Source organism: Mucilaginibacter pocheonensis (genome assembly GCF_031456535.1).
Classification (GTDB): Bacteria; Bacteroidota; Bacteroidia; order Sphingobacteriales; family Sphingobacteriaceae; genus Mucilaginibacter; species Mucilaginibacter pocheonensis.
On sequence record NZ_JAVDUU010000001.1, the window covers coordinates 1,556,295 to 1,613,965 of the forward strand.

Annotated in this window: 51 protein-coding genes (2 of these 51 cut by a window edge); 35 read left to right on the plus strand and 16 right to left on the minus strand. The window is 40.6% G+C overall.

Annotated features, from left to right (window positions below):
* The 6 genes from J2W55_RS06520 to J2W55_RS06545 all read left to right on the plus strand — a co-directional run.
* A protein-coding gene (locus J2W55_RS06520) for a sodium/sugar symporter (RefSeq protein ID WP_374726361.1) crosses the window boundary here: on the plus strand, positions 1-677 show its 3' portion. Its footprint begins 1,024 nt before the window's first position; 677 of the gene's 1,701 nt are visible here — the last part of the coding sequence; its start codon lies off the left edge, out of view; the stop codon is at positions 675-677.
* 248 nt (positions 678-925) lie between these two features.
* On the plus strand, positions 926-2,125 hold the full coding sequence (uxuA, locus tag J2W55_RS06525; protein WP_310093297.1) for a mannonate dehydratase: 1,200 nt from the start codon (positions 926-928) through the stop codon (positions 2,123-2,125).
* A gap of 37 nt (positions 2,126-2,162) precedes the next feature.
* Positions 2,163-3,572 (plus strand): glucuronate isomerase, encoded by a 1,410-nt coding sequence (gene uxaC / locus J2W55_RS06530; protein ID WP_310093299.1) that lies wholly within the window; start codon positions 2,163-2,165, stop codon positions 3,570-3,572.
* On the plus strand, positions 3,572-4,612 hold the full coding sequence (locus J2W55_RS06535; RefSeq protein ID WP_310093301.1) for a PfkB family carbohydrate kinase: 1,041 nt from the start codon (positions 3,572-3,574) through the stop codon (positions 4,610-4,612). The genes uxaC and J2W55_RS06535 overlap by 1 nt, the downstream gene beginning before the upstream one ends.
* Positions 4,609-5,268 carry a beta/alpha barrel domain-containing protein gene (locus J2W55_RS06540; protein WP_310093303.1) on the plus strand — a complete coding sequence of 220 codons (660 nt, stop codon included), beginning with the start codon at positions 4,609-4,611 and terminating at the stop codon, positions 5,266-5,268. The genes J2W55_RS06535 and J2W55_RS06540 overlap by 4 nt, the downstream gene beginning before the upstream one ends.
* A 19-nt stretch (positions 5,269-5,287) precedes the next feature.
* Positions 5,288-6,577 (plus strand): MFS transporter, encoded by a 1,290-nt coding sequence (locus tag J2W55_RS06545; protein WP_310093305.1) that lies wholly within the window; start codon positions 5,288-5,290, stop codon positions 6,575-6,577.
* A gap of 99 nt (positions 6,578-6,676) precedes the next feature.
* Here J2W55_RS06545 and J2W55_RS06550 read toward each other — a convergent pair whose 3' ends face one another.
* Positions 6,677-6,910 carry a hypothetical protein gene (locus J2W55_RS06550; protein ID WP_310093307.1) on the minus strand — a complete coding sequence of 78 codons (234 nt, stop codon included), beginning with the start codon at positions 6,908-6,910 and terminating at the stop codon, positions 6,677-6,679.
* A 144-nt stretch (positions 6,911-7,054) separates the two neighbouring features.
* On the opposite strand from J2W55_RS06550, the gene J2W55_RS06555 reads away from it, so the two are divergent.
* Together J2W55_RS06555 and msrA are read left to right on the plus strand one after the other, a co-directional pair.
* Positions 7,055-7,288: a DUF3820 family protein gene (locus J2W55_RS06555; RefSeq protein WP_310093309.1), complete on the plus strand. Its 234-nt coding sequence runs from the start codon at positions 7,055-7,057 to the stop codon at positions 7,286-7,288.
* Between the two features lie 91 nt (positions 7,289-7,379).
* The gene (gene msrA / locus J2W55_RS06560; RefSeq protein WP_310093311.1) at positions 7,380-8,027 is read left to right on the plus strand and encodes a peptide-methionine (S)-S-oxide reductase MsrA; all 648 of its coding nucleotides are present in this window, start codon (positions 7,380-7,382) and stop codon (positions 8,025-8,027) included.
* Positions 8,028-8,055: 28 nt separating this feature from the next.
* Here the strand turns inward: msrA and corA are convergent, their stop codons facing one another.
* Together corA and J2W55_RS06570 are read right to left on the minus strand one after the other, a co-directional pair.
* On the minus strand, positions 8,056-9,180 hold the full coding sequence (gene corA / locus J2W55_RS06565) for a magnesium/cobalt transporter CorA (protein WP_310093312.1): 1,125 nt from the start codon (positions 9,178-9,180) through the stop codon (positions 8,056-8,058).
* Positions 9,181-9,819 (minus strand): WbqC family protein, encoded by a 639-nt coding sequence (locus J2W55_RS06570; protein WP_310093315.1) that lies wholly within the window; start codon positions 9,817-9,819, stop codon positions 9,181-9,183.
* Between the two features lie 14 nt (positions 9,820-9,833).
* Between J2W55_RS06570 and J2W55_RS06575 the strand changes: the two genes are divergently transcribed.
* Entirely contained in the window at positions 9,834-10,718 is an 885-nt protein-coding gene (locus J2W55_RS06575; RefSeq protein ID WP_310093320.1) for a lysophospholipid acyltransferase family protein, read from the plus strand.
* The gene (locus tag J2W55_RS06580; RefSeq protein WP_310093322.1) at positions 10,715-11,758 is read left to right on the plus strand and encodes a glycosyltransferase family 2 protein; all 1,044 of its coding nucleotides are present in this window, start codon (positions 10,715-10,717) and stop codon (positions 11,756-11,758) included. Before J2W55_RS06575 ends, J2W55_RS06580 begins: the two co-directional genes overlap by 4 nt.
* On the opposite strand, the gene J2W55_RS06585 is transcribed toward J2W55_RS06580, so the two are convergent.
* Together J2W55_RS06585 and aroQ are read right to left on the minus strand one after the other, a co-directional pair.
* Entirely contained in the window at positions 11,727-14,276 is a 2,550-nt protein-coding gene (locus J2W55_RS06585; RefSeq protein ID WP_310093325.1) for a mechanosensitive ion channel family protein, read from the minus strand. The two genes, J2W55_RS06580 and J2W55_RS06585, sit on opposite strands and share 32 nt — an antisense overlap.
* Positions 14,277-14,357: 81 nt before the next feature.
* The gene (gene aroQ / locus J2W55_RS06590; protein ID WP_310093327.1) at positions 14,358-14,777 is read right to left on the minus strand and encodes a type II 3-dehydroquinate dehydratase; all 420 of its coding nucleotides are present in this window, start codon (positions 14,775-14,777) and stop codon (positions 14,358-14,360) included.
* A 40-nt stretch (positions 14,778-14,817) separates the two neighbouring features.
* Here aroQ and xerD point away from each other — a divergent pair, with 40 nt between their 5' ends.
* Positions 14,818-15,717 (plus strand): site-specific tyrosine recombinase XerD, encoded by a 900-nt coding sequence (gene xerD, locus J2W55_RS06595; protein WP_310093329.1) that lies wholly within the window; start codon positions 14,818-14,820, stop codon positions 15,715-15,717.
* Positions 15,718-15,969: 252 nt separating this feature from the next.
* The gene (locus J2W55_RS06600) at positions 15,970-16,308 is read left to right on the plus strand and encodes a hypothetical protein (RefSeq protein ID WP_310093331.1); all 339 of its coding nucleotides are present in this window, start codon (positions 15,970-15,972) and stop codon (positions 16,306-16,308) included.
* A gap of 44 nt (positions 16,309-16,352) precedes the next feature.
* Here J2W55_RS06600 and prmC read toward each other — a convergent pair whose 3' ends face one another.
* The gene (gene prmC / locus J2W55_RS06605) at positions 16,353-17,210 is read right to left on the minus strand and encodes a peptide chain release factor N(5)-glutamine methyltransferase (protein ID WP_310093333.1); all 858 of its coding nucleotides are present in this window, start codon (positions 17,208-17,210) and stop codon (positions 16,353-16,355) included.
* 33 nt (positions 17,211-17,243) lie between these two features.
* On the opposite strand from prmC, the gene ribD reads away from it, so the two are divergent.
* The 5 genes from ribD (at position 17,244) to bioB (ending at position 22,264) form a co-directional block, all read left to right on the plus strand.
* Positions 17,244-18,299: a bifunctional diaminohydroxyphosphoribosylaminopyrimidine deaminase/5-amino-6-(5-phosphoribosylamino)uracil reductase RibD gene (ribD, locus tag J2W55_RS06610; protein ID WP_310093336.1), complete on the plus strand. Its 1,056-nt coding sequence runs from the start codon at positions 17,244-17,246 to the stop codon at positions 18,297-18,299.
* A 4-nt stretch (positions 18,300-18,303) separates the two neighbouring features.
* Positions 18,304-19,182 (plus strand): DMT family transporter, encoded by an 879-nt coding sequence (locus J2W55_RS06615; RefSeq protein WP_310093337.1) that lies wholly within the window; start codon positions 18,304-18,306, stop codon positions 19,180-19,182.
* A gap of 9 nt (positions 19,183-19,191) precedes the next feature.
* Positions 19,192-19,806 carry an IMPACT family protein gene (locus tag J2W55_RS06620; protein WP_310093339.1) on the plus strand — a complete coding sequence of 205 codons (615 nt, stop codon included), beginning with the start codon at positions 19,192-19,194 and terminating at the stop codon, positions 19,804-19,806.
* A gap of 80 nt (positions 19,807-19,886) precedes the next feature.
* Positions 19,887-21,236: a magnesium transporter gene (gene mgtE, locus J2W55_RS06625; protein ID WP_310093340.1), complete on the plus strand. Its 1,350-nt coding sequence runs from the start codon at positions 19,887-19,889 to the stop codon at positions 21,234-21,236.
* A gap of 26 nt (positions 21,237-21,262) precedes the next feature.
* Positions 21,263-22,264, plus strand: a complete 1,002-nt coding sequence (gene bioB, locus J2W55_RS06630) for a biotin synthase BioB (protein ID WP_310093342.1) — start codon at positions 21,263-21,265, stop codon at positions 22,262-22,264.
* 118 nt (positions 22,265-22,382) lie between these two features.
* Here the strand turns inward: bioB and J2W55_RS06635 are convergent, their stop codons facing one another.
* On the minus strand, positions 22,383-22,874 hold the full coding sequence (locus J2W55_RS06635) for a YajQ family cyclic di-GMP-binding protein (RefSeq protein ID WP_310093344.1): 492 nt from the start codon (positions 22,872-22,874) through the stop codon (positions 22,383-22,385).
* Positions 22,875-23,063: 189 nt separating this feature from the next.
* Between J2W55_RS06635 and ppk1 the strand changes: the two genes are divergently transcribed.
* The 7 genes from ppk1 to J2W55_RS06670 all read left to right on the plus strand — a co-directional run bounded on the left by ppk1 (position 23,064) and on the right by J2W55_RS06670 (position 30,780).
* Positions 23,064-25,115 carry a polyphosphate kinase 1 gene (ppk1, locus tag J2W55_RS06640; protein WP_310093346.1) on the plus strand — a complete coding sequence of 684 codons (2,052 nt, stop codon included), beginning with the start codon at positions 23,064-23,066 and terminating at the stop codon, positions 25,113-25,115.
* Positions 25,112-25,987 carry a Ppx/GppA phosphatase family protein gene (locus J2W55_RS06645; RefSeq protein ID WP_310093348.1) on the plus strand — a complete coding sequence of 292 codons (876 nt, stop codon included), beginning with the start codon at positions 25,112-25,114 and terminating at the stop codon, positions 25,985-25,987. Before ppk1 ends, J2W55_RS06645 begins: the two co-directional genes overlap by 4 nt.
* Before the next feature lie 176 nt (positions 25,988-26,163).
* The gene (locus J2W55_RS06650) at positions 26,164-26,727 is read left to right on the plus strand and encodes a UbiX family flavin prenyltransferase (protein ID WP_310093349.1); all 564 of its coding nucleotides are present in this window, start codon (positions 26,164-26,166) and stop codon (positions 26,725-26,727) included.
* 302 nt (positions 26,728-27,029) lie between these two features.
* The gene (mtaB, locus tag J2W55_RS06655) at positions 27,030-28,349 is read left to right on the plus strand and encodes a tRNA (N(6)-L-threonylcarbamoyladenosine(37)-C(2))-methylthiotransferase MtaB (protein ID WP_310093350.1); all 1,320 of its coding nucleotides are present in this window, start codon (positions 27,030-27,032) and stop codon (positions 28,347-28,349) included.
* A gap of 29 nt (positions 28,350-28,378) precedes the next feature.
* Positions 28,379-29,545 (plus strand): prolipoprotein diacylglyceryl transferase, encoded by a 1,167-nt coding sequence (locus J2W55_RS06660; protein ID WP_310093351.1) that lies wholly within the window; start codon positions 28,379-28,381, stop codon positions 29,543-29,545.
* Positions 29,538-30,023 (plus strand): GtrA family protein, encoded by a 486-nt coding sequence (locus tag J2W55_RS06665; RefSeq protein ID WP_310093354.1) that lies wholly within the window; start codon positions 29,538-29,540, stop codon positions 30,021-30,023. Before J2W55_RS06660 ends, J2W55_RS06665 begins: the two co-directional genes overlap by 8 nt.
* The gene (locus tag J2W55_RS06670; RefSeq protein ID WP_310093357.1) at positions 29,989-30,780 is read left to right on the plus strand and encodes an inositol monophosphatase family protein; all 792 of its coding nucleotides are present in this window, start codon (positions 29,989-29,991) and stop codon (positions 30,778-30,780) included. The genes J2W55_RS06665 and J2W55_RS06670 overlap by 35 nt, the downstream gene beginning before the upstream one ends.
* A gap of 119 nt (positions 30,781-30,899) precedes the next feature.
* On the opposite strand, the gene J2W55_RS06675 is transcribed toward J2W55_RS06670, so the two are convergent.
* Together J2W55_RS06675 and purB are read right to left on the minus strand one after the other, a co-directional pair.
* Entirely contained in the window at positions 30,900-31,451 is a 552-nt protein-coding gene (locus J2W55_RS06675; RefSeq protein WP_310093359.1) for a NifU family protein, read from the minus strand.
* A gap of 118 nt (positions 31,452-31,569) precedes the next feature.
* Complete coding sequence (gene purB / locus J2W55_RS06680) at positions 31,570-32,913, minus strand: adenylosuccinate lyase (RefSeq protein ID WP_310093361.1); 1,344 nt, start codon at positions 32,911-32,913, stop codon at positions 31,570-31,572.
* Between the two features lie 233 nt (positions 32,914-33,146).
* Between purB and J2W55_RS06685 the strand changes: the two genes are divergently transcribed.
* The 4 genes from J2W55_RS06685 (at position 33,147) to J2W55_RS06700 (ending at position 39,786) form a co-directional block, all read left to right on the plus strand.
* Complete coding sequence (locus tag J2W55_RS06685; RefSeq protein ID WP_310093362.1) at positions 33,147-33,758, plus strand: TetR/AcrR family transcriptional regulator; 612 nt, start codon at positions 33,147-33,149, stop codon at positions 33,756-33,758.
* A gap of 94 nt (positions 33,759-33,852) precedes the next feature.
* Positions 33,853-35,205, plus strand: a complete 1,353-nt coding sequence (locus tag J2W55_RS06690; RefSeq protein ID WP_310093364.1) for a TolC family protein — start codon at positions 33,853-33,855, stop codon at positions 35,203-35,205.
* A 33-nt stretch (positions 35,206-35,238) separates the two neighbouring features.
* Complete coding sequence (locus J2W55_RS06695) at positions 35,239-36,345, plus strand: efflux RND transporter periplasmic adaptor subunit (RefSeq protein ID WP_310093366.1); 1,107 nt, start codon at positions 35,239-35,241, stop codon at positions 36,343-36,345.
* Between the two features lie 24 nt (positions 36,346-36,369).
* Complete coding sequence (locus J2W55_RS06700; protein WP_310093368.1) at positions 36,370-39,786, plus strand: efflux RND transporter permease subunit; 3,417 nt, start codon at positions 36,370-36,372, stop codon at positions 39,784-39,786.
* Between the two features lie 70 nt (positions 39,787-39,856).
* Here J2W55_RS06700 and J2W55_RS06705 read toward each other — a convergent pair whose 3' ends face one another.
* Positions 39,857-40,402, minus strand: coding sequence for a hypothetical protein (locus J2W55_RS06705; RefSeq protein ID WP_310093370.1), 546 nt, complete (start codon positions 40,400-40,402; stop codon positions 39,857-39,859).
* A 122-nt stretch (positions 40,403-40,524) separates the two neighbouring features.
* Here J2W55_RS06705 and J2W55_RS06710 point away from each other — a divergent pair, with 122 nt between their 5' ends.
* The gene (locus tag J2W55_RS06710; protein ID WP_310093371.1) at positions 40,525-41,010 is read left to right on the plus strand and encodes a DUF4126 family protein; all 486 of its coding nucleotides are present in this window, start codon (positions 40,525-40,527) and stop codon (positions 41,008-41,010) included.
* Here J2W55_RS06710 and J2W55_RS06715 read toward each other — a convergent pair.
* On the minus strand, positions 41,007-42,122 hold the full coding sequence (locus J2W55_RS06715; protein ID WP_310093373.1) for a mechanosensitive ion channel family protein: 1,116 nt from the start codon (positions 42,120-42,122) through the stop codon (positions 41,007-41,009). The two genes, J2W55_RS06710 and J2W55_RS06715, sit on opposite strands and share 4 nt — an antisense overlap.
* A 170-nt stretch (positions 42,123-42,292) precedes the next feature.
* Between J2W55_RS06715 and J2W55_RS06720 the strand changes: the two genes are divergently transcribed.
* Both J2W55_RS06720 and J2W55_RS06725 read left to right on the plus strand, forming a co-directional pair.
* The gene (locus tag J2W55_RS06720) at positions 42,293-42,910 is read left to right on the plus strand and encodes a TetR/AcrR family transcriptional regulator (protein WP_310093374.1); all 618 of its coding nucleotides are present in this window, start codon (positions 42,293-42,295) and stop codon (positions 42,908-42,910) included.
* 322 nt (positions 42,911-43,232) lie between these two features.
* Positions 43,233-44,270, plus strand: coding sequence for an L-dopachrome tautomerase-related protein (locus J2W55_RS06725; RefSeq protein ID WP_310093377.1), 1,038 nt, complete (start codon positions 43,233-43,235; stop codon positions 44,268-44,270).
* Between the two features lie 9 nt (positions 44,271-44,279).
* On the opposite strand, the gene glgX is transcribed toward J2W55_RS06725, so the two are convergent.
* The 4 genes from glgX to J2W55_RS06745 all read right to left on the minus strand — a co-directional run bounded on the left by glgX (position 44,280) and on the right by J2W55_RS06745 (position 49,220).
* Positions 44,280-46,427, minus strand: coding sequence for a glycogen debranching protein GlgX (glgX, locus tag J2W55_RS06730; RefSeq protein ID WP_310093379.1), 2,148 nt, complete (start codon positions 46,425-46,427; stop codon positions 44,280-44,282).
* Positions 46,428-46,583: 156 nt separating this feature from the next.
* A complete protein-coding gene (locus J2W55_RS06735; RefSeq protein WP_310093381.1) occupies positions 46,584-46,955 on the minus strand; it encodes a DMT family protein in 372 nt (123 codons plus the stop codon).
* A 189-nt stretch (positions 46,956-47,144) separates the two neighbouring features.
* Positions 47,145-48,443 carry an NAD(P)/FAD-dependent oxidoreductase gene (locus J2W55_RS06740; protein ID WP_310093383.1) on the minus strand — a complete coding sequence of 433 codons (1,299 nt, stop codon included), beginning with the start codon at positions 48,441-48,443 and terminating at the stop codon, positions 47,145-47,147.
* A gap of 252 nt (positions 48,444-48,695) precedes the next feature.
* Positions 48,696-49,220 (minus strand): hypothetical protein, encoded by a 525-nt coding sequence (locus J2W55_RS06745; protein WP_310093386.1) that lies wholly within the window; start codon positions 49,218-49,220, stop codon positions 48,696-48,698.
* Positions 49,221-49,444: 224 nt separating this feature from the next.
* Between J2W55_RS06745 and J2W55_RS06750 the strand changes: the two genes are divergently transcribed.
* The 3 genes from J2W55_RS06750 (at position 49,445) to J2W55_RS06760 (ending at position 54,818) form a co-directional block, all read left to right on the plus strand.
* Positions 49,445-51,286 carry an alkaline phosphatase gene (locus J2W55_RS06750; RefSeq protein ID WP_310093388.1) on the plus strand — a complete coding sequence of 614 codons (1,842 nt, stop codon included), beginning with the start codon at positions 49,445-49,447 and terminating at the stop codon, positions 51,284-51,286.
* A gap of 76 nt (positions 51,287-51,362) precedes the next feature.
* A complete protein-coding gene (locus J2W55_RS06755) occupies positions 51,363-53,927 on the plus strand; it encodes a bifunctional glycoside hydrolase family 9 protein/polysaccharide deacetylase (protein WP_310093390.1) in 2,565 nt (854 codons plus the stop codon).
* Between the two features lie 120 nt (positions 53,928-54,047).
* The gene (locus tag J2W55_RS06760; protein ID WP_310093393.1) at positions 54,048-54,818 is read left to right on the plus strand and encodes an alpha/beta hydrolase; all 771 of its coding nucleotides are present in this window, start codon (positions 54,048-54,050) and stop codon (positions 54,816-54,818) included.
* 78 nt (positions 54,819-54,896) lie between these two features.
* Here the strand turns inward: J2W55_RS06760 and J2W55_RS06765 are convergent, their stop codons facing one another.
* Complete coding sequence (locus J2W55_RS06765) at positions 54,897-56,279, minus strand: right-handed parallel beta-helix repeat-containing protein (RefSeq protein WP_310093395.1); 1,383 nt, start codon at positions 56,277-56,279, stop codon at positions 54,897-54,899.
* Positions 56,280-56,659: 380 nt separating this feature from the next.
* Between J2W55_RS06765 and J2W55_RS06770 the strand changes: the two genes are divergently transcribed.
* Positions 56,660-57,671, plus strand: the 5' portion of a protein-coding gene (locus J2W55_RS06770) for an acyltransferase family protein (protein ID WP_310093397.1). Its footprint extends 137 nt past the window's final position; only the first 1,012 of its 1,149 coding nucleotides appear in the window; it begins with the start codon at positions 56,660-56,662; its stop codon lies beyond the right edge, outside the window.

A 57,671-nucleotide genomic window follows, 5' to 3' on the forward strand; every position in this document is an offset into this window, starting at 1 on the left:
TAAAAGGGTTGTCGTTTGCAGCGCTTACCGCGGCTATTGTTGCTTCTTTGGCGGGTAAGGCAAATAGTATTGCTACCATATTTACCTTAGATATTTACAAAAAGGCAATTAATCCTGGCGCTACCGATAAAAAACTGGTGAGCCTGGGTAAATGGAGTGTTGTAGTAGCTATGGTTTTAGGTATCCTGTTATCTGAGTTAATAGGCAATGCTTTAATGGGCGAAGGTAAACAGGGTTTCCAATACATTCAGGAATATACCGGCTTTGTTTCTCCTGGTATTTTTGCCATGTTTATTTTGGGCTTCTTCTGGAAAAAAGCCACTTCAAATGCGGCCTTGTTTGCTACAATTGGTGGTTTCATTATGTCGTGCTTCTTTAAATTGTTACCGCGCTTTGCTGATCTGAGCTTCCTGTCGCCTTATGGTTTTTCAAAACTTGCGCTACAGGACGATAAAGTTACTAAGTTATACGAAATACCATTCCTTGACCGTATGGGCTTTGTATTTGTAATTTGCGTTGTTGGTATGTATATCATTTCAAAGATCGATGAAGCAAGGGGTGTTACAACCAATGGTTTGGAGATAGATGCATCAATGTTTAAAACGTCGCGTGCTTTTACTGCCGGGGCGCTTATTGTAACAGGTATAGTAGTTGCGCTTTATTCAATTTTCTGGTAGCAGCTAATTACAACCGGATATAAGCAAGAGCGACAAGTCACATGATCTGTCGCTCTTGTTGTTTATATAGATGAGTCATTTGCTAAAACGCTTTATACTTACATATACATCAAATTGTAACTTGCATTTATTTAGCTGATATCCGCAAACGTTTGCGTTGATTGTTTTTTAATATCACTTTCAACTTGCCAGAATGATGTGTAATTTGCCGCTCACAACACACCTTTTATATACGATACCATTTATCCATGGTTAATAATTTAGAACAAACATTTCGCTGGTTTGGGCCTACCGATCCGGTTACACTTACGGCTATAAGACAAACAGGAGCCACAGGCATAGTTACATCACTTTACCACATCCCAAGCGGGGAAGTGTGGAGTTTGGATGAAATCAACGAACGGAAAAAAATGATTGAAGCTGCCGGGCTTACATGGTCGGTTGTGGAGAGTGTTAACATTCACGAAAGCATAAAAACAGCGTCGGCCGACCGGGATAAATACATTGAAAATTATGTAAGTACGCTGAAAAATCTATCGGCTGCCGGCATATACACCGTATGCTATAATTTTATGCCCGTGCTTGACTGGACGCGTACCGATCTGGATTTCCCGCTGCCTAATAAAGGAACTGCATTAAGGTATGACGCCAATGCCCTTGCTGCTTTTGATCTTTTTATACTTGAACGGGAGGGCGCTGCCAATGATTTTACTCCTGAACAGCAGGAGGCAGCTAAAAATTATCTCAACAATATAAGCCCTGACGAAAAGGGGCAGCTTATTAATAACCTGATGGCCGGCCTGCCTGGTACAAATAAAGTGCTAACTATCCCTGAGTTTAAAGAGCACTTGAAACAATATGCTGATACGGATGCCGCGGCGTTAAAAAATAACCTTGGATATTTTCTGAAAGGCATTATCCCTGGTGCAGAAGCCGCTGGAATAAAAATGTGCATACACCCTGATGATCCGCCATTTCCTATATTAGGATTACCCAGGGTAGTATCAACAGAGCAGGACCTTGCCGATGTGGTTAACTTTAGCCCTTCTCCAAGCAATGGCTTAACTTTTTGCACCGGTTCATTAGGAGCAAGGGCAGATAACGACCTGCCCGGAATAGTGGAGCGATTAGGCCAACACATTCATTTTTTGCATTTACGTAATGTACAGCGCGAAGATGACGGAAGCTTTTATGAAGCAGAACACTTAAACGGCAGTACAGACATGTACGCTGTAATGAAAAATATCATCCTTGAACAACAAAAACGCCAGCAAAGCGGTCGCCAGGATGTTGCGATACCCATGCGCCCCGATCATGGGCATAAATTGCTGGATGATTTTAATTATAAAACCTATCATGGATATTCGGCAATTGGAAGGTTAAAAGGCCTTGCCGAATTAAGAGGGTTGGAGTTGGGCGTTAAACGCTCCTTATATGATAAAGTATAAATTTTAATTTAAAGGCAGTTTATCTGCTTAACTACTAATGAAGAGTTTTTTAGATCAGGATTTTTTACTCGTTAACAAAACGGCCCAGCGCCTGTATCATGAGTATGCCAGCGAGCTACCTATAATTGATTACCATTGTCATTTGCCGCCCGACCAGATAGCCGCCGATATTAATTTTAGAAACCTTACCCATGTATGGTTATATGGCGATCATTATAAATGGCGTGCCATGCGTGCCAATGGGGTTAATGAGGAGTATATAACCGGTAATAAAACAGATGAGGAAAAGTTTGCAAAATGGGCCGAAACGGTACCCTATACTTTGCGTAACCCCTTATATCACTGGACACATCTGGAGTTGCAGCGTTATTTTGGCATTCACGAAATACTTTCGCCGGCCACAGCGCAAAAAATATATGCCGATTGTAACGCCAAATTGCAAACCCCGGAATTTAGTGTACGCAATATTTTAAAAAGTAAGCGGGTAGAAGTGGTTTGTACTACTGACGATCCGCTTGATAACCTGGCTTATCATCAGCAAATAAAACAGGATGGCTATAGTGTAAAAGTATTACCAACTTTCAGACCAGACAAGGCTATGAACGCTGATGACCTGGCCGCGCTGAATGCTTATATTGATCAAACAGAGGTTGTTGCTGATACTGCCATTTCAAATCTTGACGATTATTTGAAAGCATTAAAAAAACGTCATGACTATTTCGCGGATAATGGATGCCAGTTATCAGATCATGGCCTTGAGCAAATTTATGCTGAAGATTATACCGACAGCGAAATTGCCACTATATTTTTAAAGATAAGAAGCAAGAAAGCTTTGTTGCCGTTGGAAATATCAAAGTTCAAATCGGCCATGTTATTTCACTTTGCCTTGTGGGATCATGAAAAAGGTTGGGTGCAGCAATACCACCTTGGGGCATTGCGCAACAATAATACCCGCGGGCTTACACAATCCGGACCTGACACCGGCTGGGATTCAATTGGCGATTTTACCCAGGGCGTAGCTTTATCCCGTTTCTTAAACAAGTTGGATTTGAATAACCAACTGGCAAAAACCATACTGTATAATTTAAATCCGGCAGATAATGAACTGATGGCTTCCATGACCGGTAATTTTAACGACGGTTCCGTAGCAGGTAAAGTCCAGTTTGGTTCGGCCTGGTGGTTTTTGGATCAAAAGGACGGTATGACCAAACAGTTAAATGCGCTGTCGAACATAGGTTTGTTGAGCCGCTTAGTAGGTATGCTAACAGATTCACGCAGCTTTTTATCATTTCCAAGGCATGAATATTTCCGCAGGTTGGTTTGTAACTTGTTTGCAGAGGACATAGAGAACGGAGAACTTCCAAACGATATCGAATGGACCGGCAAAATAGTACAGGATATATGTTACTACAACGCTAAGAACTACTTTAATTTTGATAAGCAGTAATGAGTAACCTTTTTGAAAACGGAGCATCGAAAGGCACTATACTTTCATTTGGCGAGTTGCTGCTCAGGATCTGCCCTGATGCAAACGGACAGTGGCTGTCTGATAATCAGTTGCCTTTTTTTGTAGGCGGGGCCGAATTGAATGTGGCTACAGCTTTGGCCTTATGGGAATTACCATCTGCTTATTTTACTGCCCTGCCTGATAATGAGATGTCGGCACAAATACTGGGATATCTTCAGAACAAAAAAATTGATACTACACCTGTTTTTATACGCGGTGACCGCATTGGTTTATATTATTTAACACGTGGGAAAGACATCAAGAACAACGCGTTGATATATGACCGGGCTAATTCGGCATTTGCGGCTTTAAAACCCGGGCAGGTTGACTGGGATAAAGTACTTGATGGTGTTAGCTGGTTTCATTTTAGCGCGATATGCCCGGCTATCAGTCAAAACGTTGCTGATGTTTGTGCCGAAGTACTGGAAGCCGCAACTGCCAGAAATATCACCATTTCGGTTGACCTGAACTACCGGTCAAGGCTTTGGCAATATGGTAAACAGCCCATTGATATAATGCCGCAACTGGTAAAATATGCCAATTTGATAATGGGCAATATTTGGGCTGCCGAACGGATGCTGGGTATTGCCGTAGAACCGGATGTTACAGAATCAGGCCAAAAAAGCATTTACCTTAAAGAGGCACTTAATTCATCAAAAAGCATAATTAGCCAGTACCCTAAATGCAAGGCAGTGGCCAATACCTTCCGCTTTGACGCAGGTGAGGGTATTGATTATTACACCGCATTATATAATGGCGATCATCTGTATAGTTCAAAGCAATATGATACAGATAAAGTGGTAGATAAGGTAGGCAGCGGCGACTGTTTTATGGCAGGACTGATCTATGGTTTTTACAACAACTTGGATCCGCTGGAAACGCTTGAATTTGCAACTTCGGCAGCTTACCAGAAACTATTTATAGAAGGCGACGCCACGACTAAAACGGTTAATGAAATTACAAAAGCAATAAAACAATGAGCAAGAAAGATATAGTACTTGACGCCATATTAACCCAGGGATCATTACCGCTTTTTTTTTATGAAGATTCGCAGGTAAGTTTGGAGATAGTACGCACCCTTTACAAAGCTGGTATAAGGGTATTTGAATACACCAACCGCGGCGCGGCAGCGCTGGCCAACTTTACAGTTTTAAAAAAGGCCCAGCAGGAAGAAATGCCCGATTTGCAGTTAGGCATTGGCACCATTAAAACAGCCGCGGAAGCAACCGTTTTTATTACTGCAGGTGCCGATTTTATTGTTGCACCTGTTATAAATCCCGAAGTAGGGGCCATAGCCAGGCAATATGATCTGTTGTGGATACCCGGATGCATGACCCCTACAGAAATTCATACTGCACAGCAGCATGAGGCTGCACTAATAAAATTATTCCCTGCCAATATTTTAGGGCCGGAATTTATGGCATCCATAAAAGAGCTATTTGCAGGTCAGTTGTTTATACCAACCGGTGGGGTAGATCTTAATATCGACAGCATTAGTACGTGGTTCAAAGCGGGTGTTTGCGCAGTAGGTATGGGAAGTAAACTCATCAGCAAAAACGTGCTGGAAAACCGCTTATATGAGCAGTTGTATGCCGATGCCATTAAATTAACGGAGATGGTTCAAGCCAGTAAATAACCAATTAAAACTAATTATAATGAAAGAAACCAAAGTTGGGAACTACAGATGGGTAGTAGTTACACTTCTATTTTTTGCCACTACCATAAACTATCTTGACAGGCAGGTTATTGGTTTATTAAAACCTGTGTTGGAAGTCCAGTTTAAATGGACGGAAACTGACTACGGTTATATTGTAATGGCATTTGCTACGGCTTATGCGTTAGGACTATTAGCCTTTGGTAGTTTTATTGATAAAATAGGTACCAAATTAGGTTATACCATATCATTAATTGTATGGAGCGTAGCTGCTATGCTTCACGCTATTGTTAAAAGTACCTTGGGTTTTGGAATAGTTAGGGCTGCTTTGGGCTTAGGCGAATCAGGTAATTTTCCGGCGGCTATAAAGGTAGTGGCCGAATGGTTCCCTAAAAAGGAGCGGGCGCTGGCTACCGGAATATTTAACTCCGGAGCTAATATTGGAGCAGTAGTTGCGCCTGTAATGGTGCCTTGGATATTAGGTATTTATGGATGGGAGATGGCCTTTTTAATTACCGGGGCCATCGGTTTTATATGGCTTATATTTTGGTGGATATTTTATGAGATACCCGCAAAACACAAAAAAATCACCCCCGAGGAATTTGCATTTATTCATAGCGACGCGGAGCTTTCGGCTATAAAAGAAGATGAAAACAAAATAAAATGGGTACAGTTATTTGGTATCAGGCAAACCTGGACGTTTGTTATTGGTAAATTTTTAACTGATCCAATATGGTGGTTTTTCCTGTTCTGGTTACCTTCTTATTTTTCAAGTACATTTCATCTTGATCTTACCAAACCAAGTTTGCCCTTGATCATAGTTTATACGGCCACATCAATTGGGAGTATCGGCGGTGGATATTTATCATCGTACTTCATTAAAAAGGGATGGCCGGTGTTTAAAGCCCGTAAAACTGCCATGTTTATATTTGCTTTATGCGTAATACCTATAGTAACAGCAAAGTATGCAACTAATATTTGGCAGGCAGTAGGTTTGATCAGTTTAGCGGCAGCGGCCCACCAGGCCTGGAGTGCCAATATTTTTACTACCGCGTCAGATGTATTCCCTAAAAGGGCGCTTAGCTCGGTTGTAGGTATAGGTGGTATGGCCGGTTCGGTAGGTGGTATATTATTCCCATTTTTAGTGGGACATATATTGGAATTTTATAAAGAAAGCGGGAACCTGATAACAGGATATAATATTATTTTCCTGATATGTGGTTGTGCTTATTTGCTGGCATGGTTTATCATGCACCTGCTTTCGCCTAAAATGAAACCTGTTAAATTATAATTAGGTTATTAGCTTATTAAACAAAGCGACCAGTTGTTCAATATGCTGGTCGCTTTGCTTTGTGCATTTTTATTAGGTAATTTAACCTGATCAACTTTTTTATTTAGCAGTAACCTGTTCTGCCAGTTCATCTACCCAGCCTGATAAATAAGGCTCTGTACCTGTTAATCTAATCCATTGCCCATCTGCATCTTTAGCGATGATCAGGTGCAGCGTACCGTCGGTCGACTTAAATTCATAGGCATTGGCAAAATTAGGGTATGTTATTGCCTGCACAATGCCGTCAATTGCACTGTCGGTACCGGTAAGCTTCGCTTCAAATTGTTGTTCCATAATAAATCATTTAGTAATAATTAACACATTTTTGACCATTTGTGTTTGTAAACTTATTGTTCATGACACCTGCACTTGATAATAGCATTAAACTAATTGATGATAAAGAAGCTTACCTAATTGGTTATGTTTTAACTTTACACTGTGGAAAATATACAGCCTGACCCTAAAATATTAATTGATATTGTACAAACCAGAATGCCGTATGGTAAATATAAAGGTACCCTAATAGCCGATTTGCCTGTGTATTACCTGGAATGGATGGCCGGGAAAGGCTTTACCAAAGACAAAATGGGGATGCTGTTATCAACTGCGTTTGAAATAAAAACAAATGGACTGGGCGAGATATTGGCCATGGTAAAAAGATCCGTCAGATAACGCCGGGACTGCTTTAACATTACCTTATTATGACCATCCACCTGAAAGGTTTGGTGCGTATATACGACTAAAAAGTAAAATCATTATAATTATGAAAAAGTTGATCTTATATATCGCAGGTGTTTTTTTATTTGTTGGCTGTGCCAACGGGCAATCATCAGGTAAATTTGCCTCGCTACCAAAGGCCAAAACCGGAGAGGCTGTAGCCACTTTTGGCGGCGGCTGTTTCTGGAGCATGAGTGAGGCCATGTCTGAGCTAAAAGGTGTTAACAAGGTTGTTTCGGGTTATGCCGGTGGTAACACCAAGAACCCCACATACCAGGAGGTTAGTTCACAAAATACAAATCATGCCGAAACAGTGCAGATTTACTATGACCCTACGGTTATCAGTTATGATAAGCTGGCCGAAGCCTTTTTCTTTGCCCATGATCCTACTACTTTAAACCGCCAGGGGCCTGATGAGGGTACTGATTATCGTTCTATTGCCTTTTACCGCACACCCGAAGAAAAAAATACTTTATTGGCCACCATTAAAAAGGTGAACGAATCAAAACATTATATTAACCCGATAGTGACCCAGGTAGTGCCGTTTGCTGCTTTTTACCCGGCCGAAACCTATCATCAGGGTTATTACAGAACACATAGCGATAACCCTTATATTGAGCAGGTGTCAGTACCAAAGGTGATGAAATTCAGAAAAGCCATGGCTGCCGACTTAAGGCCGGAGTTTAAGAAATAACCTGATACAGTATGCTGTTGTAGTACGTTTACAGTTTGTTAAACCAGCCCTTTTTCCAGAATACAAATACCTGGATTATTGCAATTAAAAACATCAGGACAATTGCATAAATGTAACCGTGATGCCAGTATAGCTCGGGCATGTTATCTGGAATAACATGCCCTTTGTCGTCCTGCCGGGCAAAATTCATCCCGTAAATACCGGCAATAAAGGTTAAGGGAATAAATATTACCGAAATAATGGTGAGCACCTTCATGATCTCGTTCATACGGTTGCTCACCATTGACAGGTACAGGTCAATGATGCTTGAGGTTACCTCCTTGTAATTCTCTATAAGGTCCATAGCCTGTATGCAATGGTCATAGGCATCGCGCAAAAATATTTTAACTTCAGCTGTTATCAGCGGGCTTTCAGAACGGATCATATCGTTGATCTTATCACGTTCGGGCCAGCTTGCCCTGCGTATAATGATCAGTGTACGCTTTATTTGCTGGGAATTAAACATGATACTTTTATCAGCGTCAGTATATACCTTGTCTTCAATAAGATCAAGTTTATCGCCTATCTGGGCCAGCAGCATAAAGTAGGTATCAATAATAGTATCAGTAAGGGCGTAACACATATAACCCGGCCCGGCAGTGCGTATAGCGCCCTTGCCAGCCTTAAGCCGCAGTTTAACCGCCTCAAAGTACTCTTCATGATCCTCTTCAAAGCTAATGATCAGGTTATCCTTAATTATAGCCGAAAACTGATTGTTTATTAATTCATCCTCCTTATTGAAGTGAACTATACGGCTGGTGACAAAAGCATAATCATTGTACTCGTCAAATTTGGGGCGCTGATGGGTGTTGGCTATATCTTCCAGCACCAGGGGGTTTATATTTAAATGGATGCCAATTTGCTCAATCAGTTCGGCATCGCCCAGGCCGTTAACTTTTATCCAATGGGTGTGGTTGTCGCATTTTTTAAACTGGTCCAGTATCACCTTAATGCTCTTGCCTTCTGATGTTACCAGTTCATCTTTGTTGTAAGAAAACATAGCAACGTGCGGTTTTAGCGCATCGTCAGGTATAACTATTAATCCCGGCTGGTCTCCAACATTCCCCTGACGCCTCCGTACCTTATACTTTACACGTTTAATCCTGCTGTCCATCTATAAATAATTAATACTTTGCGGGCCCTGGTTAAATAACAGATCAACAATACTCAAATTTTTAAGGAAACCGTTACGCTCCTCAAAAACCTGAAAATACGGTTTTTGTTCGGGCGCTGTTTCTTTTTTTGGATGAATGGACATTCTGAGGTCCGGGATGGATGTATATTCAGGATGATACTCCTCCGTATATTTTATTTCGATTTTAATTTTGATGAGTTTGAGCAGCAATTGTAAAAGCTGTTCGTTATAATCAAAAAGGTAGGTAACCTGCTTTTCCTTTTGATAAAACGGAACAAAATCATCCTCGTAATACTCAAAATAAGCCGACCGCCGGTAACAGGCGCTCAGGCTTTGCCAGTGAAGGCGCTGCCAGTTAAAATCGTAACTTATTTTAACATCTTTAATTTTTGTGTGATTTTTTGAACCTTTTATTACAGGCACCACCAGGGCCAATGCGCCATCAGGCGAATAGATGTTGGCCCGGTTACGGTAGGTTTGTTTAGGGAAATGTTCTTCTCTTTCTATCAGGATATCAGGTTTATAAGTGTTTAGCTTTATAAAATATTCAACCGGCGGAAGATAAAACATAGGGAATACAGCACCTTTTTCAATCATATATTTTATGTTTGTGTTCAAAATTGGTTAAAATAATGATAAAAAAGGGGTTTTTAAGGTTAGGTATATTTTTTTTATATCTTACATCGTTACTTCCCTTTTGGTTTTTGTACCTGATATCTGATGTTTTGTTCGTTGTTGTATACCATCTGGCACGCTATCGCCGGGATGTGGTACAGCAAAATCTTGCCAATGCCTTCCCCGAAAAAACTGCCGGCGAGCGCCATGATATTGAATATAAATATTACCGTTACCTTGCCGATCTGGTGGTTGAAACTGTGAAAATGATCACCGTATCTGAAAAACAAATTCAAAAGCGTGTAACAGCTACCAACGCTCATCTTGTACATGAATATTTTGCCAAGGGTAAAAGTATTATTGCCGTAGCCGGACATTATTGCAACTGGGAAATGGCTGCCCTGAACTTTAATTTTGTTACCGATAAAAGGTTTATGATAGTGTACAAGCCGCTAACCAATACTATCTTTAATGATTTTTTCATTAAAGTACGCTCGCGTTTTGGCGGACAACCGGTTGCCATGAGGCAAACCATGCGGAAAATGGTTGAATATAAAAACGAGTTGACCGTAAGCGTACTGGTTGGCGACCAAACCCCGGTAATGCACGAAGTAAATTACTTTACCAATTTTTTAAATCAACCAACTGCCGTATTTTTGGGCATCGAAAAAATATCAAAGGCTATTGATGCCGCGGTGGTATTTTACGATATGAAACGCGTAAAAAGAGGTTATTATACTTATACTTTGGTTCCTTTAACTGAAAATGCAAAACAAACTGCTGAGCACGAAATAACAGATGCACATGTGCGGTATCTGGAGGGGATGATCAGGAGGGAACCGCAATATTGGCTATGGTCTCACCGGAGATGGAAGTTTAAGCCGGAGGACAAACATAAATGATCAGAACACCTAAAGTTGCCGTAGTTATATTAAACTGGAACGGCGTTAAATATCTTAAACAATTCCTTCCGTATGTTTTAGCCTCAACCTGGCCGGGGCTTGATATTGTGGTGGGCGACAATGCCTCAACCGATGATTCTGTGCCTTTTATAAAAGAAAACTATCCCAACGTTAGGCTTATACAAAATGATGAAAACTATGGCTTTACAGGTGGATATAATCGTGTATTGCGCCAGGTAGATGCCGATTATTATATTCTGCTTAATTCAGATGTTGAAGTAATGCCCGGCTGGATAGAGCCTGTGATCAGTTTAATGGAAAGCGATCCGCTGGTTGCTGCCGCCGCACCAAAAATATTATCGTTTGCCCAAAAAGACCAGTTTGAACACGCCGGTGCTGCGGGCGGGTTTATTGATAGTTTTGGTTATCCATTTTGCCGTGGCCGTATGTTTTATGAAGTTGAATATGACCTTGGGCAGTATGAACAATCTGGCGAGGTGTTTTGGGCGTCAGGGGCTTCCTTATTTATCAAAAAGAAATACTGGGATGAAGCAGGTGGTTTTGACGAATCCTTTTTTGCCCACATGGAAGAAATTGACCTTTGCTGGCGTTTAAAAAATATGGGCTACAAGGTAATGTATTGCGCGCAATCGGCCATATATCACGTTGGTGGCGGCACGCTCAATGCCGAAAACCCCTTTAAAACCTACTTAAATTTCAGGAACAACCTGCTGTTGTTAAAAAAGAACCTGCCGTTTTGGAGGGCTTTATTTGTAATAAGCTTACGTTTTTGGATGGACCTGCTGGCTATAGGCCGCTTTTTGGCCGAAGGCAAGCGTAAAGATGCTTGGGCTGTAAGCCGGGCCCACCAGAACTTTTTGCGGGGTTTGTTTAAATCAAAGGACAAATCTAAAAAAACGCAAGGGCAAACACGTCATATCCCTAACCTTAAAGGCATGTACAAAGGCAGCATAGTATGGGATTTTTTTGTTAAAAAGCAAACCAGGTTTACTGATCTTGATCAGACTGATCTGCTTTAGTATCGTTTGCGTTTGTGCCTTTTATATTTTTTGCCGGCTTAACTTTTTCATTTGTTGAGTTAACGGTAACACCGTCTGGTGGTAATAAAACGTGTACATCCTGCTGGGGGAAAGGTATTTCTATGCCTTCTTTATTAAATGTATCGTAAATATCGGTTAGCACACTGCTTTTAAGCCCTAACCAGGTATTGATGTCTGCGGCCCAAAAAAGCACCCTGAAATCAACAGAGCTTTCACTCAGGTTATGTAATAATACCGACGGCTCAGGAGTTGTCATAATATCAGTATGGCTTTTTAATACATCATTCAATAGGCCTTTTACCTTTTCAATACTGGTTCCGTAGGCCACACCTATTATGAGTTCAACACGGCGGTTATTATTGCTTAATGTCCAGTTAATAACGTGATGCGATATCAGGTCGCCGTTGGGTATAATTACTTCGGCGCCATCGCTGGTAGCAATTTTACTTGCCCGTATACCAATATCCAGGATTGTGCCCGAGCGGCTATCAACCTCAATAATATCGCCTACCTGTATCGGCTTTTCAAAGGCCAGTATCAGCCCCGAAACTAAATTGTTTACAATATTCTGCAAACCAAAGCCAATACCTATACCAAATGCACTTATGATGATCGTGATCTTGTCAATAGGTACACCTGATGCGGCCACGGCCAGGAAAAACCCTATCGCTATAACCCCAATACGTATCAGCAGGGTGGAGGTGCGGTTTTTCTTTTTAAGCATATCCATATCATGTTTATGCTTTGCAGATACATCATACAGGTAACTGATAACCTTTGATAAAATAGATGACAGCCATATCACCGCAATAAATATGATCACACTTTGAAAAGTGAATTGCGTATTGGTACCCCCAATGCTCCTGTTGGTTGTTAAAAAGGTTTCGATGTGGGTAAATACAACATCCTCAATACTTAGGTTCTGGGTAAGCATAACCAGCCACAACAAACTGGTTAATATTACAAGTACGCTTCTGAATTTATTTTTAAGTAATTGAAAATCAATGTATGAAGTTAGGTTGTTGCTGTTTTTGCTGGCTTCCAGCTGTAAAAACAAGGCTTCCATGACCATTTGTACTATATAATACATGGCCATAGCCAGCCACAGATTATGTACAGCTGTTACACCAATTATTTTGGCCAGGCTAAACCGCCCGAATACATTGCATATAAATGATACGGTTTGAAGAAGAATGAAAAATTTAAGTACAACACCTGTGTAGGGCAAAAAGTCATCCGGCGCTTTACGAACTGAGGGTAAAAATCTTAAGCTGATAAAAATTGACGCAAGCCCAAGTAATAGCACCGCCACCCTGTCGGCATTGGTTACCTGAATAAACAGGTTGCTCAAGCAATAAATATTAGTTATGATAAATAACAGCAAAAGGTAATTAAACAGTGGTTTTGGACAAGTTTTCCTGGTCAGGTAAAGTAACGCTGTTATTAAAATAACAAAAAAGGTTTCGAGCACCACTACAGGCGGGTGATCGTAAAAATTGGGTATTAACGTAAAAGCAATAATGACAGCAGAAACGAACGGATAACGTATCACATAATTTGCCTGGCTAAATACCATATCAAAGGCCTCATTCGTTTTGCGTATTTTTTTTCGGCTGGCATATACCCAGGCCACAAACCCCAATAAAATTAATAACCCCGAAAGATGTATCAATATATCACGCCCGATGAAAAAGTTAAAAAGCTTTGAGTTCATGGTAGCGGTTTTTGAAAGCGCTTCGGTAAAGTCAGTTCCCTCGTCGGCTTTCATATTCCATATATTGCTATACTCGGCCGATAAGGCCCTGATACTGAAGTTGCGTATTTTAAGATCTATCTGGTCTTTAAGGTCAAGTATGGATATATATACTGATGATGTGCGGTTTTGCAGCAGGCCAATCTTTACCATCAGTTTTTTATTAACGGTATCCAGTCTGTGGTATTTGCTGTCTATAGCTATCTTCTGGATCAGAAAGGTTGTAGCCAGGGAGCTGTCGGCCGGCAGGATCTTTAAAACACTGTCTTGTGATATAGCGTTTAGATCAGTTTGATTTTGAACTAATTTTGAGTTTATATCGGCCAGTTGCTCCTGCCAAAGGTCTAACTGGTCATCACTTCGGGTTAAAATGTCGCGTATAGCGTATAAATAACGGAGCGTGCTCGATTTATCATTATCTATCAATGATTTGATGAGGCTTATGCGTTTTTCATACCTCGGCAATTGCTCGCTTATGTCAACAGTATCAATTTGCTTGGATAAGTTGGTTTTGATCTGGTTAAAGGCCGAAGTATAATATTCAACCTTTTGAAGCAGGTTATTGGTAGATGTATCCGATCTTTTTAATGATCGCATCATCGAGTCGCGCGAGAGGATGGAGGCGCGGAGCGAATCCCTTACAGAGCGGGCCTTTTTCTTTTTGGTTTGCGCCAATACATCAGCACACGAAAAAAATGTAATAAGCAGAAAGCTAAACGCGGCAACCTTAACTATTTTATACATAGGGATAAATACGCTAAACGCACGGGGTAAACACTTTATTTTAGAAAGCGTTTTGCCTGTATTATAATAAATATACGCAAATTACCCGTTTAGCAGGTTTTCAACAGCCAAACGGTACGAGTCCATCCCAAAGCCTGCTATTACACCTTTACAACTTGCGGCCAGCATTGATGAGTGCCTGAACTCCTCGCGTTTATAAACGTTTGAAATGTGCACTTCAATAACAGGGGTATTAATAGCGGCAATAGCATCGGCAATGGCAATAGAGGTGTGCGTATACGCACCGGCATTCATCACAATTCCATCAAAGCTAAAACCAATTTCATGCAGTTTGTTTATAATTTCACCTTCAACATTACTTTGGTAATAATTAATAGTGATGTTTGCATAATGCTTGCGCAGTTCATCCAGGTAAGTATCAAAGTTGGTATTACCGTAAATTGATTTTTCGCGTATGCCAAGCAGGTTTAAATTAGGGCCGTTAATAATTTGTATATTCATTAGTTCAAACTTAACTATAAATCATTAAAACTAAAATCAATTGGAGTGGAGTTCGGCAATAAAAGGTTTTCAGGCCTATTTAAAATTAGAAAAATCGCTGGCTGACAACTCGGTCGAATCATATACCCGGGATATAGAAAAGCTTAGTCAGTTTTCTGATATTCAAGCTGAAAAGTTAAAACCGGAAAGTATTACATTGAACAATCTTCGCCAATTTATTGCCTGGATAAATGAATTAGGCATGATCCCCTCAACCCAGGCCCGGATACTCTCTGGCATTAAGGCCTTTTATAAATACCTGTTGATGGAAGACGTTATTAAAAATGATCCATCCGAACTGTTGGAGTCGCCCCGGATACAGCGAAAACTGCCCGATACACTAAGCTACGGAGATATTAATAAGCTGATTGCCGCTATTGACGTGTCAAAACCCGAGGGCGCGCGCAATAAAGCCATTCTGGAAACCCTTTATGGCTGTGGTTTAAGGGTATCTGAATTAACGGAGTTAAAGTTGTCAAACTTATACCTTGATATTGAATTTATAAAGGTAACCGGCAAGGGCAATAAAGAACGACTGGTACCTATTGGAACCGCGGCAATAAAAGCCCTTAAAGTGTGGATAGAAAATGTGCGTGTGCATATAGCTGTAAAAAGGGGCGAAGAAGACATCGTTTTCTTAAACCGCCGGGGAGCAAGGCTAAGCCGGGTTTATATATTTTTAATGATAAAAGACCTGGTTAAACTTACGGGTTTAAAAATAAAGGTAAGCCCACATACGTTCAGGCACTCATTTGCAACACATTTGGTTGAGGGCGGAGCGGATCTGCGCGCTGTACAGGAAATGCTGGGTCATGAAAGTATTACCACTACCGAAATATATACCCATCTGGACAGGGAGTATCTGAAAAGCACCATCAGCCAATTTCATCCACGCAGTTAACTTAGTTTATTTTAAATATCACCGGGTTTTTAACTATATCATTATGTGAAACCATCCAAAGTGAAATTATTTTTCTAAATATGTGGAGTATATGGTATATGTTTGTAACTTATGCGTTACAAAGTGATGTGAAATTCCCCTGATTGGGGCGAAATTTACTCAGGTTTGTAGAAAAGCAATTAAGCGTTGTTTGTTCTGAGTATGGAAAATTTCGGCATCAGGCTTGCTGATATTAATTAAAGATTAATAATTATGTTAGATTATTTAGCAGAGTTAAATGAGTTAAAGGATTTGTTCAATGATTTAGGCAACTATTCAAAGACAAACGCTTTCATGCTTCAAATACTTTTTGAGCGTTATGATGGCGTTATTGGACAATTGTATAACATCAATAACAAAATGTTTAAATCGTCGGTAGATATTATTACGGAAATAGAAAATGACTTAAATATTTTGGGAGGTACTGAAATACCATCATTCAAAAAGAAAATGCTTTTTGAAAAAAATAAGTTTAAGTTAAAAATTGCCGTTTATAAAGACATTGGTAAGTACGGCCATTGTAAAATGATAGAGCAAATTATTTATAACTAAGCAAACAAGCTTTTTCAGCTCATCGGTATTGTAACGTCGATAAATTACTTCAATGCAGCCATTATCATCCTGTCCCTGCCGCTCATATCTTGACGCAGCTCTATACTTTTAAATCCTTTATTACTTAACAGCTCTACGGTTTCATTACCATAGTTTTCATTGATCTCAAAAAACAGCAGCCCGTTTGGTTTCAGACTTGTTTGTGCAAAATCGGCTATGGCCCTGTAAAAAACAAGCGGGTCATGCTCCGGAACAAACAACGCGGTATGCGGCTCAAAATCAGTCACATTACTGTGCATTTGCTTTTTATCGGTTAAAGTAACGTACGGCGGGTTGCTAACTATTAAGGAGTAACCGGTTTGTAAACCATCAGTCAATTGGGGGCTTAATATATCGGCATGAATAAAGTTTATGTCAACGTCATTTAACCCCGCATTTTCTTTAGCGGTTTGTAAAGCTGGTTCTGATATATCAATGGCCGATACCTGTGCATTGACCAGGTTTTTTTTTAAGCTTATGGCAATACAACCACTCCCGGTGCCAATATCAAGAATTTGGCCTGCGAACTGCCCTCGGCAAACGCTAATGATCCACTGAACCAGCTCCTCAGTTTCAGGACGGGGTATCAGTACCGCAGGGTTTACTTTAAATGGCAACCCGTAAAACTCTGTAGTACCTAAAATATATTGTACTGGTTCCCCGGTTTTTAATTGTGCAAGGATGTTTTTTAGTTTGCCGATCTGTTGGGCGCTCAGTTTCCTGTCGGGAAAAGCTTTTATAGACGCTTTTGATAGTTGGGTTACCTCGCTGATTACCAGTAAAGTAATGGCTTCTGTTTCATTGGTGTCATAGATCTTGCTCAGCTGTTTGTAATCTTCAAAAACATCCTTAATGGTAATCATGCAACAAAGTAACATAAAAGCTACTTTTGCAGCATGGTTAAACATGAAAAATATATGCAGCGCTGTATAGAGCTTGCCGGGTTGGGTGCCGGATGGGTAAGTCCGAACCCTATGGTAGGCGCGGTTGTAGTTCATGAGGGCAAAATAATAGGCGAGGGCTATCACCAAAAATATGGCGAAGCCCATGCTGAGGTAAATGCTATTGCACAGGTAACCGCCAATTTTGATAATGCAGCCGAATTGTTAAAACAATCTGTGATATACGTTTCTTTAGAGCCATGCGCCCATTACGGCAAAACACCTCCCTGCGCCGATCTTATTATAAAGCACCAGATACCTTTAGTTGTTGTAGGTTGCCGCGATCCGTTTGAGCAGGTTGATGGCAAGGGGATTGAAAAGTTAAAGGCCGCCGGCATTGAGGTAATTACGGGTGTGCTTGAAAAGGAATGTCAATGGCTTAATCGCCGTTTTTTTACCCGTGTGCAAAAACACAGGCCGTATATCATATTGAAATGGGCGCAAACCGATGACGGTTTCTTCGCGCCTGATGATGGCAGCCAGTTATGGATCACGGGCGCGGCATCGCGCAAGTTGGTACATAAATGGCGCAGCGAAGAAGACGCTATACTGGTAGGTAAAAATACCGCCAATATTGATAACCCTCAGTTAAATGTACGTTACTGGGAAGGCAAATCGCCCAAACGTGTGGTAATTGACCGGCGGCTTGAATTGAATAAAAACTTGAATGTATTTGATCAATCTGTTGAAACACTGATATTTAATGAGGTTAAATTTGATGCCGAAGGTAAAAATAAATACATCGCCCTGGAAGATTTTGAGCGCTATGTACCACAGTATATTTTATATCAGTTATACCTGCAGGATATACAATCTGTAATTATTGAGGGGGGCGCCCGCACGTTACAGTCATTCATTGAAGCCGGCTTATGGGATGAGGCCCGTGTTTTTACCGGCAAAACTGTTTTGAAAAAGGGTATAAAAGCACCACAAATAACAGGTATTATTGCAGAGGAAATACCATCGGGCGATGATCGCCTGCAAATAGTATATAACAAGCCAATTATATAATTACATGATATACGTTTTTTTAAGCATTTGCTGCAGTGTTGTAGTTTCTGTTTTGTTAAAGCTTGCCAAACGTTATCAAATTGATGTTTATCAGGCCATAACCTGGAACTACTCCATGGCTATATTGCTTACCTGGATATTTTTCAGGCCGAAGCTTAGCGGCCTGCTGGCCGGGCCTGTTTATAATTACCTTGCCCTCGGCGTATTATTTCCATTACTGTTTGTTATTATGGCTTCTTCGGTAAGGCTGGCCGGTATAGTTCGTACTGACATTGCACAGCGCCTGTCGTTGTTCATTCCCATATTCGCCGCGTTTTTTTTATTTGGCGAGACCCGCGACCCTGTTAAAATAATAGGCATAGTGCTCGCCTTTATTGCCATCATATTTTCAATTCCCTGGCAAAAAGCAGTTTACAACAGGGTAAACAAGGTTTCCTGGGTTTATTTGCTGTGTGTTTTTTTAGGCTTTGGATGTATTGATATTTTGTTGAAACAGATATCAAAAGCTAATGGCTTACCATTTACTTCCGCTATTTTTGTAATTTTTATACTGGCGTTTGCGCTGTCCATGATCGGGTTGATATACAAGGTGGCCACAAAAGAAACAAAATTTTCCTGGCCGCATATCCTGATAGGGTGGATACTTGGAGTGGCAAATTTTGGCAATATATTGTTTTATTTAAAAGCCCACCAGGCATTGGCCAACAGTCCGTCTGTGGTGTTCTCGGCCATGAACATCGGTGTAATAGTAGTAGGGGCCTTCATAGGGATGGTTATATTTAAAGAAAAGCTTAGCATGTTAAACAAAGCGGGTATTGCCGTGGCAATATTAGCCATAGTTATCATCTACTTTCCGCAAACGCTTGGCTTTCTTCATCTTTAATTTGTTTTAATGCTTTTTGACGATACCTACAAAACCATTGAAAAGCCTGTCGAAAGTATATTTCGCGACCGCGGCAGTAAGTTCCTGGGTTACGCTTATCCTATAAATTCCGAAAATGATATTAAAGCTATTGTTGCTCAACTAAAAGCAGAACACCCAAAAGCAAACCACCATTGCTGGGCCATGCGTTTGAGTGTAGACAGGTCGGTATTCAGGGTAAATGATGATGGCGAGCCATCAGGTACAGCGGGCAGGCCTATTCTTAACACATTACTGTCGCATGATCTTACCAATATTGTAGTAGTTGTGGTGCGGTACTTTGGGGGTACACTGTTAGGTGTGCCAGGTTTAATCAATGCTTATAAAACAACCGCCGAAGAAGCCGTCGGCCAGGCGGTCATCATCCATAAAACGGTAAACGACGTTTATACCATTGCATTTGATTACCTGCAAATGAATGATGTAATGCGCATCATTAAAGATGATAACCTTACCATTCTTAACCAGCAGTTTGATAACGACTGCAGTATACAGGTATCTATACGTAAAACCCAGGTAGAGCAAACTTTAACAAAATTGGGTAAGATAAACGGTGTGGCCGTTAAATACAACCATAGTTTATAGCTGCCGGTTGTTAGTTTCCATCGCTAATTTAATGCCTTTTTATTCCTTGTTTGCTGTATAAATACTTAATTTAGTCGGGTATGCAATCTTTTGAAATTGATAAAACCGATCTGCTCCGCATAAAAAACGCTCTGGAAAGCGATGATGCTGAGTTAGAGAAAGTTCTGCAGGGGTATCATGCCTCTGAGATTGCCATACTATTTGAAAAGCTTCCGCAGGAAGCTAAAGAACGGATCATCAACGTACTCCCGTCTGACGTAGCATCAGAGGTGATCTCTGAAATGGATGAAGAACACCATCCGGAAGAGCTGCTGGTAAACCTGCACCCTGAAAAAAGATCGGAAATAGTTGGGGAGCTTGACTATGACGATGCCACCGATATTATCTCACAACTGGATGCCGAACAGCAGCATGAGATATTAAAAGATATTGACCAGGAGGATGCCAGCAGTATACGCGCTTTATTAAGTTATAACAAGGATACCGCGGGTGGTTTAATGAACTCCGAAATTATTAAGGTAAACATAAACCTTAATAAAAAAGACGCCCTTGATGAGATCATTCATCAATCCGAAGAGATGGAGGAATTATATACCATTTATGTGGTTGATGACCTTGATATACTGAAAGGGATACTATCCATAAAAACGGTTATTAAAGCGAGGGCCGATGCAAAGGTGAGCGACCTCGTGCAAACCAATTATGTATACGTGAAGGCCGATGTTGACCAGGAAGAAGTTGCCCGTTTAATATCACAATATAACCTCACCAGTATCCCGGTTGTTAATGAGGACATGAAACTGCTGGGTCGTGTTACCGTTGATGACATCATTGACGTAATGGAGGAAGAGAACACCGAGGATATTTTGAAAATATCGGGTGTATCTGAGGATGAGGAATTGAGCGGTAACTGGCGGGATGCGGTAAAAAGCCGCTTGCCATGGCTGGTGATTAATTTGGGTACCGCCTTTTTAGCGGCGGCGGTTATCAGGCATTTTAGCAGCATTGCCGAGAAATTGCCAATTATTGTGGCCTATATGACCATTATTGGCGGCATGGGCGGTAACGCGGCCACCCAGGCGCTCGCGGTTACGGTACGGCGTATCTCATTAAGCGACCTTACCGATCATCAGGCATATACTACCGTATTAAAAGAGTTTTTGGTAGGTATGATCAATGGCGCTGCTAACGGACTTATCGTTTTGTTATTTGCTTTATTTTATGACGCCAACCCTATGCTGGGCCTGGTTTTATTTTTGGCGATGACGGGTAATTTAATTGTAGCCGGATTAACAGGCGCCGGTATTCCGCTGATATTGAAAAGGGTAGGGATAGACCCTGCTGTGGCATCGTCCATAATCATCACTACATTTACTGATTGTATAGGGTTTTTGCTGCCGCTTTGGCTTGCATCTAAACTTTTATTATAAATTTGAACCATCAAAATCTGAACAGAATGACCGAGGTAAGATACAACTGGACGAAAGAGGAAATAGCTGAAATATACCATACCCCTTTGCTTGACCTTGTTTACAAGGCAGCAACTATTCACCGTGAAAATAAAGATTATGCCGAAGTGCAGATCAGCTCGCTGATCTCCATAAAAACAGGTGGGTGCTCCGAAGATTGTGCCTATTGTCCGCAGGCAGCACGTTATAATACTGGCGTTAATGTACATGCCATAATGCCTAAAGACGAAGTTATCGCTGCAGCTGAAAAGGCAAAAGCAGGGGGCGCCTCCAGGTTATGTATGGGCGCGGCATGGCGCGAGGTACGGGATAACCGGGACTTTGATAAGGTGATTGACATGGTGAAAGCCGTTAACAGCCTGGACATGGAGGTTTGCTGCACTCTGGGTATGCTAACCGAAAGCCAGGCGCAACGATTGGCCGACGCGGGCCTTTATGCCTACAATCATAATCTGGATACTTCAGAAGAAGATTATAAACGTATTATAACAACCCGCACCTATGATGAGCGACTGCAAACATTAGAACATGTGCGTAAAGCCAAAATTACCGTATGCAGCGGCGGCATCATTGGTTTAGGCGAAACTGTGGAAGACCGTATATCGATGCTCAAGACGCTTTCAAATCTGCCTAAGCATCCCGAATCGGTACCTATCAATGCGTTGGTGCCTGTGCAGGGTACGCCTTTGGCCGACCAGCCCCGCGTATCCGTTTGGGATATGGTGCGCATGATAGCAACCACGCGTATTATTATGCCTAAAACTGTTGTGCGTTTATCCGCGGGGCGTACCGAAATGAGCGTAGTAGAACAAGCGTTTTGTTTTATGGCAGGTGCCAACTCTATTTTTGCCGGCGAAAAGCTTTTAACCACACCAAATCCATCATTTGATACCGATATGGCCATGTTTGAACTGCTGGGTCTTTCGCCGCGCAAGGCTTTTAAAAACGGCCGACCAAATGAAGTTAAAGAAGCAGAAGTTGCGGGTTAATTGATATCAAAAGGGATCTGAATTGTAAGAGCCCGTTTAATTATCAGGCGTTATTGCAGGGTATGAAGCAATCTCTATACTATACAGAGAGAGATTGCTTCGTTCCTCGCAATTCACCTTAATCCCGCATATTTATGTATTGCAGCGGCTGTCCAAAATCTCCGGCGCGGCATAAGCTTATTACAGCCTGCAGGTCATCTATCTTTTTACCCTGCACGCGCACCTGGTCGTCCATAATAGAAGCCTGCACTTTAAGCCCGCTGTCTTTTATCTGTTTTACTATTTTTTTAGCGGCTTCTTTATCAATACCTTCCCTAACTTTTATCTCCTTGCGTATCATATTCCCCGAAGCATACTGTTCCTTGCCAAAATCCAAAGCTTTTGGGTCAAGGTGCTGCTTCACCATGCGGCTGATGATAGAATCCTGTATGGCTTTTAAGCGCATATCGTTTTCAGTAACAATCGTGATCTCGTTTGTTTTTTTATCCAGGTCAATGGTGCTTTTTGAATCGTTAAAGTCATAACGGTTCAATATCTCTTTTTTAGCAGTATTTATGGCATTATCAAGGGTTTGCCCGTCAATCTTGCTTACTATATCAAATGTTGGCATAAGTAATGTAGTTTATAAATGTTTACAAAACTAAGGTATTGTAAACATTTATACAGCCTGTTAAATTAATTTGTTTACACAGCCAATAAAATAATAATGAATAAAATCCCTATTAATACCAATGAGTTAATATTAACTTAACAAATAAATAAGCAGTTTTGTAAAAGTGGGCCCGCACGGGCAATTTATATGGATAAACAGGTTCCCTTAATAAACAGAGAAATAAGTTGGTTATATTTTAACGACCGGGTTTTGCAGGAGGCTGCCGACCCTACTGTCCCGCTAATTGAACGGATAAAGTTCTTAGCTATATTTTCATCCAATCTTGATGAATTTTACCGGGTAAGGGTGGCCACTTTAAGTCGTTTGGCCAACCTGAACGAAAAATCAAAGGAGATACTGGGATATAACCCCAAAAAAATCCTGAACCAGATAAAAAACGTTGTTGTAAAGCAGGAACGTAAGTTTAACAACCTGTATGAGAACATCATTGTTAAAGAACTTGCCGAAGAGAAAATATTTTTGCTGAATGACAAGCAGCTTAACGTAACGCGCGGCGCATTTGTTAAAAGCTATTTCAGGGAAAAATTGCTGGCTACCCTGGTTCCAATCATGCTTGACGATACGCTGCCTTTGCCCGAGCTGCGCGATCGTGCTATTTACTTTTTTGTAAAGCTTACCAAGAATAAAAAGTCAAGGTTTGCGCTTATTGAGTTTCCGGATAACCTGTCGAGATTTGTTGTACTGCCTGAAACCAATAAACTGAAATTTATTATCCTGCTTGATGATATCATCAGATATAGCCTGGAGGATATATTTTTCATTTTTAACTATGATAGCATTGAGGCCTACTCCTTACAGTTAACGCGCGACGCCGAGCTTGACCTGGATAAAGAGGTAAGCGATAAATTTATTGATTCCCTGTCCAAAAGCCTGCAGAAGCGTAAAAAGGGTAAACCTATGCGTTTACTGTACGATACCGATATGCCTATGGACATGTTGAAATATTTGGTAAATAAAATGGGCCTGCATGGCGAAAGCCTTATTCCGGGTAACAGATATCACAATTTCAAAAATTTTATTTCGTTCCCCAATGTTGGCCGCCCGGAGTTGGAATACAATAAATATCCTCCTTTACCTGTTGAGGATCTGTCGTTTGGCAAAAGTTTGATCGGGTTGATCGCCAAGCGCGACTATATGGTGAGCACCCCATACCAGTCATTTGATTATATCATACATTTTTTACGTGAAGCCGCCATTGATCCAAAAGTTAAGGAGATCAGTATTGCTGTTTACCGGCTTGCCGAAAACTCAATGGTGATACATGCGCTTATCAACGCGGCAAAAAATGGCAAAAGGGTAAACTGTTTGGTTGAGCTTAGGGCACGTTTTGACGAACAGAACAATATTTACTGGAGCAACAGACTGGAAGAAGAAGGCGTAAATGTGCTTTATGGTGTTGCAGGGTATAAAGTGCACTCTAAAATATGCCTGGTTACCCGCCTTGAAAAACGAAAACTGGTTCATTACGCCTGTTTATCAACCGGTAATTTCAACGAAAAAACAGCCAAAATATATGCCGACCATACCTTGTTTACTGCCAATGAAAAAATAACCGGCGACCTGGTGGTGGTTTTTAAGGCCCTGTATAAAAATACTTTGCCCAAAGGGCTTAAAAACCTGATCGTATCGCCTATTGATTCAAGACCAGCTATTTACAAGCTTATTGATACCGAAATAAAAAACGCGAAAGCGGGTAAAACGGCTTATATGATATTAAAGATGAACAGCCTTGCCGATGAAAGCCTGATCACTAAATTATATCAGGCGAGCAATGCCGGCGTAAAAATAAAAATGATCATTCGTGGCATGTGCTGCCTTATTCCCGGTGTAAAAGGATATAGCGAGAATATTGAAGTTATAAGTATAGTTGATAAATACCTGGAACATGCCCGGGTGCATATTTATTGCAATGGCGACAATGAACTGTTGTACCTTACATCGGCCGATTTTATGACCCGTAATATTGATAACCGTATTGAGGTTGGTTTCCCTGTATATGACGAGCAGTTGCGCAAAGAAATTAAAGATATAATTAACATTCAGTTACAGGACAATACCAAGGCCCGTGAAATAAACGGTTTTAATAACAATAAATATCATAAAACCCACGCTGCCGAAGCCCATCGCGCGCAAATAGAGATCTATAACTTCCTTAAAACTAAAAATAAACCAAATTGAGATACGCGGCTATAGACATAGGTTCAAACGCAGTAAGGCTGCTGATTGCTGATATTATTGAAAACAATAATTCGGTTTCCTTTAAAAAAAACACATTGATCAGGGTGCCCCTGCGGTTAGGCGATGATGCATTTATTCAGAAGCACATATCTGAAAAAAAGACCAATGATCTTGTAAAATCAATGCAGGCATTCAGAAACCTGATGGATGTTTACAGAGTGACCGATTACCTGGCCTATGCCACATCGGCAATGCGCGAGGCAAACAATGGGGAAGAGGTTGTTAAGCTGATACGCGAAGAAGCCCGCATTGAGCTCGAGATCATCCACGGCTCAAAAGAGGCAAAGGTTATTTACGCCAGCCATGCTGAACAAAACATTGATAAAAGTAAAAATTACCTGTACATAGATGTTGGCGGCGGCAGTACCGAGCTTTCGCTTTTTTCGGCAGGCGAACTGATGGCCTCCAGGTCATTCAATATTGGTACCATCCGGATTTTGGATAACCAGGACACCGAAGAGACCTGGAACGATATGAGGGATTTTATACGCGAACATACACGGGGTTTTAAACAACTGGCCGGTATTGGTACGGGCGGTAATATCAACAAACTGTATAGGCTGTCTGAAGAAGAAAATGATGCTCCCATGCCCTTTAACAAGCTCAGATCACTGTATACTTATCTTACCTCATTTTCATTAAAAGACCGTATAAATGTTTTGGGCCTGAACCAGGACCGTGCCGACGTAATTATACCGGCCTGTGAAATATACCTTACAGTGATGAAAACGGCCGGTATTAAGCATATTTATGTACCCAGAGTAGGTATGGTTGATGGTATTATCCAGCTACTTATCGATAAAAACTCATAATTATTTAATGTAAAATTAATTTTACAAATTTGTTTAATAATTAAAAAACTGTTATTACATTTGTAGTGCCCTCTCAAGGGCATGTTTTTCATAGGTAGATGTAGGGTCGAGTACAAGTTATTCGACCCTTTTTTGTGCCTGTAACTTTTGCCTGTTTGGGTTGTTGTTGGTTAATCATGAAGAAGAAGATTGTAGTTGCTATTACCGGTGCCAGCGGCGCTATTTATGCCGATCTGTTATTAAAAAAGCTAAATCAGTTAAAAGACCAGATAGCCGAAGTGGCCATTGTAATGTCAGATAATGCAAAGGATGTTTGGCGCTTTGAACTTGACAACGAAGATTACAACAAGCATAGCTATAAATTTTACGCAAAAAATGATTTTATGGCGCCGTTTGCCTCAGGCTCGGCCAAATTTGATACCATGGTTATTGTACCTTGTTCCATGGGTACGCTGGGCCGCATCGCCAGCGGCGTGTCTGACGACCTGATTTGCCGCGCCGCTGATGTGATACTTAAAGAACGCCGCAAACTGATCCTGGTTGCACGCGATACGCCATTTAACCTTATCCATATCCGCAATATGGAAACTGTTACCGAAGCCGGCGGTATTATTTGCCCGGCCATTCCCTCATACTACAGCAAACCAAAAACCATCGAAGAGCTTGCGTTAACAGTGGTGAACCGCATAATTGATTTGATAGGGTTGGAGCATGAAAGTTACCGCTGGAGCAGCGAGTAATAAACGGCTTCACGTGTTCACGGAAACTTCAACTAATTTTCTTCGAAATCGTAATTCGCTGATTATCAATGTCTATGAATGTTCACGGTGTTCACGGTAGTAATTTATAAACACGTAATATCTTGATTATCAGTGAAAATAGTGTTCACGGTGTTCATGGCGTTCACGGATCTGTGAACGTGAACAAGCGGCAAATGCGCCAAAATTCATTAGGTCAATCAGGCTATAATTAGGCTATTGTCACAATTCAATTAACCCATTAATTCCGTAATTCTAAAATTGTTATCTTTGCGGCCTTAAAGATGAATAAGAAAGTCGCTTTTTATACGCTGGGCTGCAAGCTCAATTATTCGGAAACATCATCTATCGGGCGCCTGTTTAATCAGGCAGGCTATGATACGGTAGAGTTTACGAATACTCCTGATGTTTTTGTGATCAATACCTGCTCGGTTACCGAAAACGCGGATAAAAAGTGCAAAAAGATAGTTAAAGAAGCGCTCAAAATATCGCCAAACGCCTATGTGACGATAGTGGGCTGCTACGCCCAGCTAAAACCACAGGAAATAGCCGAAATACCCGGGGTTGATATGGTATTGGGAGCTGCCGAAAAATTTCAGATCATTGATCATATTACCGACCTCACCAAAAAACCCAAAGCGGTGGTTTATAACCAGCCGGTATCTGAAGCTAATCAGTTTGTTCCGGCTTATTCCTTTGGCGACCGTACCCGCACCTTTTTAAAAGTTCAGGATGGCTGCGATTATTCCTGCACATTTTGCACTATACCACTGGCTCGCGGCGGCAGCCGCAGCGATACCATTGAAAATGTGGTAGCGCAAGCCAGGCAAATTGCGGCATCCGGGGTTAAAGAAATTGTGTTAACGGGGGTTAATCTTGGCGATTTTGGTATCAGAAATGGTCAGCGCGAGGATAAATTCTTTGATCTGGTAAAAGCGCTGGACGAAGTAGAAGGAATAGACCGTTTCCGGATCTCCTCAATAGAACCTAATTTGCTTACAGACGAGATCATTGCCTTTGTGGCCGCGTCAAAGCGTTTTGTGCCGCATTTTCATATTCCCCTGCAATCAGGTTCCGATAAAATATTAGGTTTAATGCGTCGGCGTTACAAACGCAATCTTTATGTGGATCGTGTAACTAAGATAAAGGAACTTATGCCCGATTGCTGTATTGGTGTTGATGTTATTGTAGGTTTCCCGGGCGAAACCCGTGAAGATTTTATTGAGACCTATAATTTTTTAAATGACCTGAACGTTTCATACCTGCACGTATTTACTTACTCCGAAAGAGAGAATACATTGGCCAGCCAAATGAGCGGGGCAGTACCCGGTTCGGCTCGCGGCGAGCGTAGTAAGATGCTGCACATACTGTCTGACAAAAAACGAAGGGCATTTTACGAAAGTCAGTTAAATAAATCAGAGGAAGTATTATTTGAAGGCGATATTAAAGATGGGTTTATGCACGGTTTTACCCGCAACTATGTAAAAGTAAGAACCAAGTATGATCCTGTGCTGATCAATGAATTAAAAACGGTGCATTTAACAAATATTTCACCTGACGGTGATGTCGATATAACAGAAAGCGAAGAAATATTAGTGCATTAAAACGTTATATTCGCTTCAAACTATAACCTATGTTTCCAACAATTACTTCCCTTCTTCAATATCTTTTTGGTATAAATATTCCTTTGCCTATTCAAACCTTCGGCTTTTTTGTAGCCATAGCTTTTATAGGCGCTTACTGGGCTTTTTCGCAGGAATTTAAACGTAAAGAGAAACTCGGCATTATTCATCCTTTTAAAAAAACAGTAACAGTAGGTAATCCGGCTTCTGTTAATGAATTAATAGGCAACGGCATTTTTGGCTTTGTTTTAGGCTATAAGCTTGTTGATTGTGTATTGAACTATCAAATGCTTTTAGATAATCCGCAGGACTTTCTTTTGTCCTTACGTGGTAACTGGATAGGTGGTATAATTGGTGCTGCAGCAATTGCATACTGGGCCTATCGTGAAGGCGAAAAGCAAAAACAAGCCAAACCAGTAACCAAAGAAGTAACTGTACACCCCTATGAGCTGATGGGGAACATATTATTATGGGCGGCTATTTTTGGTTTTGCAGGCGCAAAGCTGTTTAATGCCCTCGAAAACTGGGGCGACTTTATGAAAGACCCGGTAGGCATGCTGATAGGTTTTAGCGGTCTTACTTTTTATGGCGGTTTAATATGCGGAGGCGCAGCGGTGCTTTATATCGCCAACAAACATGGCATTAAACCGCTTGATATGCTTGATATTGGCGGCCCCGGCATGATGCTGGCTTACGCGTTAGGACGGATAGGCTGCCAGATGTCTGGCGATGGGGATTGGGGGATAGTAAACACTGCGCCAAAGCCAGGGTGGTTTAGTTGGGCGCCCGATTGGATGTGGGCATTTAAATTCCCCCATAATGTAAACGACGAAGGGGTTGCAATACCAAACTGTGTAGGTAAATTTTGCCATGAATTGCCATATCCGGTTTTCCCAACTTCATTTTATGAGCTTGTGGTTTGCTTATTACTGTTCTGGTTGCTGTGGAGCATCCGTAACCGTATTAAAGCTGCCGGTGTGATGTTTGGCATTTATATGATATTAGCTGGTGTTGAACGTTTTTTTATTGAACTGATACGGGTAAATACCAAATATCATGTTGCCGGCATAAGCTTTACCCAGGCTGAATTTATTTCGTTGTTAATGGTTGTTGGAGGAGCTATTTTAATTGCGAACGGACTTAACAACGAAAAAAACAGCAGGCTTAAACATGGCTAGTATAATGCAGCGGCAAAAGTTATTTAATAATCACATTGTTAGATTTTTGCTTTCGGCAGGCGCCGGTTTTTTGGTTGATGTATCTGCTTATTATATTTTTTATCACAACTTGCTTATAAGGCCCACCTACCAGGTGTTTTCAATTACCATGCGTAATTCAACTGTGTCATTGGCTATTTCTTTCAGCATGGGGGTAATAGTTAACTTTTTAATGACCCGCTACATTGTTTTTACTGAATCAACATTGTCGCTATATAAACAATTTATACGCTTTGCCTCTGTTGCAGTAGTTGGTTTTTTTGCAAACCTTGCCATAATTAAGCTACTGATACAGCAATTTAGTGTATACCCTCCGTTGGCAAGGGTAGTGGCTATATTAAGCTTGTTTTTCGCGAGCTATTTTATACATAAAGTATTTTCATTCAAGTTAGCATTACGAAGTCATGGAACTCATAAAAATAACAAATCAGGTAACTGAGATAGCAAAACAGGCAGGCGATTTTATCAGGCAGGAAAGAAAAACTTTTGCTCCCGATAAAATTGAATATAAAGGATTAAATGACCTGGTATCTTATGTAGATAAAACCGCCGAAAAGATAATTGTGGAAGGCCTGCAGAAAATACTGCCTGAAGCCGGTTTTATCACCGAAGAAAAAACCACGACAACAGTAGGGGAAAGATATAACTGGATCATTGATCCGTTGGATGGCACTACCAATTTTATACACGGTATCCCATCGTTCTCAGTAAGTATAGCGCTTAAGGAATACGATGAGCTTGTGGCTGGTGTAGTTTATGAGATTAATCTGGATGAGTGCTTTTACGCATGGAAAGATGCACCTGCTTATCTTAACGGAAAGGAGATAAGGGTTAGTAAAAACTTAACCGTTGCCGACAGTTTACTGGCCACCGGTTTCCCGTATTACGATTTTGGTAAACAAGCTGCGTATATCGAGCTATTTGCCGATTTAATGAAAAGCTGTCATGGTTTACGCCGTTTAGGCTCGGCTGCTGTTGACCTGGCTTATACCGCTTGCGGACGGTTTGATGCCTTTTATGAATATAACTTGAACTCCTGGGATATTGCCGCCGGCATAGTAATTGTAAAACAGGCCGGAGGACAGATAGTTAATTTTAAAGGAGGAGCAGAGGTGCTCGATACAAGAGAACTGCTGGCCACTAACGGAAATATAACAGAAGAAATGTTAGCAACCATACAGAAATATTTTAAATAACACTTTTATAGCTAACTAAAAATGGCACTCATTTATTCAGATATTTGAATAATGAGTGCCATTATGTAAACGACTATTCGTGTGTTATTTCAATACAAATAACTCGAGTTGTGTATTTTTTATAACGCTTCTGATACAACTTCAGTAACCTCGGGCACCATACGTTTAAGGAGGTTTTCTATACCGGCCTTAAGGGTAATGGTTGATGAAGGACAGCCGCTGCATGAGCCGCGAAGCTCAACAGTAACCACGCCTTCGTTAAAAGAGCGGTATGAAATAGCGCCGCCATCCTGCTCAACAGCCGGGCGAACGTAATCATGTAATATTTGCTGTATTTTAACTTCGGTATCTGAACCTTCAAAATTGGTTTCTCCCTGAGTATCTTCTAATTGTATTTTCAATTCAGATTCAACCGCGCCTTTTACAAATTCTTTCATAATTGGCTCAATATCCGCCCATTCGCTACCATCGGTTTTGGTGATGGTAACAAAGTTGCTGGCAAAGAAAACACCATTAACAAAAGAGAATTTGTATAGTTCCTTGGCAAAGGGTGATTTCTCGGCGCTTTCCTTAGTTGGGTAATCGGCACTGCCATTGATAAGCAACTTATTCACTATGAACTTCATAGTTGCCGGGTTAGGTGTTAATTCTGTATATACGTTGATATTCATCCTGATCTTTTATTAAAAACTTGAGTTAACAAATTTAGGTAGCTTTTTTCTTTAAAGTTACCTATTAAATAGTTATGACATGCAGATGATAGACTGCTTAACGCCCGAATACCACCGGCTATATACCTGTGTAGTTTAACGGGGTAATTTCTTTCAGCTCATTTTTAACAGCATCACTTACATTTAACGTATCAACAAAGGCAGCTATTGTATGGCCGTTAATTTGCTGATTGGTCCTGGTCAGGTCCTTCAAGGCCTCGTAAGGGTTAGGATAGCCTTCACGCCTTAAAATGGTTTGTATGGCTTCGGCAACAACAGGCCAATTGGCTTCCAGGTCGTTATTAATAGCGGCTTGGTTGAGTAATAGTTTATTTAAACCTTTTACAGTTGATTTTATAGCGATAAGCGTATGGGCTACCGGCACACCTATGTTTCTTAAAACAGTTGAGTCGGTAAGATCGCGCTGTAATCTTGAAATAGGTAATTTGGCGGCTAAATGCTCAAACAGGGCATTTGCAATGCCCAGGTTACCTTCTGAGTTTTCAAAATCAATCGGGTTAACCTTGTGGGGCATAGCTGATGAACCAACTTCGCCGGCTTTTATTTTCTGTTTAAAATAGTTCATGGATATGTAGGTCCACATATCGCGATCCAGATCAATCAGGATATTGTTGATTCTTTTTAAAGCGTCGCATTGCGCCGCAAAGTTATCGTAATGCTCAATCTGAGTGGTAAACTGCGAACGGTTAAGGCCCAATACATCATTTACAAAATGATTGCCAAATGCTTTCCAATCCTTTTCAGGATAAGCAATATGATGAGCGTTAAAATTGCCGGTGGCGCCGCCAAACTTGGCAGAGTAAGGTACTGATCTTAATAAGGCGAGCTGGGCTTCTAAACGCTCAACAAAAACTTGTAATTCTTTACCTAAGCGGGTTGGCGAGGCGGGTTGGCCATGTGTGTGTGCCAGCATAGGTACTTGGTCCCATTCCTGTGCAAAGCTTTTTAATGCTTCAACCAAACCGGTTATTGCCGGATAGTAAGTGTTATTTAAAGCAAGCTTAAAGGTATAAGGTATCGCCGTGTTGTTAATATCCTGTGATGTAAGCCCAAAATGTATAAACTCTTTGTAGGGCTCCAGACTTAGTTTATCAAATTCATTTTTTATGAAATATTCAACCGCCTTCACATCATGATTGGTTGTTTTTTCTATTTCTTTTATGCTTTCAGCGTCAGTTTCTGTAAAATTATTGTAGATGTCGCGTAACTTTTCTAAAAGACCAGCATCAAATTGTTGTAGTTGAGATAAAGAATTTTCTGATAAGGCAATAAAATATTCAATCTCAACAAACACTCGGTATTTGATAAGAGCGAACTCAGAAAAGTATTTAGCAAGTTCAGCAGTTGTGTTACGATAGCGGCCATCAATTGGCGAAATTGCTGAAAGTGGAGTGAGCATCATGTTCTTTAAAATTTTGGCAAAGGTAAGAAATTAGATTTCAGATGCGCAGGTTACAGACGCTCAAATTTATAGATATATAAATGTCCAATTTTAAGTTGTTGGATAGTTATATATAAAATGCAAACCCAATGTAATATGTGCAGGCTGATTACTAATATTTTACAGGCAAATTTATTTCTAAATGGAAACTTTGAAATCAAAAAATGTTTCCTTAGTTTTGACCCGGAAAGTCAATGAGTCAAATAGAAAGAATTATACAAGGTAGCGGCGAGCTGTTTTTAAGAGCAGGTATCAAGAGCATTACGATGGATGATATAGCCAGGCACATTGGTATGTCAAAAAAAACTATTTATCAGTTTTTTAAAGACAAGAATGATCTGGTTACCGCATCGCTCAAAAAAAAGCTGAAAGAGGATGAAGAGCAGATGGCCGATATTATCAGCAAATCGGAAAATGTGATAGAGGAGATGATCAACATGATGAAATGCTCGGAAGAAGTGCTGTCACAAATCAACCCAACAGTAGTGCACGATTTGCAAAAATATCATCCGGAAGCCTGGGCTGAGTTTCAGAAGTTTAAGATTGGGGTATTGATAAGTACAATGGAGCAACTTTTAACAAAAGGTATGAAACAGGGTTACATTCGGACCGATATTGACGTAAAGATTATGGCGAGGATGAGAGTAAGCCAGTTTGAGCTTGGTTTTAACACAGAAATTTTTCCGATGGGGGAATTCAACATCGGAAAAGTGCAGATGCAGTTTTTAGAACACTTTAATTACGGCATTTGTACACTTAAAGGATATAAGCTTTTAAATCAGTATAAAAATATACATGAAGAATAAAATCTTGCTGACATAAGGCTGTCAGTACCAGCTATGACATTTGTACAGGCATTTATAAGTAATTTGAATAATAACCCAACCACAATAAAATAAAATGAGATATCTACTTTTTACGGCGACGGTTTTTTGCGCCATAGCATTCAAAAGCTATGCGCAGGATACTCCACCTAATAATCAAACGTATAACTTTAGTGTTCAGGATTGTATAAACTATGCCTTTGAACATCAGGATTCAGTTGTAAATGCCAGGCTTGATATAAAAAGTGCTGAATACAAGGTTAAAGAAACAACCGGTATTGGATTGCCTCAGATAAGCGGAACGGCCACCTTTCAGGATTATTTAAAGATACCTACAACGTTATTACCTGGTGAAATATTTGGCCAGCCAGCGGGTACTTTTATTCCGGTACAGTTTGGGGTTAAATATCAGTCAAGTATTGGAGCAACTGCAGACCAAATACTTTTTGACGGCAGTTATCTGGTAGGCTTAAAGGCATCCAAAACCTATAAAGAGCTTTCTATCAGAAATCATACCCGTACAAGGATTCAGGTTAACGTTAACGTAACCAAAGCGTATTACCAGGTCTTAGTTAGCAATGAACAGTTAAGATTGGTAAATGCAAATATCAAACAATTAAAACAACAGCTTGACGAAACCGTGGCGCAAAATAAGCAGGGTACTGTTGAAAAAATTGATGTTGACAGGATTTCAGTTCAATACAATAACTTAGTAACTACCCGTGAAAATACCATACGTTCTCTTGCATTAAATTATCAGGTTTTAAAATTTCAGATGGGGATGCCTATCGAGAATAACCTGTCGTTAAAGGATAAACTGGAGGATATTAAACTGGACGATAATACCGCTGACCTGGCGACTGATACTTCATTTTATCACAACCGGATTGAATACAATTTAGCTGAAACGGGTGTTGAACTTAAGAAACTTGATTTAAAGCGTCAAAAGTCACAATACTTGCCAACGCTAAAGGCCAACGCAACTTATACCTCATCTTATCAGAATAACAGTTTTGGTAATTTGTACAAAATGAACTTTCCTTCAAGTTATGTAGGGCTTACTTTAAACGTACCGATATTTAATGGATTTCAGCGCTTAAATCAGGTAAGGCAATCAAAAATTGCGATTTTAAAATCCCAGAATGATTTGGAGAATTCAAAAAACGGATTAAAGCTGGAAGCCAATAGAGCTAACGTAACGTATATCAATGGACTGCAAAGCCTGAATAATCAAAAAAGGAACAGAGAACTGGCAGAGGAAGTACTGCGTGTTTCTAAAATCAAATATCAGCAGGGGGTTGGTTCAAGTATTGAGGTAACCCAGGCTCAAACGTCCCTTGATGATGCAAATGATAAATATATACAGGGGCTGTATGATGCCCTAATAAGCAAGGTTGATCTGGATAAAGCATACGGTCGCATTAAATAAACATTTACTAAACCCACTATATTAAAAAACACAATGAAAAAACTATTATACATACCGGCTTTTATATTTTTGGCAGCTTGCTCAAATAAACAGCCCAAAGATAAAGCAGCACAACTTGTTGAACTAAAAAAGCAGCAGGCTGATCTGAATGCAAAGATTACCAAACTGCAAGCCGAAGTAGGTTCAGCAGATTCAGCAAAAACTACGGATGTAAGTACAATTGCTATAAAACCAACTCAGTTTACCAATTATGTACAAATTCAGGGTAAAATTGATGCGCAGGATAACGTAACCGCTTATCCGCAGGCGCAGGCAATTATTACTGGTATATATGTAAAAGTTGGACAACATGTAAGCAAGGGACAGATACTTGCGCAGCTTGATAATAACGTATTGCTGCAAAACATAGCACAGAATGAGGCCCAGGTTAGTTTAAACCAAACATTGTTTAATCGCCAAAAAAATCTTTGGGATCAAAAAATAGGTACTGAGGTACAGTTTTTGCAGGCACAAACAACGTTACAAAGCAGCAAAAAAGCATTGGCTGCTTTAAAACAACAGGCAAGTCAATACCGTATTGTATCTCCTATTAACGGAACTGTTGATCAAATGGATCTAAAATTAGGTCAGGCTGCCTCGCCGGGCCAAACAGGTATCCGTGTGGTAAACGCCGATGTTTTAAAGGTTAAGGCTGATGTACCCGAATCTTATGCAGGCAGCGTAAATACAGGCAACCAAGTTAAAATATTAGTGCCCGATGCCAATGACTCACTGGTTACCAAAGTAAGTTTTGCGGCAAAGGTTATTGATCCAACATCGCGTAGCTTTGGTGTTGAAGTAAAACTACCTGTACGTAAAACGCTTCGCCCTAATATGACAGCCATTATTCAAATAGCCAATTACTCAAAAGCAAACACGGTAGTAGTTCCTGTTAAAGCGATCATGAAATCAGAAGCTGGTGATTATGTTTTTCTGAATCAAAATGGAACTGCCAAAAAGGTGAATGTTAAATCAGGATCTACTTATGGCGGCAATACAGAAATATTATCAGGATTAAAAAGTGGCGATGAACTGGTTACGGAGGGAGCTACCGAAATTGAAGATGGTGATAAAATAAAAGTATTACAGTCTGCTAATTAATTATTAACGTTTGATCTATTAATTATGAAAGATCTGAATAAAGAATTTGGGCCCTCAAGCTGGGCCATTGAAAACAAGACGGCCATTTATGTGCTCATATTTTTGGTTACCGTGCTGGGATTAATAAGTTACAACAATTTGCCAAAGGAAAATTTTCCGGATATAGCGATACCTAAAATCTTTGTAACTACAACGTTTTTAGGGCAGTCGCCACAAAATGTGGAAAATCTGGTGACCAGGCAGATAGAGAAGAAGTTGAAATCGTTAAAAGGCTTAAAAAAGGTTACTTCAAACTCGGTTCAAAACGTATCTATCATTACAGCCGAGTTCAATATGGATGTTAAAACGAGGGATGCCAAGATAGATGTTAAAGACGCTGTAGACAAAGCCAAACAGGATTTGCCCCAAAATGACGATAACTTTAAAGAACCGGTTATATCTGACATTAACGTAGCTGACCAGCCTATTTTATACATCAACATATCCGGCGATTATGACCTAAAGAAGCTAAAAGAATATGCCGATATTTTAAAGGATGAGATTGAAAGCTACAAGGAAATATCAAAAGTTGATGAAGTAGGTGCCCTAACCCCCGAAATACAGATCAATGTTGATATGAACAAAATGGCAGCGGCGCAGATAAGTTTTAGTGATATTACCACGGCCGTTGGCAACGAAAATATATTATCATCAGCAGGTACTATAAAAACGGATGGTGTACGCCGTAGTATTGATATTAAACAGGATTTTAAAAATGCCGACCAGGTAGCCGCCATGGTTATCAGAAACCCCAAAGGTCAAGCTGTTTATTTACGGGACATTGCCGAGGTGAAAGATTCGTTTTTGGAACAGGAAAGCTATGCGCGCTTAAAAACTAACGATAACCCCAAGTTTAAAAATGTAATTACGCTTAACGTAAGTAAAAGAGCAGGAGAAAACCTGATTGAAGCCTCGGATAAAATTAATGAGTTGATCAAGGTAAAGCAGAAAACTGTTTTCCCTAAAGGATTGGATATTGTGGTAACCGGTGATCAGTCTGACAAAACCCGTACTACGTTAAATGACCTCATCAATACCATTGTGATTGGTTTTATACTGGTTACGGTTATATTGATGTTTTTTATGGGTACCACCAATGCTATATTTGTGGCGCTTTCGGTTCCGCTGTCGTGCTTCATTGCGTTTTTGGTGATGCCGGCCATTGGTTTTACCCTCAACATGATCGTGCTGTTCTCATTCCTGCTGGCATTGGGTATTGTGGTGGATGATGCTATTGTAGTGATTGAAAACACGCACCGTATTTTTGCTAACGGCAAGGTACCTATTAAGCAGGCCGCTAAAATGGCCGCAGGTGAAGTGTTTATGCCGGTATTTTCAGGCACAATGACCACCCTGGCCCCATTCGTACCTCTGGCTTTCTGGAATAGCATTATCGGGAAGTTTATGTTTTTTCTGCCTATTACGCTCATTATTACCTTGCTGGCATCCCTGGTTGTGGCTTATATTATCAACCCGGTATTCGCGGTCGATTTTATGAAACCACACCATCCGGGCGAACATGATAAACCGAAATTTGATAAAAAAACCAGACGGGCCCTTATATACCTGGCTATAGCCGCTGTATTGGGTTATCTCATCAATGTGGGGATTGGTAATCTGGTGGTGTTTATTATGGCACTATACCTGTTAAACCATTTCGTTCTGTTAAGGGTGATAGACCGGTTTCAGAACAATGCATGGCCCAAATTTCAAAGATGGTATGCTAAGTGGCTCGAAAAAGCTGTTCAAAGACCAATTACTATGGTTGTAGGGACAGTTGGTTTATTTATTCTATCCATTGTTTTATTAGCCACCATAGGTAAAACGCCGGAGTTTTTCCCTTCGGGCGACCCTAACTTTGCTTACGTGTATATCACCATGCCTATCGGCACTGATCAGGCTACAACCAACGAAATAACCAGGAAAATTGAGCAGCGCGTAGCCAAAGTAGTTGAACCTTACAAAGGGGTGGTATCATCCATTATTTCAAATGTTACTAAAGGCGTAACTGATCCTTCAGACGAGGACCAGGGTGATTATCAGAATAAAGGTAAGGTAACCGTTGCATTTGTGGAGTTTGGTAAAAGAAATGGGCAGGATACTAAAGCGGCACTGGCTAAAATACGCGAGGCGGTACAAGGTTTGCCAGGTGTTAAAATTGCCGTTGCACAGGAAGCCAGCGGCCCTCCGGTACAAAAGGATATTAGTATTGAAATTATCGGCGATAACCTGGATACATTGGTTGCTACCGGTAATCGTTTAAAGTCCTACCTCAATAAACAAAATATTGCCGGTATAGAAAACCTTGTTGCTGATGTGCAAAGCGATAAACCGGAAATTGTATTTGACATTGACCGGGAACGTGCAAATCGCGAGGGCATAACATCTGGCCAAATAACACAGAATCTGGTTTCCGCAGTATTAGGTTGGAAAGCCGCTGACTTTAGAAATACAAAAGAGGACGATTATCAGATAAAGGTAAGGGCGCTGGAAAGTCAGCGGGGTAATCTTGATGAACTGCGTAATTTAAAAATAACCTATCGCGATTTAGCTACAGGCGGCGCCATACGCCAGGTGCCAATTTCGGCATTCTCTGACATCCGCTATACTACTACCTTTAGCAACATTAAGCGCAAGCAACAGCGAAGAGTTCTTACTCTAGGATCAAATGTTATAAAACCTTTTAACCCCAACGAAGTAAACGCTAATATTCTGCAGGCTATCAATAATTTCAAAAAGCCGGATAATATTATTATCAGGCAGGGTGGCGGCCAGGAAGACCAGATGGAAGCTATGACCTTTTTGTTAGGGGCTCTAGCTACATCATTCGGTTTGATATTGATCATCTTAATGATCCAGTTTAATTCTATAGGTAAAACGTTTATTATTATCAGCGAAATTTTCCTGAGTATTATCGGGGTATTTCTGGGTGTAAGTTTAACCGGCATGACCATGTCTATCGTCATGACGGGCATAGGTATCATCGCGCTTGCAGGTGTGGTTGTACGTAATGGTATATTGTTGGTTGAGTTTACCGATATGCTGATTGAGCAAGGCGCAAACTTACACGATGCCGTGGTAGAAGCAGGTCATACCCGTATGACTCCCGTATTATTAACAGCTACAGCGGCAATATTAGGCTTGATACCATTGGCTGTGGGCTTTAATATAGACTTTGTGGGGCTATTTACCCACTTTGAACCACACATTCACTTCGGCGGCGATAACGTTGCCTTTTGGGGACCGCTGGCATGGACTATGATCTTCGGATTAGGGTTTGCTACCATAATTACCCTGATACTGGTGCCTTGTATGTATCTGATCCGTTATAACCTGAAAAGGAAGCTGTTCGGTAAAAAGGAACCAGAACACAAACATGTTTTAGAGGCCGAAACAGTATAATTGATAAAATATTAAATACATAAAAAGCCGTATCCCGAAAAGGATACGGCTTTTTATGTATGATACCAGCTTAAAACTTAAGCTTGCTAATAAATCCTTTTACATGCAGCTTGTCAATCAGCCGGTTCAATCGTCTATCGTGTTTGCCCGCTCCGTCAAGGGTATCATATATAATGCCGGCAGTAATAGCGTAAACGGCATGATGAAATCCGTCAATGACAATAGCTTTGGCATCTTCTTTATAAACGGGCGGGGCTGCTTTAAACTTGGGTAGCATCACCATAGCTGTTCCCCATATTGCGCCAAAATGAATGAGTGTTGCCGGCACCCCCCTTAACCCGGTTAATGAAATTAAGCCGCGTGTTATACCCCATACCGTTCCGTACGACCAATGTATTTCCTGCGAAAGCTTTTGTTCATCATCCTTATTTGCCGGCTTTAATCCAGCTGCCCGTTCTGCTACCTTAAGTGGCGCTTCGCTTGGTTGCCGTTTGGTGATCCGCATCTCAATCATTTGAGATAGCGTTATAGCAGCCGTTGCTGCCAGGCCTGCTATTAATCCCTTGCCAATTGCGCCCCCCAGTTCGCCAAAGGCATTATTTTCATGTAAGTTCATAGTTTTGGTTTTGCTGTACTATTGTAACAAATCAAATTACCTATTGATTTATATTTTATAATCAGAACATAATTATATTGATGGGGGTTATTTAATTATCATTCACATTAATTAAAAAAGTTATGCCTTTCAAACTATCAAAACCCTTTTGGCAGGTGCTCAGTTTAGGAACATTAGCTGGTATGCGAACAACATCGGCCCCTGTTATTACCAGTCATATTTTAAGCCACCATCAATCAAAAAATCTGGAGCATTCGCCATTAAAATTCATGCAATCCAAAGCGGTAGCCACTGCTTTAAAGGTCTTAGCCTTGGGCGAAATTGCCGGTGATAAATTACCATCGGCACCCAACCGTATTAAACCTGCGGCAATTGGTGCACGTGTATTATCCGGAACATTTGCGGGAGCGGTTATTTATAAAGCAGTAGGCGGTAATGTAGTTTTAGGGGCTTTGCTGGGTGGTACGGCTGCATTTGCATCAACGTTTGGCACTTTTTATCTGCGTAAACATCTGGTTAAAAGCAGTCATATAATTGATCCTGTTCTTGGAGCAATTGAAGACGCGCTGGTAATTGGCAGCGGGGTAGGCTTATCCAAGCTGGCTTAACCATCAGTTTTAGGCTGAATATATTTTTCAAGGTTGCTGATCTCACTCCTGGATTTTGGAAGACTATCCGGGTAATTTTTTTGAATGTAGGTGATCAGGTTTTCGCGAATGTAGCAACGAAGGTCAAACGCGTCTGATGATGAACGTGAGCTCATCAACACACGTATTTCGATAGTGTGCTCTTTAACATCAGTTACCTGTACAACTTTAACACGTTTGTCCCATAGTGGTGTTTTTACAATAAGCCGTTCAAACTCATTCCTGATTTCGTCAACCGGGATGGTGTGATCCATATATAAAAACACAGTACCAAGTATATCAGCCGAAGTGCGTGTCCAGTTTTGAAACGGTTTTTGTATAAAATAATTGATGGGTAAAATAAGCCTTCGTTCGTCCCATATTTTTAAAACAACATAGGTTAAAGTAATTTCTTCAACCCGGCCCCATTCGCCTTCAATTACCAAAACATCGTCAATACGTATAGGCTGTGTAAAAGCGATCTGGAAGCCAGCGAGTAAATTGCCTAATGAGCTTTGCGCAGCAAAACCTACAATAATGCCGCCAATGCCTACACCGGTTAAAAGGCCGGTTCCAATTTTGCGCATACTTTCAAAACTCAGCAGGATAATAGCTATGGTTACAAAAACGATGACCACCACCAATATCTTGCGCATAAACTGTATTTGTGTCCGTATTTTGCGCTCTTTTAAATTATCGATTTTGTTAAGGTCATAAGCGTGATAAATATAGTCTTCCAGTATCCGTATGGAGCGTACCAATATCCCGGCAAACGAAATGGTCAGCAAAATTTCTATGGTTTTGTCTAATGGTGTTACGTATACTTTGTTTAACCGCATAAGCGGAATAAACATATTCAGCAAAAACAATGGAATAAAATAGGTAATTGCCCGGCCAAGGTTAACTATTACCGATCTGAAAAATGAATACGAGGTTTCCCTTTTTGCGTAAAACTTAAATAAGTAGGTAACTATAAACTTAATAAGCAATCCTACCAAAATGGCGGTTACCGTAATTATGAGGTTCCAGACAATAGCCGGGATATGCCGTGAAAAATCAAACAAACCCTGGGGCAACCAATTTTCAATATTCATAGTATGTATGTTATATTAATCTAACCTAAAAATAGTAGGAATGTAAAATTGTTTTAGCAATTACCTATGAAGATGCGTTGATAGCTATATTTATAGAATTTTTGATAATTTTGTTAAAAAAGTCAGGAATTTAATTTGACTCATATCGTTTTATATAATTTGTATAATAAATGGCTGCAGGCAATGACCATCAGGATATAAAAAGAGAAAAAATTTTGGAAGCCTCTTATCAACGGTTTTTACATTATGGTTATTCAAAAACCACTATGAATGAAATCGCCGGTGATTTGTCTATGTCCAAAGCTTTATTGTATTACTATTTTCCGGATAAAAGCCAGTTATATATTGCGGTGATGCGTAAACTGTCAAATGACTATTTAAAAATCCTGGAAGATAATATCAACACCTTTACAAACTTAAAGGATGCCTTTGTTTTCCAGATAGATATACATCACAATTTTATAGTAAGTAATTATAACTTTTTTGATTTCTTCAGGCTTAATGAACAAAATCTTCCTGATCCCATTTGGGAGATTGTTGGCCAGGTACATTCGGCCGAGCTTAACCTGTTAAGCAACGCCGTAAAAACAGAAGTTGAACGGGGCACTATTAAACCGGTTGATAAACCCGATGAGCTTGTTGATCTGTTGCTTGACGCTCTGCATGGCATACGGGTAGGGGCTGTTTCACAAAAGAAAACCAACTTTCCGCGTAAAGAGCATTTGGAAGAAATACACGCCAAAAAACTTTTACTGATAGATATCTTTATAAAAGGATTAATGTATTAAGTAATAAAGATTTTTTCAAAAATAGTTTACTGTCAGTTATTAGTCAAAATATTGATAATCAGCCCATACGAAAGTTTATTATAGATAACTTTGTGATCGAGTAATTTAATAGCGCTTACATAAAATTGCTATTAACATTATACCAAAGAGACTTCCTATTTATAATAAGAGGTGATTGTTTTAGAGTGATTTAGCAGAATGGGGTATACCTCATTCTGTTTTTTTATGCTTAAAAATTTTCCATAAAACTAATTTGAAAGTTATCAGTATTAATAAGTATATGAAACCATTTATCAATAAATTGCTGATAATCACAGTTATTATGTTAGTTGTATACCCTGCGATGTCACAGCAGGCAAAACCCGCATTGATAGAAGTAGCAAGTTTTGGCAAAAGCCAGCCGATAGGGGTGGCCGTTGCCCCGGCAACCAACCGTTTATTTGTGTCATTTCCGCACAGAGATCCGTTTGTTTATGCGCTTACCGAAATTGTAAATGGCAAACCCGTACCCTTTCCTGATAAAGAATGGAATAAATTTATACCAGAACAGGACGATACTCATTTTGTAAATGTGCAAGACTTATATGCCGATGATAAAAACTGCTTATGGGTACTTGACCCAAAGCCTGCGGGAAATGCCAATAGCAAGTTCAAGCTGGTAAAGATCGACCTTAACGATAATAAGGTAAAGCAGGTATATAAATTTGATGATATTGATAAAAGTAAAAGCGCATTGAATGATATGTGCATTGACAACAGCAAGCAGCTGGCCTACCTGTCAGACCCCGGCCAGCATGCTATTGTTGTACTTGACCTTAAAACCGGTAAAAGCCGGGTGGTATTAAAAGATGACAAGGCAACCGTTGCGCAGCCCGGCCTGAAGCTTCATTTAGATGGTAAAGATGTGGTAGATGAACAAGGCAACCCATTTGTATCAAACGTAAACGGAATAGCTTTAACAAAAGATAATAAATATTTTTATTTCAGGGCGATAAACCAAACCAAGCTTTACCGGATTGAAACGGCCTATCTGGCCGACTCAACTTTAACAGATGCCGATCTGTCGGCTAAAGTTGAATTGGTGGCCGAAACGGGAATCTGTCATGGCATGATAGCTGATAATAAGGGCAATATTTACCTCAGCGACTCGCCAGATCATGCTATACAATATGTTACACCAGACAAACAGGTGCATTTTCTGGTAAAGGATGAACGTTTGATTTGGCCCGACTCATTTGGCATCGGCAACGATGGTTATCTTTACCTGAGCAGTTCGCAAATGAACCGTTTACCTAAATTTAATAACGGGCAGGATAAAGTGGAATATCCATTTCGTGTATATAAGGTAAAACTGCCTTGAATTGATTGTTTATTGTTGTTTTGTTCCCCCGCTATGTATCAGTTGGTGTTGAAGTAATATTACGGAGCGTCCGGCTACCTGAATAATATCTCCAGCTTTAAATATTCCGGTCATTTCATCAAAATGTTCTTTGTTGGTATCAATTAATAATTCCCAATTCCGGGCGTATTCGGCTTTTGGCAATTTATAACTTAACGGTTCGTCATGTGCGTTAAAAATAAGGTAGAAACTATCATCCACCACTTTGTTACCTTCGGCATTAACGGTGTGCAAGCCCAGTCCGTTTAAAAACACTGCCACGGATTTAGCAAAGTCCTGACTCCAGTTGTCGCTGTTCATTTCAGCTCCATTTGGTAAAAACCAGGCTATATCTGCTATGCCGTTGCTTTTTACCGCTTCGCCCTTAAACCAACTTTTGCGGGAAAACGCTGCGTGTTCTTTTCTTAATTTAATTAGCTGGCAGGTAAAGGCATGCAGCCCTTTGTCCATAGTTTCCCAGTTTACCCATGAAATTTCATTGTCCTGGCAGTAGGAGTTATTATTACCTTGCTGTGTGCGGCTCATTTCGTCGCCCGCAATTAGCATTGGTACACCTTGCGAAAGAAACAGCGTGGTCAGGAAATTTCTTTTCTGCCTTTCGCGTAATATATTTATCGCTTCATCTGCTGTAGGGCCCTCAACGCCACAGTTCCATGAGCGGTTATAGTTTTCACCGTCATTGTTGTCCTCGCCGTTAGCTTCGTTGTGCTTTTCATTGTACGATACCAGGTCATTTAACGTAAAACCATCATGAGCAGTAACAAAATTAATACTCGCTGTAGGCCTTCGGTATGATTTATAAAGATCGGAGCTCCCGGTTATACGATCTGCAAATTCGGCCAGTGTACTCTCTGCACCGCTCCAATAATCACGTATGCTGTCGCGGTATTTTCCATTCCATTCGGCCCAGCCTGCGGGAAACTTGCCTACCTGGTAGCCGCCCTCGCCCAGATCCCAGGGCTCAGCTATCAATTTTACCTGTGATATGGTTGGGTCCTGATGAATAATGTCAAAAAAAGCACTCAAACGGTTCACTTCATGCAGTTCACGGGCCAGGGTGGCTGCAAGGTCAAAACGAAAGCCGTCAACATGCATATCTATTATCCAATAGCGTAAACTATCCATCATCAGCCGTAATACATTGGGTAAATTAGCATTCAGCGTGTTGCCGGTGCCCGTATAATCCATGTAATACCTTTTATCATCTGCCAGGCGATAATAGGATGCATTATCAATACCCCTGAAAGACAGTGTTGGACCCATTTCGCTGCCTTCGCCGGTATGGTTATAAACCACATCAAGAATAACCTCGATGCCTGCTTTATGCAGCTCCTTAACCATGTTCTTAAATTCAATAACCTGCTCGCCAAGTACACCTCCCGAAGCGTAACGAGCATCGGGGGCAAAAAAGCCTATGGTATTATATCCCCAGTAGTTAGTCAATCCCTTTTCAATAAGATGCCTGTCTGAAAGAAAATGATGCACCGGCATCAACTCAATAGCGGTTATGCCCAGCTCTTTTAAATAAGCTATGGTTACCGGGTGCGCAATGGCGGCATATGTCCCTCTTATTTCTTCCGGTATTTCGGGATGAAGCTTCGTGAAACCTTTTACATGCGCTTCGTAAATCACTGAGTTATAGTATTCAATATTGGGATTCTTGTCACCTTCCCAATCAAAATTATGGTCAATAACAACCGATTTTGGTATAAATGCAGCATTATCGGTTTGGCTAAAGCTGAGATCTTTATCAGCGTGGCCAACTTCATAACCAAATAATGAGTCGTCCCAACTGATAGTTCCGGCAATTGCTTTTGCATAGGGGTCTATGAGCAATTTATTAGGATTAAAACGATGCCCGTTCTCAGGCTCATAAGGACCGTGTACGCGATACGCATATAATTGCCCGGGTTTTAACCCTGGTATATATACATGCCATATTAATTCGGAGTGTTCGGTGATCTCAATTTTTGCCGATTCAACCTCATCATCAGCGTTATTGAATAAGAAAAGATCAACGCCGGTAGCATTTTCTGAATAAAGCGTAAAATTTACCCCATCACCGTCCCAAGTAGCACCAAGCGGAAATGATTTTCCGGGATATGTTATTATCTTCATAGATGTTCAGGGATTATATCCTTGTTATCATTAAGCTTTCAAATGAAGTTATAAAGAATTGTTTTATACCCCGCAATATTTTTGATTTTGCCTCAATTATGTGCATAAGTTAATTGACGAATGTGAACTTTCAGTAAATAGCGAAGCTACCTGAACTTACCATTTTTTAAAGATCACAAATACCGCCAGTACAATAAGCGAAAAGCCAACAAGATGGTTCCAGCCCAGTTTTTCGTCTTTAAAAAAAACTAAGGTAAACATCATAAAAACAATCAGGGTTATAGCCTCTTGTATGGTTTTAAGCTGCACCAGTGTAAAGGGGCCGCCATTTGATTTAAAACCACCTTCGTTTGCCGGTACCTGAAAAAGGTATTCAAAAAATGCCAATCCCCAGCTAATCACTATTATTGAAAAGATACCAAGGTTTTTACCCCAGGAGTATTCTTTGAATTTTAAATGACCATACCAGGCAAACGTCATGAATGTGTTTGAAATTGTTAAAAATAAAATTGTTCTTAATCCTTTCATTTTTTTATAATAACTGATGCCTCGCGTTATAGCAGCTGTGCATGTGTTTGAGTTGCCAATGATATTTATTTTTTATGAAAAAGCCATACAAAAGTGTAATAACACTTTGTATGGCTTTATAAATGTTACCGGTTATCGCTCCACCGTTAACCGAAATGTATTTTCGTAATTTTATTTACCTCAAGCGTCTTAAGACCTGAATATCATCCTTAACGACTGATCTTTTGATAAATATGCAGTTGCCCAGTTGTACAGTGTTTTTAATTTATTACGATAGTTTACCAGTGAAATCAAATGGATAAACAACCACATGAACAAGGCCAGGATACCACCAATGTGCAGCCTGTTTTTAAACAGGTCAACAACAGCTTTATTACGACCTATAATGGCCATATCGCCCTTGTCAAAGTATTTGAACGGGCTTAAAGAATGTCCCTTTTGAATGGCATTAAAGTTTTTTGCCAGGTTGCGGCCCTGCTGTATGGCCACTTGCGCCAATTGCGGATGCCCTTTGGGGTATCTTTCATCGGTTATCTGTACGCTGGCATCGCCAATAGCGTAAATGTTTTCCAATCCGGTTACTTTGTTAAATTCATCGGTTATCATCCTGCGGCCAACGCCAAGGCTGGTTTCGGGAATGCCTTCAAATGTGTTGGCAGTAATGCCTGCCGCCCAAATTAGGGTTTTGGCTTCAATGGTTTCGCCATTTGATAGCGTTACCGTGTTTTTGTCATAATCTTTGACCTGGGTATTTAGCTTTACCTTTACACCCAACTCAGAAAGTACTTTATAAGCTTCCTGATGCGTTTTTTGGCTCATTGGACCTAAAAGGTTAGGGCCACCGTCAACAATGTAAATACCGCCCGGTGTGCCTTTAAGCTCGGGGTAATCTTTCAAGAAAATGTTTTTCTTCATTTCGGCCAGCATACCTGCTACTTCAACGCCGGTAGGCCCGCCACCTGCAATAACAATGGTTAACATTTTTTTACGCTCAGCAAGGTCTTTAGTCATTGAGGCTTGTTCCATGGTTTGCAACAGCGCATTTCGCATTTTTAAGGCATCATCAATAGTTTTCATGGGCATCGCGTTCTTTTCCACGTTTTCCATTCCAAAAAAGTTTATTCTTGCGCCTGATGCAAACACAAGATAATTATATTTAAGCTCTTCGTTGGTTAAGTGTACGGTTTGTGACGAAGGGTCGATCTTTAATACTTCAGCCATGCGGTAATTGATCCTTTTATTACGGAACAATTTCCGGAATGGATAACTGATATCCGATGGATCAAGAAAGCTTGTAGCCACCTGATAAAGCAAAGGCGGAAAGTAATTATAATTGTTTTTATCAAGCAAAGTAACCTCATAATTTTTGTTTTTGGCCACTTGTTCGGCAAGGTTTATCCCCGCAAATCCGCCTCCAATAATAACAATTTTTTTAACAGTATCCCGGACACCGTCCGTGTTTACTGGTATAGTTTTAGGAGTGCTCATTTTATCAATAATTTGATAGTGTATTTTATACACAAATATATCTATATTTTGCTATTTTACAGTGTCTTATAAGGTATATTGAAGTATGCAGAAGAAGTATTTACAATGCAATGATTAAAGTGTGTAAACTACACTAAGTAAGTGCAAATAATGACAATTTCTGTCTTCTTGCTCAGGTTTTAATGAATATAAATGGTAAATAAAAAGGGCTAATGATCCATCAGCCCTTTGAAAATCAGGAAATACAATAAATTAGGTGAGGTTCACGGAGCCACCTGGTGTTGGTGTTACCTTTTTTTGTTTTCTTAATTTTATAAGCTGATATAAAGTACCTGCTATATATAGGGCAAACCAAATTCCAAGCCACATTTTTACAATGGGCGAGTCGGGGCCGCTGGCTACGGGTTGATCAATGGGCAGTCTGGTCAATGTTTCAACAGTAGCCGGGATCATAGAAAAAAAAAGTGTTAGTGACATGATAATGATCTGTATATAATCGGCGCCTTTTCCAAAAAAGCGGATTGATCTTGCATATACAGCAACAGGTAATATTACCAGGATGATTACGCCAAGGGCATGACCAGCAGATGGGTGGCCTGTTTTCATGATGGGGAACCCGGTAAGGCAGGTGATTATCGTTAATAAAATGTATAATTTCCCCGTTCCGTTTGCTGGGTTTATTTTTCCATAACGAAACAAAGCGATAATAGCGACAATAATAGCCACTATGCTGATAACGGTGTGAATAATCCCGAGTAATGAAAGATGATTTGGCATGGCTGTGATTTTAAGGGTTAATGTAGAGGTTACTGCTTTTGGTAATAAATATAAAAAATAAATAAAGCAAAAAATAGCCCTTACAGCTTTTAAACAGGCCAAGCTCTCCATAATAATGTATTGCCTTAATATTTATTTTAACTTGCGTTAACAACTTTGTGGTTTCTTTGGCCCGGGGAAAAAACGCGCTTATATTGCAATGCTGTTTCTAAAAAAAAAGTTAAATGAATATTTTTTCTAAAGTGATTGCACTTTTAGTAGTGCTGATAACCATCGGTGTAACAACCAACGCGCAGATAAAGGTTTATACCGTAGCCAACGCGCATTCGCATAATGATTATAAAAATAATATCCCTTTTTTAAGGGCTTATGAAAAAGGTTTCGGTTCAATTGAAGCCGATGTATTTGCGGTTAATGGCAGGCTTATGGTAGCCCATGAAAAAAAAGAGATCATTGCCAGTCGTTCATTAAAAAGGTTATATATCAATCCTTTAATTGAAAAATTTAAGCGTGATAGTAAAAGAGAACTCCGGCTGCTTATTGAGATAAAGGAAGACCATAAAGCGGTATTGCCACTGGTTATTAAGGAGCTTAAACCGCTTCAGCAGTATTTTTCCTATCCGGGCCATCCCGGTCGTTTGTCAATTGTGATGACGGGTGCTGTACCTCCCGCGGCTGAATTGGGAAATTACCCCGACTGGATATTATTTGATGTGGATCATTTAAACGGGTTTACACCCAGGCAGTGGAAAAAGATAGGGCTGGTAAGCTTTCCGTTTAGTAAATATGTTAAGTGGAATGGTAAAGGTGTATTAAACCGCGAAGAGATCAGCAGAATAAAAGCGGGGATTGACAGTGTGCACAAATCCGGAAAAATGATCCGTTTTTGGGAAACACCCGATACCAAAAGTAGCTGGCTGGCTTTGATCAGGCTGGGCGTGGATATAATTGGTACTGATAAAGTGGAAGAATTGGGCTATTTTTTAAATAATAAGCCGCATAATGAATATTTATCAGCAGGTTCCTACCAGGTATATCATCCAACTTATAATACCGACGGCTCTGCCAAAAAGGTTAAAAATATTATCTTATGCATTGGCGATGGCATGGGCCTTTCGCAAATCTATTCAACTTACACGGCTAACCGTGGGCAGCTGAACATATTTCAGATGCTGAATATCGGTTTCTCTATTACCAATTCGGCCGATGCTTATATTACTGATTCGGCAGCGGGAGGTACCGCATTTGCAACCGGCCAAAAAACAAATGACCGGGCAGTAGGGGTTGATCCATCTGGCAGGCCTTTAAAATCATTAGCCGTGTACAGCGCAGAGGCAGGAAAGAAAACCGCCGATATTGTTGCATGCGAATTAACAGATGCTACCCCGGCAGCTTTTTATGCTCATCAATCAGAACGATCTAACGCCGGGGCTATAGCTAATGACATGGCTTCAACCCCTATAGATATACTCTTGGGTTCGGGGTATAAAGATTTTATACAAAAAGTTGGCGGCGTAACATCACTGGATAAACTGAAACAAAATGGATATACCATTATTCGCAATTTTGATGAATTTTTAAGATCGCCGGCTAAAAAGATCGTGGCATTGGTAGACGATAGCGTAACACGCCCAAAAATGGAAGGCCGCGGAGATTATTTGCCCCTGGCTTTTAACAAAGTTACCTCGGCTTTTAAAAATAATCCGCAAGGGTTTTTCATGATGGTTGAAGGCTCACAGATTGACCATGGCGGTCATAACAATAACCTGAAACAGGTAATAACCGAGAACAGTGATTTTGATAGGGTAGTGGGCGATGCTTTGCGTTTTGCAGATGAGGATGGTGAAACGCTGGTAATTGTAACCGCTGATCATGAAACAGGTGGTTTAACTTTATTGGACGGTAATATAGCTAATGGTTACGTTTGGGGCGACTTTAGTACCAATGATCATACAGGTACACCAGTTCCTGTTTTTGCTTACGGACCGCACTCGGGCGATTTCAGAGGGGTATATCCCAATACGGATATCTTTAATAAGCTGCTGGCTTTAATAAAAGAAAAATAGGTACCAGATGTGTGTGTAAATACAGATGGTATAGGGCAAAAACATAACCTAATTTATAATTTTATAAATTTAGGCTATGATAAGTACTTATAAACCATTTAGCCAGGCTGTACCAGTTATTTTTAAATGTTTAATATGCTGCGTTCTGGTATGTTGTGCATTTAAAAATGAAGATAATTTAACCTCCTGGATAAGAATTAATCAGTTGGGTTATTTGCCAAATGGGGTTAAGGTGGCCATATGGGTAAGCAAGGAAACCGCTGTTCCCTCAAAGTTTGAGGTGATAAATGCTAAAACGGGAGAAACGGTATTTAGTTCGGATGTTGGAAAAGTATTTGGTGCCTACGGGCCTTTTAACCATTGTTTACGTTTAAATTTTAGCTCATTCAAAACAATAGGCAGTTATTATATCAAATGCGGGTCTGCAACTTCGCCGGTGATCCGTATTGATAATAACGTTTACTCGGGTACAGCAGATTTTAGTTTGCGTTATATGCGGCAGCAACGCAGCGGCTTTAATCCGTTTTTAAAAGACTCCTGCCATACAACTGATGGGTATACCATGTATGGTCCCATGCCCGATAGTACACGGATCAATGTGTGGGGCGGATGGCATGATGCCACAGATTATTTGCAATACGTTACCACATCGGCCAATGCAACCTATCACTTACTGGCAGCGTACCGCGATTTTCCGGATGTGTTTGCGGATAAATATTTGGCCAATGGCCTTGACGGAACAAACGGCAGTGCTGATGTACTGGATGAGGCACGCTGGGGATTAACATGGCTGTTAAAAATGCACCCCCGTAATGACTGGATGTTTACACAGTTGGCCGATGACCGCGATCACCACGGATTCAGGCTGCCAACCAAAGACTCGGTAGATTATGGCGTTGGACCGGGGCGGGGTCGTCCTGTGTATTTTGCTACAGGCAAACCCCAGGGGCTGGGTAATTATAAAAATCAAACCACAGGCGTCGCTTCCGCAGCGGGTAAGTTTGCCGGTGCATTTGCGCTTGGGGCAATGCTGTATAAAAAAGCAGACCCGGTATTGTCTCATTTGTTTTTTGAAAAAGCCCAGTCAGCGTATCAGCTTGGATTAAACAAACCCGGCGTGGCACAAACAGCACCAAACCGCGAACCCTATTATTATGAAGAAGATAACTGGGTTGACGATATGGAACTGGCCGCCGCCGCCCTTTACCAGCTTACCGGTAACAAAAAATATGAACTCCAGTCGTTTAATTATGGCACTCAAGAAAAAGTAACCCCATGGATGGGAGCCGATACCGCGCGGCATTATCAATGGTACCCGTTTCATAACTTCGGTCATTACGAATTGGCGAAGAAAGAAAGCGCGTTAAAAAAAGCGGAATTGATAAGCTACTATAAACAAGGTATTGAACGTGTATGGGTTAAGGCCCGCAACAATGGTTTTTATAGGGGAGTGCCTTTTATCTGGTGCTCTAATAATTTGACAACATCATTTGCCATACAATGTTATTTGTATCGTAAGTTAAGTAACGATCAGCAATTTGCCGAATTAGAGCAGGCCTGTTTGGATTGGTTGCTGGGATGCAACCCCTGGGGAAAATGTATGATATATGGTTTGCCGGGCAGTAACGATTCGCCGTTATTTCCGCACTCATCCCTGGCATATTTATATCATTACCCGCTTGACGGTGCATTGGTTGACGGGCCGGTGTATGGTAGTATCTTTAAAAGGCTTCGTGGGTTAAAGCTATTGCAGCCTGATAAATATGCGGATTTTCAGTCAGACCTGGTGGTGTACCACGATGATACCGGCGATTACAGCACCAATGAACCCACAATGGACGGCACAGCGTCATTGATATATTTAATGGCGGCTAAGGAACATGAGGCAGGTAATATATCATCACAAAAAGTACCGGTAAAAGTAAAAGGCGCCATGATCCGCGGCAGCCGGGCTACAAAAAAACTTGCGCTGGTTTTTACCGGCGACGAATTTGCAGACGGGGGCTTGTACATTGCAAATACCTTAAAAGAGCAACACATTCATGGTTCATTCTTTTTAACCGGCAATTTTTATCGCAATCAAAAGTTTAATGCCATTATTCAAAAACTTAAAATTAATGGAAATTATCTGGGTTCGCACAGTGATAAACATTTGTTGTATTGCGACTGGCAAAAGCAGGACAGCTTGCTGGTAACACACCAGCAATTTAAAGACGATCTGTTAAACAGCTACAGTGAATTAAAGCGATGGGGTACTGATAAACGGCAGGCCCGTTATTTTTTGCCGCCGTATGAGTGGTATAATGACTCCATTGCAAAATGGACCGGCGAACTGGGGTTGCAGCTTGTTGATTTTACCCCAGGTACGCGCAGTAACGCTGATTATACTTATCCCGAAATGGGTAGCAAATATGTAAACAGTGAGGCTGTATATAAATCAATTGTTGATTATGAACAAGCTTCGGTCAACGGCTTAAATGGTTTTATACTGTTGGTTCATATAGGTACTGACCCGCGCAGAAAAGACAAGTTTTATCTTTATCTACCTAAACTTATCAATGAGTTAAAAAGCCGGGGATATCAATTTGTTAAAATTAACGAACTTATAGAAGGCGTTGAAACTGTAAACGAAAAGACTTAAATAAAGCTTTTTACGAATAAACAGGATATTCGCCGCAGGTAAACGAAATTTGAATTGAATATGCTGTAAACAAGCTTAATTTGCACTGGTCATTTACATAGTTACTTAATCTTTGAAAATATGAAAAAGGGAATTTTAAAATGGGCAGTTATCATGCTGATCATTTCGGTGTGCAGTTTGTCAAGGGATTCTTTCGGGCAAGAACCCAAAACAATAAAGAATATCGTGTTGGTACATGGCGCATTTGTGGATGGGTCAGGCTGGCAGGCGGTTTATCATATCCTCACACAACGCGGATATAATGTATCTGTAACGCAACATACACTACTGTCTTACACTGCGGACGTAGCTGCCGTTAACAGGATCATTGACCAGCAAGATGGACCTTGTATTTTGGTTGGCCATAGTTATGGAGGGGCAGTAATAACTACCGCCGGCAACAATCCAAAGGTTGTAGGGCTGGTTTACATCGCAGCACACGCCCCGGATGCAGGGGAATCCGAAGCCGGCAATGGCAAGGCCTATCCATCAGTCTACAAGTCATTAATAAAGGGAAGTGACGGTATGGATTATATAGACCCCAAAATGTTTGCAACCGATTTTGCAGGAGAGGTTACGCCGGATTTGGCCAACTTTATGGCAGTTTCGCAAACACCCACTGCCGATAGCGCCTTTCATGCCGTTATCACAAAACCCGCATGGAAAACAAAGCCTGTTTGGTGTATGGTTGCTAAATCCGACAGGATCATTAACCCTGACCTGGAGTGGATGTATGCCAAAAGGGCTAAAAGTGTTAAGACCGTTGAGGTGGAAGGGGCAAGCCATAGCGTTTATATTACCCATCCAAAAGAAGCGGCGGACTTGATAATTTCCGCAACCAAAAGAAATTAATCGATTCTATTAACCGTAGTTCGTGGGAATATTAATATTCCCACGAACTTAATGTTATTTTAGATCGGCGACGATATATCAGTACTCAGTGGCACCAATGTCAAAAGCCTTACCTGAAGGGCGTTTAGTACCGTAATAATCAGAACTTACACCATATGTTAAAGCATTTGCCCCGGTGTTGATAAGCGGAGATGACGACTGCAGGTGGAAATTATCCGAGCTGTAATTTACAAATTTACATGTGCTTACACTTTTACCAATATAATTATTGGCGGCTGTAAGCTTAACACTCCTGCTTATTCTTATGATTGAAAGTGCTGTCTCCGACTGTATAATTACGTTGTTAATAACGGTATTCATCGGTATGGTTTCGGAATTTAATTTTATACCTCCTAAAACCGATCCAATGATGGTATTATTAATAAATTGAAAATAAGGCCCCGGAGTGTATCTTGAATCTGCAAAAATGCCGTAAGACTTTGAATTTAGAATAAAGTTATTAAACACCACGTTATCCCCAAGTCCAAGGACAATAATGCCATTGCCAGGTGCATTCTTAACCAGGTTATTGTAACATTTACCGCCGGTGCCTTCACCTATTTGTATACCGTTATTTTGGTAGGCAGCAAAAGGACGTAACCCTGGATTCTTTACCGTATTGTTATAGATTTCGCATCCTGAAGTAGCACTACCAACCTGAATACCTTCACAGCCGGTTGAATCAATAATGTTTTTGTATATTTTAACATTTACTATATTATGAGGTAAAACCTTGCCACAAGCAAGTGACATCCCATTGGCATAAAAGGAATTTCCTACATAAAATCCTTCGCCGCCCGTTTTGTGAATATAGTTGTTATGAAGAATTATATTTCTCATCGTAAAATGGCCGCGCCATGTGGCCGGATCACATGATGGATCGGTTTTTGCCATAATGCCCGCAAATCCGCAATTCCGGACTTCAACATTTGTGATCTCAAAATCTGAGCTCAGATCATCCATTGTCATGCCCAGGTTTCCGCCATTTAGGTTAAACCCATATGTAATACCCGGAGCCCCATTTCCTAATATTTTAAAGTATTGGCAATTTTTTGTCTTAAAAGCGTATGAAGCGGTAATAGCTGTTGAAATGGTTACTTTACCTCCTTTATTAATAATAATGATAGGCTTTGCCGCAGTCCCTTTGAAATTTTTAAGCAGTAAAGGGCCCCTTTTTCCGGCAGGGATACATATGGTAGAGCCTGCTGGTATCTTGGCTCCGTCAACTATCTCTTCAGCGGGCAGAATAGTGTAAGTACAGTTAGTGATGGCTTCATTGCTCAGGTTTGCAATTGTTGTATCCTGAGTTGGAGCTGAGCTTGGCGCTCTTTCAATTTGATTTGTACTTTTAGTACACATTACAAAAGATGATATAACCAGCATGCCAGCTATCAGGCGTAATAAGCAATTTTTATTGTTCATCTGTAAATTTAAGTTAGAACATAATATGTTTAACTCACAGTCGTCATATCTCCGGCTTTTCCATATCTCCGGCTTTCTGGCTTGCAAAGTCAGTCCTTATACGTTACTTTTTATATATAGTTGTTTAAACATGTGAGAATAAATTAATCGTCGATTCTTGGTTGAAGCATCTTGTCGTGGCTTATTGTCGGTGTAATCATCACACCATATTCACAAGTAAGGAAGTGGCGTAGTGGTAGCGTGTGTCCAGGCTTAAATTCATTTAGGTATTTTCATTTTATTTAAGCACATTTAGCGTCAAATGCTGTCGCGTTAACCAGGCAGCACAGCTAACTTAATTAAACCATTTTTTATCCATTCCATAATTATCACAAAATAAAATGAATGCTTCGCCTGCTTATCCTGATTCGAAAAAACATTATCCAATTTTAGACGGTTTGCGCGGTGTGGCCGCGCTGCTGGTAGTGGCTTTTCACGTGTTGGAAACCTACTCTGGTAACCGCTTTAACCAGATCATTAATCATGGCTACCTGGCGGTTGATTTCTTTTTTCTGCTCTCGGGTTTTGTGGTAGCTTATGCTTATGATGATCGCTGGGGAAAAATGAGCCAATGGGATTTTTACAAACGCAGGCTTATCAGGCTGCAGCCCATGGTTATTATGGGCACGGTAATTGGCGCCTTGCTTTTTTATTTCCAGGCCAGCCCGGCGTTTCCGCTGATAGAGGGTACGCCTGTTTGGCAGTTGCTGCTGGTAATGGTGGTTGGTTTTACGATGATTCCGCTGCCTATATCTATGGATATACGTGGCTGGCAGGAAATGCATCCGTTGGATGGCCCCGCTTGGTCGTTGTTTTTTGAATATATCGCCAATATTTTATATGCGCTGTTTTTTCGCAAAATTTCTCAAAAGGCGCTTGCGGTGCTGGTTTTGATATTTGCCGGTTTTCTTGTTCGTTATTTGGTGATGGGCCCTCAAGGCGATGTTATCGGCGGGTGGAGTATTAATAAAGCCCAGCTTAATATTGGCTTTTTGCGGTTGCTTTATCCGTTTTTTGCAGGGATCCTGCTTTCGCGCATGGGCAAGCTCATTCGTATAAAAGGCGCCTTTACCGTATGTAGCGTGTTGATAGCCCTCGTTTTATTTATACCCAGGATTGGCGGTAGCACGCAGCTGTGGATGAACGGTTTATATGAGTCGTTTACTATTATATTGATGTTTCCGCTTATTGTTGCCATTGGTGCGGGTGGCCATATAAACAATAAGTTTTCGGCAAAGATATGCCGGTTTTTTGGAGATATATCATATCCTATTTATATCACCCATTACCCACTCATATACCTGTACACGGGTTGGGTTGCAAAAAATAAAGTACCCATGGAACATGGTATTT

Coding starts and splice junctions, on each gene's coding strand:
- uxuA (WP_310093297.1), top strand. CDS start 926: ATGGTTAATAATTTAGAACAAACATTTCGCTGGTTTGGGCCTACCGAT.
- uxaC (WP_310093299.1), top strand. CDS start 2,163: ATGAAGAGTTTTTTAGATCAGGATTTTTTACTCGTTAACAAAACGGCC.
- J2W55_RS06535 (WP_310093301.1), top strand. CDS start 3,572: ATGAGTAACCTTTTTGAAAACGGAGCATCGAAAGGCACTATACTTTCA.
- J2W55_RS06540 (WP_310093303.1), top strand. CDS start 4,609: ATGAGCAAGAAAGATATAGTACTTGACGCCATATTAACCCAGGGATCA.
- J2W55_RS06545 (WP_310093305.1), top strand. CDS start 5,288: ATGAAAGAAACCAAAGTTGGGAACTACAGATGGGTAGTAGTTACACTT.
- J2W55_RS06550 (WP_310093307.1), bottom strand. CDS start 6,910: ATGGAACAACAATTTGAAGCGAAGCTTACCGGTACCGACAGTGCAATT.
- msrA (WP_310093311.1), top strand. CDS start 7,380: ATGAAAAAGTTGATCTTATATATCGCAGGTGTTTTTTTATTTGTTGGC.
- corA (WP_310093312.1), bottom strand. CDS start 9,180: ATGGACAGCAGGATTAAACGTGTAAAGTATAAGGTACGGAGGCGTCAG.
- J2W55_RS06575 (WP_310093320.1), top strand. CDS start 9,834: ATGATAAAAAAGGGGTTTTTAAGGTTAGGTATATTTTTTTTATATCTT.
- J2W55_RS06580 (WP_310093322.1), top strand. CDS start 10,715: ATGATCAGAACACCTAAAGTTGCCGTAGTTATATTAAACTGGAACGGC.
- J2W55_RS06585 (WP_310093325.1), bottom strand. CDS start 14,276: ATGTATAAAATAGTTAAGGTTGCCGCGTTTAGCTTTCTGCTTATTACA.
- aroQ (WP_310093327.1), bottom strand. CDS start 14,777: ATGAATATACAAATTATTAACGGCCCTAATTTAAACCTGCTTGGCATA.
- J2W55_RS06600 (WP_310093331.1), top strand. CDS start 15,970: ATGTTAGATTATTTAGCAGAGTTAAATGAGTTAAAGGATTTGTTCAAT.
- prmC (WP_310093333.1), bottom strand. CDS start 17,210: ATGATTACCATTAAGGATGTTTTTGAAGATTACAAACAGCTGAGCAAG.
- ribD (WP_310093336.1), top strand. CDS start 17,244: ATGGTTAAACATGAAAAATATATGCAGCGCTGTATAGAGCTTGCCGGG.
- J2W55_RS06615 (WP_310093337.1), top strand. CDS start 18,304: ATGATATACGTTTTTTTAAGCATTTGCTGCAGTGTTGTAGTTTCTGTT.
- J2W55_RS06620 (WP_310093339.1), top strand. CDS start 19,192: ATGCTTTTTGACGATACCTACAAAACCATTGAAAAGCCTGTCGAAAGT.
- mgtE (WP_310093340.1), top strand. CDS start 19,887: ATGCAATCTTTTGAAATTGATAAAACCGATCTGCTCCGCATAAAAAAC.
- bioB (WP_310093342.1), top strand. CDS start 21,263: ATGACCGAGGTAAGATACAACTGGACGAAAGAGGAAATAGCTGAAATA.
- J2W55_RS06635 (WP_310093344.1), bottom strand. CDS start 22,874: ATGCCAACATTTGATATAGTAAGCAAGATTGACGGGCAAACCCTTGAT.
- ppk1 (WP_310093346.1), top strand. CDS start 23,064: ATGGATAAACAGGTTCCCTTAATAAACAGAGAAATAAGTTGGTTATAT.
- J2W55_RS06650 (WP_310093349.1), top strand. CDS start 26,164: ATGAAGAAGAAGATTGTAGTTGCTATTACCGGTGCCAGCGGCGCTATT.
- mtaB (WP_310093350.1), top strand. CDS start 27,030: ATGAATAAGAAAGTCGCTTTTTATACGCTGGGCTGCAAGCTCAATTAT.
- J2W55_RS06660 (WP_310093351.1), top strand. CDS start 28,379: ATGTTTCCAACAATTACTTCCCTTCTTCAATATCTTTTTGGTATAAAT.
- J2W55_RS06665 (WP_310093354.1), top strand. CDS start 29,538: ATGGCTAGTATAATGCAGCGGCAAAAGTTATTTAATAATCACATTGTT.
- J2W55_RS06670 (WP_310093357.1), top strand. CDS start 29,989: ATGGAACTCATAAAAATAACAAATCAGGTAACTGAGATAGCAAAACAG.
- J2W55_RS06675 (WP_310093359.1), bottom strand. CDS start 31,451: ATGAATATCAACGTATATACAGAATTAACACCTAACCCGGCAACTATG.
- purB (WP_310093361.1), bottom strand. CDS start 32,913: ATGATGCTCACTCCACTTTCAGCAATTTCGCCAATTGATGGCCGCTAT.
- J2W55_RS06685 (WP_310093362.1), top strand. CDS start 33,147: ATGAGTCAAATAGAAAGAATTATACAAGGTAGCGGCGAGCTGTTTTTA.
- J2W55_RS06690 (WP_310093364.1), top strand. CDS start 33,853: ATGAGATATCTACTTTTTACGGCGACGGTTTTTTGCGCCATAGCATTC.
- J2W55_RS06695 (WP_310093366.1), top strand. CDS start 35,239: ATGAAAAAACTATTATACATACCGGCTTTTATATTTTTGGCAGCTTGC.
- J2W55_RS06700 (WP_310093368.1), top strand. CDS start 36,370: ATGAAAGATCTGAATAAAGAATTTGGGCCCTCAAGCTGGGCCATTGAA.
- J2W55_RS06705 (WP_310093370.1), bottom strand. CDS start 40,402: ATGAACTTACATGAAAATAATGCCTTTGGCGAACTGGGGGGCGCAATT.
- J2W55_RS06710 (WP_310093371.1), top strand. CDS start 40,525: ATGCCTTTCAAACTATCAAAACCCTTTTGGCAGGTGCTCAGTTTAGGA.
- J2W55_RS06715 (WP_310093373.1), bottom strand. CDS start 42,122: ATGAATATTGAAAATTGGTTGCCCCAGGGTTTGTTTGATTTTTCACGG.
- J2W55_RS06720 (WP_310093374.1), top strand. CDS start 42,293: ATGGCTGCAGGCAATGACCATCAGGATATAAAAAGAGAAAAAATTTTG.
- J2W55_RS06725 (WP_310093377.1), top strand. CDS start 43,233: ATGTTAGTTGTATACCCTGCGATGTCACAGCAGGCAAAACCCGCATTG.
- glgX (WP_310093379.1), bottom strand. CDS start 46,427: ATGAAGATAATAACATATCCCGGAAAATCATTTCCGCTTGGTGCTACT.
- J2W55_RS06735 (WP_310093381.1), bottom strand. CDS start 46,955: ATGAAAGGATTAAGAACAATTTTATTTTTAACAATTTCAAACACATTC.
- J2W55_RS06740 (WP_310093383.1), bottom strand. CDS start 48,443: ATGAGCACTCCTAAAACTATACCAGTAAACACGGACGGTGTCCGGGAT.
- J2W55_RS06745 (WP_310093386.1), bottom strand. CDS start 49,220: ATGCCAAATCATCTTTCATTACTCGGGATTATTCACACCGTTATCAGC.
- J2W55_RS06750 (WP_310093388.1), top strand. CDS start 49,445: ATGAATATTTTTTCTAAAGTGATTGCACTTTTAGTAGTGCTGATAACC.
- J2W55_RS06755 (WP_310093390.1), top strand. CDS start 51,363: ATGATAAGTACTTATAAACCATTTAGCCAGGCTGTACCAGTTATTTTT.
- J2W55_RS06760 (WP_310093393.1), top strand. CDS start 54,048: ATGAAAAAGGGAATTTTAAAATGGGCAGTTATCATGCTGATCATTTCG.
- J2W55_RS06765 (WP_310093395.1), bottom strand. CDS start 56,279: ATGAACAATAAAAATTGCTTATTACGCCTGATAGCTGGCATGCTGGTT.